Source organism: Bacteroidales bacterium (genome assembly GCA_023229505.1).
GTDB lineage: Bacteria > Bacteroidota > Bacteroidia > Bacteroidales > JAGOPY01 > JAGOPY01.
The window spans coordinates 57,672-115,342 of sequence record JALNZD010000004.1; the positions used below are offsets into that span (position 1 = coordinate 57,672).

The window sequence follows — 57,671 nt, forward strand, 5'->3', positions numbered from 1 at the left end:
ATCATAATGTAGCATTAAGCACATGGCTTTTTCTTCTTCATTGAATTTTTTAAAATCGACATCAAAACCCTGCTTAGCTAACGACAAAATAAATTGGAAGTAGGAATTTGAATTGCACGAAAGCCACTTTTTACTGATTGCTCGGTAAATTTCATTCTCATTAGTTGAAGGATAATCTTCAATTTGTTCAGCCATCACACACAATCTTTTCCAATTGCCCTTTTTATAAATCAGTTGTAAAGGAATATGGCAAAAGTTTGAAAAGTTTTTAAGCGTAAGAGGTAAAGTAGTTTGGTATTTGTAATTACGAATTTTATTTAGCAGTTGATTTCTGTTTAGCAAGGTTGCATTCCGAATGTTTTGCAAAATAAAATCTTTTGCTTTTTTCTCTAAAATAATTGCGCATCCTAAAGGTAAATGAGGAAAATCATCTTCAATTTCCTTTTGAGTTGAAGTATTTGTTTTTCCAACCAATGCCCTAAATTTACCTTCAAAATCATATTCCGGTCTTGAGTTTCCAACAAAATCTAATACAGTCAAGCATTCTTTTCCATCAGCTAGTCTTAAGCCTCTTCCAAGCTGTTGAAGAAAAATTGTTAAACTTTCTGTGGGCCGAAGGAATAAAACTGTATCCATTTCAGGTATATCAATCCCTTCATTAAAAATGTCTACGACAAAAAGATAATTAATGTCCTTATTCAATAACTTTCGTCGAAGTTCTTCTCTCAACTCATTTCTTGAACTAACCAAGTAATCTGCTTTTAATCCGGCAAACGTGAACTTTTCAGCCATATATTGAGCATGTTCCTGTGTTACACAGAAACAAAGTGCTCTTACATCATCTTTATCTTTTAGGTATTTGTTGAGATTAAATATTATTTCACCTACCCTTCTATCATTTCGAGTATAGATTCTGGTTAATTCACTTGGTAAGTATCTTCCGTTTTGCCATGAAGCATTTGACAAATCAATACTATCCGTAATTCCGAAATATTGAAAAGGACATAGCAATTTTCTGTTTAGCGCTTCTGGTAGCCTGATTTCAGCAGCAATGGTATCTGAGAAATCTTTGAGAATATCTTCACCATCCATTCTCTCAGGTGTAGCAGTTAAGCCTAAAAGAATTTTCGGCTTGAAACGATTTATTATTGGACGGTAACTTGAAGCAGCGATATGATGAACTTCATCTACAATGATGAAATCATAAAATGAATCTGAAAGAGTTAGTGAGTCAATTCTGTTATTCAGTGTTTGAACAGAAGCAAAAACGCAATCAAATTTTTCCGGTTCACTTCCATCAACCCATAACTCACCAAAATTATTATCTCTCAAAATACCTTGAAATGTTGCTAGTGCTTGTTGTAGTATCTCTTTGCGGTGAGCCACATACAGAAGTTTTGCAGATGAGTTTTGCTTTTTAAAGTTTTTGAAATCAAATGCTGAAATAACGGTTTTACCAGTTCCGGTTGCAGCAACAATTAAATTTCTGTAACGGTTGTGCACTATTCTTTCCGTCTCTAACTTTTCCAAAATTTCTTCCTGGAATGGAAAAGGTTTAATATCAAAATAGGCAGCAGGGTTATTTCTTTCATGAGATCTCTCCTTTTTGAGAGCTGTTTTTAATTTTTCAGTGTGATGTGCTTTATCAAATAATTCAAATTCTTTGTCTTGCCAATAAGTATCAAAAGTTTTCTGAAATTTATCAATGATGTGCCCAACTTCTTTTGTTGTTACTTTAAGATTCCATTCTAAACCACTTGTCAATGCAGAACGGGAAATGTTAGATGAACCAATATAGCCGGTGTGAAATCCAGTGTTTCTGAAAAACAAATACGCCTTAGCATGTAATCTCTCATTATCTGTATTGTATGAAATTTTAATTTCTGTGTTATTCAAACCCGATAAATACATTACTGCTTTCAAATCAGTAGCACCCATGTAAGAAGTCGTAATCACTTTTAATTGCCCACCTTTTTCAGTAAATTCAAATAATTCTTTCTCAAAAATTCTTATTCCTGTCCACTTGATAAATGAAACAAGGAAATTGATCTTATCCGAAGAAAGAATTTCTTTTTTGATTTCACTTTCAAGCGAAATGCCTGCATTATTGCCAGTAAATAATTCGCTTTGAGATAATCTAGTATAAGGTGTAATTTCTTTGAGATGTTTTTCAAAATCAGAAAATCCTGCATCAATCTTTGAAAAGATTGCAGAAAGAATCTTTGCCTCAGTTGCAATCAAATCTTCATCAAACACTTCATCCTTTAACTCAGTTCTTAAAAGAAAAATAATTTTGTTTGAAAGTTCAATTTGTTTTTCAATGCTATCTTCTCCAGAAATTAGATTCAAAGCAAATCGGATTACCTCAACCAAATATTGTGATAGAACTCTTGACGCTTCATTTTTATCAATTGCACTTTCCTTAATGTAAAATGTATTTCTGTCCAAATCATTCAGTTTGGAGGAAATCAATTTGTTAATGAGTTGTTCATAGAGCCCTTGCTGTGTCATAATTTAATTTTAAAAATTCTTCTAAAACAGGAATATCAGCAGAAGCCCAATCCAAAAATTTTAATTCTTCTTTTGCAAACCATTTGAAATCTTTATGTTCAGCCAAAACAATTTCACCTGCCAAGTATTTAGAAACAAAAGGAATAAGGTTGATAGAGAAAGTTTCATAATTAAAACATTTAGTTTCTAATTTCTCCAAAAGTTCTATTTCTATATTCAGTTCTTCTTTTATTTCTCTTCGTAGGCAATTTTCTGCGGTTTCATTCACTTCAATCTTTCCGCCTGGAAATTCCCACTTCAATGGCAGATCCATCGTCTCACTTCTTTGAGTTACCAAGATTTTATTATCTCTAAGAATAATTGCACAAGTAACTTCAATCATATTCAATTCAGATTAATTTCTGCAAGTTTTATAGGAACAGCATTTCCTAATAGCTACTAACATCTCGCTAACCGAGCCATTCCCTCCCCCCTCACTCTCCCCCCAACCTCGCACTACTCGCCCCTCCTGCCGAATACTCCGGTGAGCTTACGCTGATTTTCTTACCATCCAAAACAGATAGCGCCAGGTCGAGGTCGGTGATGATGTCGTCGGGATGTTCGGCGCCCACACACAGGCGGATCAGGTTGGGCGGGATGTCGGCAATCCTGCGTCCTTCTTCGCCCTGCTGTGAATGGGTGGAAATAGCCGGGATGGTGGCCACGGATTTGATCCTGCCCAGGTCGGTGGCGCGCCAGATGCGCCGGAAGCCGTCGAAAACATCGCGGGTGGCCTGCGCACCGCCTTTGATGCGGAACGACATCAGGTGGCCGTAACGGTTCACGGGCTTGCCGTAAAGCTCGTCCTTTTCGGCGTCTGCCAGCCACATATACCTGCTTGCCAACTCGTGCAACGGATGGGTTTCCAACCCCAGGTAATCAACCTGTTCAACATGCTTGTGGCCTGCAAGGTAATTTGCCACGGTCATCGTGCTGCGGCTGCACTGGTCGACACGCATCCGCAGGGTACGGATGTCGTTCAGCGCCAGGATGGCATTCATGGGAGAAATATTCGGCCCGTTGTCGCGGTTGGGTAAAACTTTGAGATACATGCAATAGTCGGCCTTCAGGGCATCGTTGTCAATGTTCGTGGTGATATGCTTTTTCGCGATGACAGCCCCTCCTATTCCAAATCCGCTCGTGGCCAATGTCTTGGAAACTGATTGAACTACAATATCCGCTCCCCACTGGATCGGGCGCATCAGGGCAGGCGTTGCCACCGTAGAGTCAATAATCAGCGGGATATTATGGGAGTGGGCGAGTTCAACCACCTTTTTAAGGTCAAAGAATGCCTGGCCCGGGTTGGAAGGCATCTCGCCGTATAGAAAACGGGTGTTCTCATCGATCAGCCCGGCCCATTCATTAATGTCGCTGGAGTTGATCACCTTGCGCCATTCGATGTTTCGCTCGCGGTGTTTTCTTATAGCAAATTGTTGGAAGGTACCCCCGTAGAGCTGGCATGTGGCCACAAAATTAATCGGCCGGCCGGGGTTCTTCGGATCTACCGCGAGCAGAGGTTCAGCCGCAGAGGCGATTGCAGCCATTCCGGAAGAAGTGGCCACGCAGGAAGTCTCCTCGCTTGCGCCATAACCATCGAGCAGGGCCAGGACACCCTCCAGGTAATATATACTGGGGTTGGCGATGCGGGAATAGCACCAGGTCGGTATCTCATAGGCAAGCGCGGCTTCCATCTCGTCGGAATCGCGGTAGGCCTGGGAGGTCGACATATACATTGGCTCAATGATGGAGCCCTGGTTGAAATCGAGCGCCTCCTGCATGGAGTAAATGCCGTGGACTGCAATGGTGTCGAAGCGGCATTTGCGCATCTGGTCGGTATTTTCCTGGTGCCAGGCCATGGCGCGGCGGGCTGCATCTATGTAGTATTGTTTACCGGTAGGCATAGTCAGTTTGGTTAGGTTTATGAAATGTTAAATTTAGGCATTAAGATGAAATAGTCGAGCTATTGTGAATTATTTATTGATAATTTTCTTTATTAAGGTTTCTCGCTGATTTGCGCAGATCAATAAAACGCAGATTTGCACAGATCAGGCACAGATTGCTTTTTTCACCGCGGAGGCGCGAAGGCGCAGAGCCACCGTTCCACCGTTTCACCGTTTCACTGTTCCACCGTTCCACTGTTTTTTCTACCTTTGCAAAATCAATCAAAATAAAATCACTCTCATGAATTACGATCTTATCGTTATAGGCAGCGGACCGGGGGGCTATGTGGCTGCGATCCGCGCTTCGCAACTGGGTATGAAAACGGCCGTCGTGGAGAAAGAATCACTGGGCGGGGTTTGCCTCAACTGGGGATGCATTCCCACTAAAGCATTGTTAAAAAGTGCGCAGGTATTCAGGTATGCAAGCCATGCCATCGATTATGGTGTTAAAATAGAAGGCGCCATTACGCCTGATTTTGAAGGGATGATCAAGCGCAGCCGCGATGTGGCCAACAGTATGAGCAACGGGGTGCAGTTCCTCTTCAAGAAAAATAAAATTGATTTCCTGAAAGGCACAGGAAAGATAAAACCCGGCAAAAAGGTTGTGGTAACCGATGAATCCGGCAAAACCACCGAATACACGGCCAATCATATCATCCTGGCCACGGGGACCCGTTCCCGTGAGCTTCCGAATCTAAAGCAGGACGGCAAAAAGATCATCGGCTACCGCCAGGCGATGAACCTGCCCAAACAGCCGAAATCCATGGTGGTGGTGGGCTCCGGTGCTATTGGCAGTGAGTTTGCATATTTTTATAATTCAATAGGAACCGAAGTCACGCTCATCGAGCTTTTACCGAATATTGTCCCTCTCGAGGATGAGGAAGTGTCAAAGCAGCTGGAGCGGAGCTTTAAAAAAGCAGGGATCAAGGTGATGACGGATGCGACGGTAGAATCGGTTGATGTGAGCGGGAAAGGGTGTAAGGTGATTGTGAAGCATGGAGGCATGGAGGCGGGGAAGCACGGAAAAGGGAATGAGGTGATTGAGTGTGAAGTGGTATTGTCGGCTGTTGGCGTAAAATCGAATATTGAAGGTTTAGGCTTGGAAGAAGTGGGCATTGTTGTAGAAAAAGACAAGATCAAGGTTGATGAATATTACCGGACGAACGTGGAAGGCTATTACGCCATCGGCGATATCGTCCCGGGCCAGGCGCTGGCTCATGTCGCTTCGCACGAAGGGATCACCTGCGTGGAGAAGATCGCAGGAATGGACGTCGAACCGGTCGATTACAATAATATCCCGGGATGCACCTACACCAGTCCTGAAATAGCATCGGTAGGATTTACGGAAAAGCAGGCCAGGGAAGCGGGATACGAGATAAAAACCGGCAAGTTCCCCTTCACGGCATCTGGCAAGGCAAGTGCTTCAGGCAATAAGGAAGGATTTATCAAGGTGATCTTTGATGCGAAATACGGAGAATGGCTTGGTGCACACTTCATTGGCGAGAATGTCACGGAATTGATAGCCGAAGTGGTTGTGGCGCGCAAACTCGAAACCACAGGCCACGAAATTATAAAGTCTATACACCCGCACCCGACGATGTCAGAAGCTGTAATGGAAGCAGTGGCGGCGGCTTATGGGGAAGTAATTCATATTTAGTTGACAGTTGACAGTTGACAGTCGGCAGTCAGTGGCAAAACAATTTAACAATTTAACAATTCAGCTTTGAATTTTGAACTTAATCAAGACTAAAATAGAAGACCTCGTACTTATCCAGCCGGATGTCTTTCCGGATGCAAGGGGTTATTTTTATGAATCCTTTCAAAAGGAAAAGTTCCGGAACCTGGGGATTAATGTTGATTTTGTACAGGACAACGAGTCGATGTCCCAGGGGAATGTTTTGCGGGGCCTGCATTTCCAGAAGCCGCCTTTCGCGCAGGGAAAGCTGGTCCGGGTGGTGCGCGGGTCGGTGCTGGATGTGGCAGTGGATCTGAGGAAGGGCTCGAAGACTTACGGAAAATGGAAATCTTCTGTCCTAAGTGCAGCCAACAAGCTGATGATGTGGATACCGGAAGGGTTCGCCCACGGCTTCCTGACACTGGAAGACGATACCATCTTCCAATATAAATGCACGAATTTCTACAATAAGGAATCGGAATCCGGCATCATCTGGAACGATCCTGATTTGCAAATAATTTGGGGAAATGATAACCCGCTTGTCTCTGAAAAGGATTTGAAGGGTATGCGGTTTAAAGATCTTAAGAGCCCATTCTAGGAGGACCACTAACCACTAACCACTAACCACTAACCACTAACCACTAACCACTAACCACTAACCATATGTCACGACGTTTATTGGCAATCCTGGTAGCTGCTGTGGCCATTTTTTTCATTGGGATATTATATCTTTTCTTAAATAAAAGGGAAAGCACAAAAGAGAAAGAACCGGTAACAGAAACAATGGTTTTCGTGGAAGGGATGAACTATACCATGCCGGTACCCATCCCCGATTCCGCGACATTTGCCGGTGAACCTGTCCCGATGGACATTTTTTACGTGCGCGAACAATTCGACCGGGAGCTGACAGTTAATACCTATTGGCATTCATCCACTATTCTTAACATAAAAAGAGCGGCCCGCTGGTTTCCGGTGATTGTACCGATCCTGGCAAAGAACGGCATACCGGAAGATTTCAAATACCTGGCCATTATCGAAAGCGGCCTGTTGAACGTGGTTTCCCCTTCGGGTGCGACCGGGTTCTGGCAATTCCTTGAAAAAACCGGGAAAGAATACGGTCTGACCATTAATAAGGAAGTCGATGAGCGTTATCATGTCGCAAAAGCCACGGAAGCGGCCTGTGCTTACCTGAACAAATCATACATCAAATTCGGCAACTGGACCCTGGTGGCGTCTTCTTACAACGCCGGGCAGGGCCGCATTGACGAAACCATCGATAAACAGCAGGTCAGGAGCTATTACCACATGTTCCTGAGTGACGAGACTTCACGCTTTGTTTTCCGTATCCTGGCCATCAAGAGCATTTATGAAAACCCCGTCAAATACGGGTTTAAAATAGCTCCGGGTGATTTATACGGCCCGCTCGATGTTAAAACCCTAAAAGTCAAAGAATCCATTGACGATCTCCCGGCTTTTGCCCGCGAACATAAAACCACTTATCGCATGCTGAAAGAGCTGAACCCCTGGCTGAGGTCGGATAAACTGACTGTGCGGGGGGAGGAGTTTGAGATTGCATTGCCGAAATGAGGAGTTCCAGGGCCCCAAATTTCAAATTTCAAATAATGAGGAGTTCCAGGGTCCCAAATTTCAAATTTCAAATTTCAAATTTCAAATTCGGAATCATTCCCGCAATTTTTTCAGCAGTTGATTGAATGTCTTCACTATCCACGTTGATCGTGTGAATTTTACCTTTATCCCGTTTAGAAAGTCCGAACAAATAAGCTTTGTCGTAATAAGTCAATACCGCGGAAACCGCTCCGATGAGGTTACCCTGTTCTAAAGCATGTATTGCAGCATTGGCCTTATCGCCTCCCATCCGGCTTCCAATCTTCCGGATAAGGGCAGAAAGCTCAATGGTTTCAAAATTGCCATATTCTACAGACAGTCGTTTAACCCTGGAGTCAAATGGGACATCGACGAAAACTATTGGAGCAACGGCCATTTTTATAAATATTAGTTCGGGAATTATAATCTTTCCTATGTTCCTGCTCTCATCCTCAATCCAAACCGGCTTATGAGGATCAAAAGTAATCCATTGCGATGCCAGGTCGTTCTCGAATTGTTCGGTTGTGGGCTGATCAGCCTGGCCAAGGGATCCAAAAGCCGACCCTTTGTGGTTAGCAAGACCTTCAAAATCTAAAACCTGCTCGCCAATCGAGGATAAATGCTTTAGTATTTCTGTTTTCCCGCTTCCGGTCATCCCCCCCAGAACAATGATTGGAGGGCCTTGCTTAAGTGATTCCCTGATGTAATGACGGTAGGCCCTGTATCCACCCACCAAAACGGAAGTTTTAATTCCGGAAAATTTAAGAAGCCATGCCACAGCTTCACTTCTCATCCCACCACGCCAGCAATGCACCAACACCTCACCTGACTTTGCATGTTCCCAGCCTTGCTTTACCAAGTCACACAGCTTGCGTCCGGCAATTTCCAGGCCTTTCAATATTGCAGCGTCACTGCCGGTTTTGGTATAGGTTATCCCCACCGAAGCCCTTTCATCATCATCAAATAAAGGCAGGTTGATTGCCCCGGGTATATGTCCCTGCCGGAACTCTTTGGGAGCACGAACATCAATGACCGGAACCGATTGCGACCGTCCCAGAAATTTATCAGGCTGGAGTTTAAGGATTGGATCTTCCATATTTGAATCATCGCAAAATTAACTTTTAATTACCTTTGCTGAAACCCTATACCTTATGAAATACATCGGCGCTCATGTCAGTGCAGCCGGAGGTGTCGAAAATGCCCCGCTGAATGCTTACAAGATTGGAGCCAAAGCTTTTGCCATCTTCACGAAAAACCAGAAACAATGGAAAGCTTCACCACTGACGGAAAAAAGCATATCCCTGTTTAAAGAAAATTGTAAAAAATACGGCTACCTGCCTGAATATATCCTTCCGCATGATGGCTACCTGATCAATCCCGGAAGCCCGGATAAAGAAATGCTGGAAAAATCGCGGGTGGCTTTGCTGGATGAGATGCAAAGATGCGAGCAGCTTGGCCTGACCATGCTCAATTTCCATCCCGGGGCACACCTGAATAAGATAACGGAAAATGACTGCCTGAAAATCATTGCTGATTCTATTAATATTTGCCTCCGGAAAACAAATGGAGTGACGGCAATTATCGAGAATACAGCCGGCCAGGGAAGCAGCGTCGGTTATAAATTCGAACACCTGCGGACAATCATAGACCTGGTTGATGATAAAAGCCGGGTCGGTGTGTGCCTTGACACTTGCCATACTTATGCATCGGGTTATGATATCAAGCAGGAAGACGGATACCAATGGACTTTCAGCGAATTCGACCGGATTATCGGGCTTTCCTATCTTAAGGGGATTCACCTTAATGATGCCCGTAAAGGGCTTGCTTCAAGGGTCGACCGCCATGAAAGTATCGGCAAAGGGGACCTGGGGAAAGAAGTTTTTATCCGGATCATGAATGATCCCAGGTTTGACAATATACCGATCATCCTCGAAACACCGGATGAGGATATCTGGGCAGAGGAGATTGCATGGCTCTATGATGCTATTGGTCATTAGTCAATGGTCATTAGGTAGTCATAAAGTTGTAGACTAATGACTAATGACTATAACTCAAACTCCAGGAAATCCTGCTGCTCCTTCAACCTCCTATTCATCCCCATTCCCTGCAGATTAACATCATCCGTTTTTCGTGTTTCATACTCCGGTGTCAGCCGCTGACCAGTTGGTTTAAGCAATTCCGGGCCTTCCGCGCGCAGGTTTTTAATAGCAGGATCTATGGGATAAGCGTTCATAAGTTCCGCAGGGTATGGCCTGAGCATTCCGGTGACATCGGAAAGGGGAATATCGCTGTTAATCCAGGCTTGCTCATGCGATCTGGGCAGGATAACCGGAGAGCGATGATGGGGGATCTTTTGAAGAAGTTCATTTGCCACTGTTGTGATAATAGCAAAAGACCGGATGATCTCACCGGTGTCCTGATTCACCCATGTATCCCAGATCCCGGCAAATGCAAAAGGCCTCTCCCCTGCCTTCAGATAAACCACAAAAGGCTTTGATAGTTTCTCCTTCGTCGTCCCTTCAATAAAACAATCAGCCAGGACAAGGCATCTCTGTGAGCGGATAGGTTTCCGGAATGAAGGTTTGGTGATAATGCCCTTTGCACCCGCATAACCAGGGTTATCTTCCACGTTATGATCACCTTCAGCCCGCGCATTGATAAGATACATGGGTTTTTTGGCCCAGAAAGGGTTCATGCCGAAGCGAAACAGGTCCAGTTGCCTGGGGTTTTCATCAGTTATGACGGCAGCCAGTCTACCCGGGGAAATATTGTAACTGGGCCTGTAATCAAATCCTTCAGGGGCTTTAACATTGAAACGCTTTTCAAGTAATTCCACTTTTTGCACCAATACATATCTACCACACATCGATACAAAATTAATTAAGATTACCGTGGATTATTCTCAATTTTTTGGGTGACTTCATCCATAAAAGGCGCCAGGGAAATGCTATTATCCAAAGCAACCAAAATAGCAATGTAATTTTCAATTTGCCGGATCAGGATAAGGTTTCCTTTATTATCCCTGCAGCTGAATCCCTGAAAAGCCATTGTCACATCCGTAAATCGCTTGTTGTTTGAAATGCTTTGCCTGGCGTCGGCAAGAATTTCAAGTGCCTTCGACTGATCAGTGAATTTTATTACAATCCTGTGGTGACTGCCTTGGGAACAGGCTAATGCTTCCTGTATTTTAAAAATATCCTTATAATCAAAATAATAGAAATTAGATAAGGCAAGATTCCCTTTGAGAAAAATCACTTTCTTCCCCGGGTCCAGAAACTGAAAAGTTTGCAAAAGATCAGGATAACTTCCGTCATCCGGTATCTTTTGTCCGATCAGGTTAGCCAGTTTGGCCAGCAAAGGTTCATCAAGATGTTGCCGCGATGACCAGGATAAATTCACATAATATTTACTTTTCCAGAAAGAAATATAATCCTCTTTGACCGCTGACAGATTCCCGTACTGCTTCGACCATTCAGCAGCCTGCTGGGTTATGCTGAAAATGCCATAAGCTGAGGGGGCATCAATCATTTCATAAATTTCAACCTGGATATTGTTTAAAGACGGGTCAGCATAATGCGCTGAAACAACTCTTTCGAAACCATATTCGAGATAAAGATCAGCGCCTCCATCGATCAGGTCATACAAATTATCTCCAATAAATATCTGCGGTTCGGAGGTCATTTTCCAACCATTCAAATCGGCAAGCGTGGGAACAAGCTTTTCAATCTCCTGGCCTGCAAGATTTAGTGCACCCAGAATCATCATCGCGAATAACCATGTTGAAAATACCACTTTCATATTGAATCAAGCTTGTATTTCAGAGACTGATAATTTCGACAGATCCATTTCACCTATACCAAGTTCATACGCCCGTTTTACTGCAATAATATCATCCGCTTCCATATCAAGGCACCTTGCACCGAACGCATCAATCGCAACCGGGTCCGTACCGGCAACCACCAGGTCCAGTCTCTTCAAAGGACCGGGGCCGGCAGGGCCGTTACCAGTGATGAATTCCGAGGCATCGGCTACAGTCAGGTCAGGTTTTCTGACCAGGTTCAGGTCGGCAATACATTGCCCCAGGTATTCCGGGTCATTTCTCACACCCGATCCCAGGTGAAACGTGACATTTGTCTTCCTGGTACAAAGCCCCATCATATTTTTCAGCGCCCCTGTTAAGATCGTAGTCGCATGGTGTTTCAGAATGGGGATATTAATGAAAACATCAACTTCGCTAATCTTACGGATAATTTCAATATTTTTCAAATGGACTGCACCATCTAAGGTCTCCATAACCCTGAAATCCTTATCGTTAAAAACTGCGGGATGCTCATTTTTTTCAATCTGTACTAGTTCATCGATAATAAAACGATGTTTATCAAACTTCCCGGATCGCCGCCAGTAGTCTTTTGAAACCATCTGTAGCATAACAATCTCCCTCGCCCCTGCTTCCCAGCAAAGGAATAACATGGCCAGGGCAATGTCAGGCCGGGGATAAGTGCCCGGTTCTTCAAAATTCGAATTGAGGAGAAAACCCACCGACGAGCCATGAGGAACATATTTATTAATCCCGCCAAGTTCGTGAATAGCCCTGAGGGTGGCTTTATAATAATCGGAAGATTTAACCATGCAAAGGTCATGACCGGCAATATTTCCAAATAGCCTGAGAGGAACCAGGTTAAGCAGCATCCCGCCTGCAATCAGGCCGGATCCGCGGTAAATAAAACGTCGCCGGTCCATAGATCGATCAATTATTTAACCGGGAAATAAACATTAGTCTGCCACTTTGCGGTATCCGGTTCTGTCATTGGATCGGTAATATATTCTTCAATCGGCCCGCCATTTTCTTCCAGTCCGAAATCCTTGATAAATTCATCCAAAGCATTATAAAGGTACATCGTCTGGTCATAAGCCCCGAAATGGGTTCCCATGACCGCACGGGTTGCGGGTAAAACTTTATATTGGACCCTTCCTTTTCCGGCAACTTTACGATCCACCGGCACACAATTTTCGAATACCGTAAACTGGTTGGCTTCATCCCATTTGTGATACAATGACATGGGAGCACCTGCAAATTCAAACTTCGCGCTTTTTTGCAAGGTCATTATTTCGCCGAACATTTGTCCCATCTTCATTTCGATATCTGACCAATTGCATGAATCGATCACGGAGACAACGGCTTTTTCGGGAAACAGGGTAAGTTGCAATGCAGGCGGATCGGGCATGGCTTCGGTAACTTCCTTCAATTTTTCAAGTCCCTTGAGGAAAATAGGATTCATCATTGCCGGCATCATAGCACCGAAATATCTGTCAACCGGGTAAGACAGCGAAGGAATGTCCAGCGTCCAGGTAACCTTGGTACCGGCAGGATCGTCAGCAAATAAGAAATCGGAGGTTGCAGTTCCCCTTTGCCCGAAATCCAGAGATGAAGTGACTTTTTGATAAGGCTGGCTTTCGACAATCGTCATGCTGCCATCCCCGTATTTTTTACTAACCCATACCGTTTTTGCATTAACTCCCATTTTCGGGCCTTCATAAGTACTTGTCATCGCAGGATCGCCGGCCTGCCACGGGGACCATGCAGACCAGTTGTGGTAATTATTAACTTGTTTGTAAACCAGGCTTGCCGGTTTGTTGATCACCAGCGATTTTTCCATATGGATTTTTGATGGAAGGAAGAGGGCTACGATTAAGAATAATGCCACCAATATGGCCAGAATAACTCCAATGATTTTAAGTGCTTTCATGATTATTACTGTTGATTAAGGATTAGTGCTGATTTGTAATTATTAAATGATTGATAGTAACAAAGATAGGGATATTCGCTAATCACGCAAATGAATTTTTTGTTAACGGCTTGTTAATTGTGATGCTGCTCATTAAAATATTAAAAATCATGCAACTAATTAGTAAAAAAAGGTTGTCTAATCTAATCCGGTGTCATCCGCTAAAATTTGTGTCATTCGCGTTCAATTTAAATAGTATGCGGATAAAAGCGCATGTCCAACTGAAAATAATACTTGCGAAGTCTTCTGTGTGCCGGTCGTTCAGCATAGGATGCGGCAGATGTTCCCGGACATAGTATAAAGACACCCTAAATTTAGACTCATTATATATTTCAATTCAGTGTAAAAAGGGCCTGATTTTATATTAACTTTAAAGGTATCAAGAATATACCCCCCGACAAGTTCATATCTATATCTTTTCAAATCAAAAATTAATTCAAATGAAAACTTTGAAATATTGGCATTTTTTATTCATTCAACTTTTAGCCAGTTTATTATTCATTTTGCCTTTTAAGTCATTTTCCCAGGAATATGCAATTCCTGATACTTATCTAATAAAGGACATATGCCATTGTGATATTGATTTAGATGGCGATTATGATCTAATATTAAGTTCAAACTCATATGCTTTACCCGATTCTTTATTTATTTTCTTGAATGATGGAATCGGATATTTAACTAAGATTTCTCTTTGCAGATCAAATGGAATATTTGTTCAGTGCGGTCTCATTAATGATGATAATTATCCTGATATTATCACTTCAGACGCCGACAACATCTTATTTATGCAAAATAATGGTGATACTACATTTGGGGAGGAAGTAATTCTAGCTCCGACTTATGGTGGCAGGGTTATTGAATACATCACGGATATGGACGGCGATAGTTTGAATGATCTGGTTTATACCTACAGCGCTTATTACTGCAAATGGGGAATTTTAAAGAATGAAGGCAATTTACAGTTTACCGATCATGTCATTTTTGATGATGGCATGGGAGGAAATTTATTCCCGAGAATCGGATCCTTGAATGATGATAGCCTGCCGGATGCATGTCTTTCCTATCTGCCAACTGGCATCCATACTTTAATGAATAATGGAAATTTAACCTTTGATACATCCCTTCTTTGCACAAATAAAGCATCTCCGCGGATATGCAAATTAAATTTAACTCCTCCTGATGATATTTTGATCTTCAGCCATAACACTGATGAACTAATATTATATGAAAATCTCGGGAATAATGTGTTTATGAATAGAAACACACTTCCCTTAATTGATGCGCTGTCGTCAACTGATATTGCTGATTTGAACAATGACGGCTACGACGACTATAGTTTTGCTCTTTGTTTGTGGAGTGGATGTACAGATTCAATCTATATTTCAATAAATGATCACAATTGGACATTTTATAAACCACAGCAGTATTATGTGGGACCCATGGAATTATTCCGGACAGGGACGGCTGATCTGAACGGAGATAACTTCAGCGATATTATTATGTATGGTTATTCACCGCGAAATGCATTTAAAATACTATGGAATGATGGATTTGGAAGTTTCAGCTATGAAAATCCAGTAGGGATCAATGAAAGACTTAATCAATCAACGAAATTAAAAATAAGCCTAAAACCAAATCCATTTTCCACTTTTAGCCTAATAACAATAAAATCAACTATCAATTCTGAATTAAAGATTGTTATAAATGATTTGTATGGTAGACCAATTAAGGAATTTAATGCCGGGAAGATTAAAATTAATGAGCCGATTGAAATTAAATGGGATGGGAGAGGCTTTTCAGATCAAGAAATTCCTAAAGGGATTTATTTATTGATTGTATCAGATAATCAGCATAATACTCACACACAAAAAATAATTAAGTATTAACCAAATTCAACAGCCATGTTACTCAAAAAACAATTTTTAGCAGGAACCAAAATTTTAAGACAGCAACTGAAGCCCTCTTTATTTAGACCCATGATATATTTTCTATCACATCGAAAATAAATGATTATATTGTAATACCTTTAGTAGTGTTAAGACATAAATATATGAAAACCAAATCACAATCATCCTGCCATCGACCAAAAATATTCACTATGAAAACTAAAATAGCATTTTCAATTTTAGCAATCTTATTTTTGTTTAGTCAATTTGGCTTATCGGATGGATATAAGGTCCCTAAGTATGCTTATTCCCTGGACGTTTGCGATATTGACAATGACGGGGATATCGACATCATTTTAGGCAGCAATAACTATGGAAGTGATACCATCAGCATTTTAATGAATGATGGGTATGGGAACTTCTCACTATCTTATTTAATTAGATCAAATTTTGTTAATATTATTTGTTCATGTATAAATGCTGACAACCTCCCTGACATTGTGTCCCATAGCAGTGTCGATTCAGCGTGGGTTTATTATCCTAATTATGGGGATGGAATTTTCGGAAATAGTATCATTATTTCTAAGATAGTAGAGCAAAAAATTAACTTATTCAATTTGGACCAGAATAATTCTCCTGATTTTATTTGTTATGATCAAAGCCCGAATGGTATTCTGGGTGCTTTGTATAATAATGGTTCCGGGTCCTTTTCGCACTGTGATATTTTCGCACCACCATACGGAGGAATTTCAGAGCCGGACGCTGGGGATTTAAATGGAGATAGCCTTAATGACATTCTAGTCTCAGACTATAATAGCGGTGTTTCTATATTTTATAACCAGGATAGCGGCGTTTTTAATCAACAAAATATAGATATAAATCCGGTAACACATACTTATATCTTTGATATTAATAACGATGGATTCAATGATCTCGGACTGTACCGACATGTATTCTTCCCCGGAGGAATATGTACATTGAAAATTTTCGTAAATCAATCTTTTAATTTTATTCTCACGGATACAATACTTTTTCCACAAGGCACATTATTCGTGAATTTCGCTGATTATAATAATGATAATTATTTTGATATAGTATATGTACGAGGTTTATGGTCAGGGTCACTAGATTCCCTGTACATAGTATTAAATAACCAGGATTTGACATTTTCTTCCCCCGATAGATATTATGTGCCCAGCCCACAACTCCTTGTTGTAAAATCAGCCGATTTTGACGGAAATGGTTATAATGACATTGCTTATACTTATTACGGATCACAAGATTATGTGACAATTTTATTTAACGATGGAAGCGGGAAATTTGTGGAAAATCCATTGACATCAATTAATGCACAAGTTGATAAAGACATACATTTTAATGTCTATCCAAATCCTTTTAATTCTGGTACAAGAATTCGAATCGCAAATGTGCAATACCGGAAAAACCTCCTTCAATTTATTTATATAAGTGATTTAAAAGGTAATACCATTAAGTATCTACCAATTGCAGATTTTAATTCATTAGATGAAAATTATGATATTTATTGGGATGGAAAAGACAATCAAGGCAAGCGATGCTCTTCAGGAATTTATTTGTTGGAATGCATAGTTGGAAATTTTAAATACTTCACGAAAATAATTTTAGTCAACAATTAAATCTTCAATGCCATGAAAACCAAAAGATTTCTGAGACTTCTTGTTCTAACTATTTGCGTTAACTTTATCAGTTATAATACCAACGCATTCATTTCTAAAACCCAAGCAATTAGCATCGTAACTACTCAAATTTATTTGAACCAGCTTGATTCAATAAATATTTACTTATACCCGGATTCCATTACTGCTATCCACTATAAAATGTGCCCTTATGATTCGCTGTTAAATCCATATTCAACATCCTGGTTGTTTTTTGTTGATATTGAGCCATGGTATAATTGGGATCATAATTGCCGATATATTTTTATTAATTACACAAATGGAAATTACCAAATTATTAATGATCATACCCCACCCTTAAATTTTAAAGATAATTTTGAATCCATCTCAGTGGGGTTTGAAAAAGAGCCAATAGTTATACCGCAGGGAGTACCATCAGTCAAAAGGACTTCAACACCCGATCCACATAAATACGCGATTATTTTTAGTGGCGATGGGGATACCATGAAGTGGAATAATATGAGTCATATATACTGCGCTTTGCAAGAAAATTATGGATTTACAAGTGAAAACATGATAGTCTTATCCTTCGATGGAGAGCAACATGAAAAAAATAACTGGAGTCTAAATTTAGATCAAGATGAAAATAACACACCAGATATAGATGATTCTTGTACAAAAAACAAGGTGTTTGAAGCATTTGATTGGATGAAAGATCATCTTGGGGACGAAGATTTACTTTTTGTATTTGCTACGTGTCATGGTTATCATGGTGATCCTAATGTATCATATTTGAGATTATATAATTTTGAGCCTTTATGGGATCACGAATTAGCTCCTTACGTCGATGCTATTAATTGTTCAGAAATGATTTTTATTCTTGACGCATGTCACTCCGGTGGATTTGTTGATAACTTGGAAGGAGATCACAGAGTGGTTTATACTCCAGTACCTTGGTGGCAGGCTACACTTCTTCACGGGAATTGGCTGTTTGATGATTTCTCGTATGCCTGGGCTACAACTCTTCGTGGATATCATGCTTTAAGTCAATTTGAGCCATGGAATACTTCTTATCCAATTGGAGAAAATCCAGATATAGATTTAATATTTCCACATGTTACTGTAGATATTAACCCTGATGTTACAAATGGAGGGAATAATGATGGTCTTTTTCAAACCAACGAAGCATTAAATTATGGTATTTATTTATCCGAAGCAATTGAAATGTACCATGAAGAGCGTGTCCATACTGGATTTAATGAAGGTTTACCTAGCCTTGAAGGATTACTTAGCCTGCATGGTATTTCTGGTACAGTTACTTATGATCAGTCAGTTTCCGGGCCATTTCTTATAGGTAATAGACTAATTTTAGATAATGGTGTTGAATTAACAATACAGGATAATTCAAAATTTTATTTAAACCCAAATGCTACGATAGAAACAGCATATTCAAGTTCAATAATATTTAATGATAACCTTGAATTTTGGGGATTTGATAACAATAATTCTATTAATATCGCAGGATCGTGTTTATTCGGAGAAAACATTTCATTTAATGCACCTCAAGATGTCTATTGGGTTGGATTAAATATAGATAACACTATTAAACAGTACGAAATCTCTTCTTGTACATTCACTAATTGTGATTTAAACGCAAGTTGCTACAATCTTGCAGTCGATGATTGTGATTTTACAAATTCCGGTATTAACTTTACTCATGGAAATTTATCAGTAAATGAATGTTCCTTTACACATGCTTGCATAATCGCTTCATACCCATACGGTGCCACAAGTTCAATAAATGTAGATCATTGCGATTTCATCAATACTGGATACTCTAGTGGCTCTTCGATAGTTGTGGATGATTACAATTCATATGTAATCAGTAATTGCACAATAGCATATGATTATCATGCACATGGAATTGGGATTTTTTATGCCGGCAATTTCCAATTTAATGACAGACTTGTGACTGATTGCGAAATATATAACCCTCCATCCAGAACAAGTTTGGTAACTGAAGGTATCTTTGTGTACAACAGTATTAGTGATATTCAAAACAATAATATTCATAACAATGGATATGGGATAGCTCTTCTTAATATTTCAAAGTCCACCATCACCGGAAAAGAGGAATCTTCTACTGAGGAGGAAACTCAGAGAATAAAGAATAATATTTACAACCAGGTTATTATTTCCGAAAATTGCTTTCCAGATAAATTTGAGTGGAATTCTATTTACAACAATGACAATTCAGGAATTTATATTCGATATCTTTCTGAATGTGAAGAAGATCCATTTGAAATAAAGAATAATTACTGGAACGAGGAAGATAATTTAGACGACCATCTATATCCCTTTGAATGTTATAATTACAAGCCCATGTGGAATTTACAGGGTCAGCTTAAAGATCTGGACATGGCAAAAGTCCTATATGATTCAACTATTGTCCTGATTAGTTTAGGTTCTTTTAATCAGGCAGAGTCTATATTTAAAGATATTATCCTTACTTATCCTTTAAGTAAATATGCAGTTGCTTCAATTAAAGATTTATTCTATTTGAAAGATATTTACGATAATGACTATCAAGGATTACAGTATTATTATGATTCAATAGCAATTAATACTGAACAACATAATCTGGCTAAACTTTCGAGATTTTTTTCGAACCAATGCGATGTTGAACTCGGAAATTATCAAGATGCTATAAATTGGAACGACAGCGTGCTACTCAATCCGGAATCATTTGAGGATTCAATCTTTGCCTTAATTGACCGGGATTATGTTTATTTAAGGATGCAACATGAAACCGGTAAATCAGATCCAGTGGGTATTCCGTCATTTGTACCAAAAACCCACAAAGATTTCATTATAAAAAGGGATGAACTGCTTGACTTATTGAAAAATAACGATTCTAATTCTGCAGAAGTTGATCCGCCTGATAATTATGAAAATCAGGATTTTGAAGAAAGTTTACATCAGAACTATCCAAATCCTTTTAAAGATCATACAACATTTTCCTTTACATTAGCAGAGAATTCTGACGTATCATTGTGTATCTACGATCAGCTTGGCAGAAAAGTCATGAGCTTTCCGATAAAATTTTATTCTAAAGGAACCCATTCCATTGATTTTATGAATGATAAACTTTCTCCGGGAGTGTACTTTTATAAGATTTTGATTAATAATAAACCTCTGGATGCCAAGAAATTAATGGTTTTGTAAAGGACTAAAGGTTATTGGCTAATAAGAGCCGGATAATATTTCCAAAACAAAAACAGGCTACCTCGATGAGATAGCCTGTTTTTCATATCGCGAAGCCGATTGATCTACTTCACTTTATCCACGATAGCCTTAAAGGCCTCTGGATTGTGCATAGCGAGATCGGCTAAAACTTTCCGGTTTATCTCGATATTGTGTTCCTTCAGTTTTCCCATGAAAACAGAATACGACATATCATATTCCCTGACGGCTGCGTTGATGCGCTGTATCCACAAAGCGCGGTAATCGCGCTTTTTGATCTTGCGGCCAATGTAAGCATAAGACAGGCTTTTTTCATAGGCGTTCTTGGCTACGGTCCACACATTCTTCCGGCGGCCCCACTGGCCTTTCACCCGGTCCAGGATTTTTTTTCTTCTTGCTTTTGATGCTACTGCATTTACTGATCTAGGCATACCTTTTTTTTTTACTTCAGCGGCCTATATTTCATGACTCTTAGTGGCTGAAAGTAAGTTAACACTAATTGAATTACTGAAGCATTTGTTTGACATTTTTCACGTCGGCTGCCGACACTTCTGTAAAATGACCAAGGTTCCGTTTCCGTTTCTTGGACTTTTTGGTCAAAATGTGGCTTTTGTAAGCATGCTTCCGCTTGATCTTACCGGTACCGGTTTCGGCGAACCTTTTCTTGGCACCGGATTTTGACTTCATTTTAGGCATTTTGTTTTATATTGAGAGTTAGAGTTTCAAATTTCAGCCCCTACCCCTGAATCCCCTCCCCCAATTGGGGGAGGGGACTATGGGGAGGGGGCTATAGTTCACTTCTTCGGTGCAATCACCATGATCATCTTTTTACCTTCCAGCCGCGGTAATTGCTCCACCTTTCCATATTCCTCCAGGTCTGCGGCGAACTTTAACAGGATGTATTCCCCTTTCTCCTTGTAAATGATGCTCCTGCCTTTAAAAAATACATCCACTTTCACTTTAGCACCCTCTTCCAGGAACTTCATGGCGTGTTTCATTTTAAAATTAAAATCGTGATCGTCGATGTTCGGACCAAGCCTGATCTCTTTCACGACAATCTTAGCTGAGTTTGCCTTGATTTCCTTCTGTTTCTTTTTCTTTTCGTAAAGAAACTTCTTATAATCAACCACTTTGCAGACTGGCGGGCTGGCGCTGGGCGAAATTTCCACAAGGTCAAGATCTTGCTCCTCAGCCAGGCGTAAAGCATCTTTGATGTTATAAATTCCGGTCTGGACATTTTCCCCAACCACCCTGACTACCGGCGCCCTGATCAGCTCATTCACTTTGTAGGGTTCTTCCTTGGGCCTGATTTCCCGGCGCGGTGGCCTGCTTTTGAATGGAAATGACGTTGCTATAAGTATTCCTCCTGTATTTTAGTTAAACATAATATTAATAAAAGACCATTAAAGGCCTTTCAATGATTCTTCTACTTCGTTTTTTACCAGGCTGATAAATTCATCAACGGTAAATGTTCCAAGATCGCCCTGGCCATGTTTTCTTACTGAAACTGAGCCGGAAGCCTCTTCCTTTTCACCTACAACCAGCATGTAGGGTATTTTCCTGACTTCCGCATCCCTGATCTTACGACCTGCTTTTTCACTGCGTTCGTCAATAAGGGCGCGAATTTCGGAATTTTTCAGCAAATGTATAACTTTTTTTGCATATTCCTGAAATTTGTCACTGATCGGAAGGATAATTGCCTGATCGGGTGTCAGCCAGAGTGGGAAATTTCCTGCGCAATGTTCCAGCAATACCGCGACAAACCGTTCCATCGATCCAAATGGAGCGCGATGGATCATGATCGGGCGGTGTTTTTCATTATCACTACCGGTATATTCCATTTCAAACCGGTCAGGAAGGTTATAATCAACCTGGATGGTTCCTAGCTGCCACTTACGGCCTAAAGCATCACGTACCATAAAGTCCATCTTGGGGCCATAAAATGCCGCTTCGCCTTCCACGATTATATATTCAAGTCCGCTTTCCTGCGCCACTTCAATGATGGCCTGCTGCGCTTTGTCCCAATTCTCATCCGAACCGATGTATTTTTCCTTGTTGTTTGTATCCCGCAAAGAAATCTGCGTGGTAAAATCTTTAAAATCCAAAGCTTTAAAGATCAACATGACAATATCGATCACCCCTTTAAATTCATCTTTTAACTGATCGGGTGTGCAAAAAATATGGGCATCATCCTGTGTAAATCCGCGTACCCGGGTCAGACCGTGTAGTTCACCGCTCTGTTCATATCGATATACTGTTCCGAATTCCGCAATGCGGAGCGGCAAATCTTTGTATGATTTGGGCTTGCTTTTGTAAATTTCGCAATGATGCGGGCAATTCATCGGCTTGAGGAAAAACTGTTCACCTTCAATAGGGGTGTTTATAGGCTGAAAGGAGTTTTTCCCATATTTGGCAAGGTGGCCTGAAGTCCGGTATAATTCGATATTTCCGATATGAGGCGTTATAACCTGCACATAACCAGCCCTGCGCTGGACCTTTTTAAGGAACTGCTCCAGCCTTTCCCTCAGGTCTGCCCCTTTTGGAAGCCACAGTGGCAGACCTGCCCCTACTTTTTGAGAAAAAGTGAACAACTCCAGGTCACGTCCTAATATTCGATGGTCACGTTTTTTAGCTTCTTCGAGAAAGACAAGATATTCTTCCAGTTCTTTCTGCTTCGGAAATGTAATGCCATAAATACGAGTGAGCATCTGGCGTTTTTCATCTCCCCGCCAGTAAGCACCGGCAATATTCAGCAGTTTGACCGCCTTGATGAACCCTGTATCAGGCATATGGGGCCCACGGCAGAGGTCCGTGAAAGTGCCGGATTCGTAAAAGGTAATCTCTCCATCATTGAGGGCTGAAATGAGTTCAATCTTATAAGGGTCTCCTTTTTTTGTAAAATAATCAAGGGCATCTTTTTTCGTTACTTCCCTGCGCTTATAAGTCTGCTTTTCACGTGCAATGGCCAGCATACGGTCCTCGATCTTCTTCAGATCTTCTTCCGTAATAGTGTAATTCACGAAATCAATATCGTAATAGAAACCATTTTCTATGTCCGGTCCAATGCCAAATTTAACACCGGGATAAAGCTGCTCAATGGCTTCAGCCATCAGATGTGCCGAAGAGTGCCATACGGTGGCTTTGCCTTCGGTGTCGTTCCAGGTAAGCAACTGGATAGTTGAATCCTGGTGAATTGGTCGTGCCGCATCCCAGACTTCACCGTTGACCTTAGCTGCCAGCACATTTCTCGCCAGCCCTTCTGAAATGCTCAGGGCTATTTCCATCCCGGTTACCCCTTCCTGGAATTGCCTGACCGAATGATCGGGAAATGTGATGTTTATCATTGTAAAGATTTCTTTTTCAAAAATTGGGTGCAAAGGTAATGAAAACAAAGATTACAGCAAAATTTTAAAAAATATTTAAAAATATTTACTACTAGGTATTGCATAGTACTAAAATATGTATTATATTTGCAGCATGGATATCGAAAGAAATACTGCCCAAATGCGGAAAGGTGTTCTCGAACTGTGCATCCTTTCCATTGTTTCCCAACAAGATGCATATGCGTCTGATATTATTGAGAAACTTAAAGAAGCCCGGATGATCGTAGTCGAAGGCACGCTTTACCCCTTGCTCACGAGGTTGAAGAATGAAGGTCTGCTCAGTTATCGCTGGGAAGAATCTACCCAGGGGCCGCCCCGAAAGTATTATCGAATAACGGATGAAGGACAAACTGTTTTTGACCGGATGGCACTTAGTTGGAAAGAGTTGGTGGAGGCTGTCGATACACTCATAGCAATTAAAAATTAAAAATGAAGGTCGAAAATTGAAATACGGCTATCCGTATTCTGACTTCTGTCTTCTGACTTCTGTCTTCTAAATAAAACCATAATGAAAAAAACACTCAGTATTAACATCAGCGGGTTTGTCTTCCATATAGACGAGGATGCGTATGAAAAGCTTCACCGTTATCTTGAGGCCATCAAGTCCCATTTCAGGGGCTTTGAAGGCAAGGATGAAGTGATTTCAGATGTCGAAGCCAGGGTTGCTGAGATCCTTCAAAAAAAGATCTCCGGCAGCAAGGAAGTGATCACACAAGAAGATGTGGATGAAGTGATCGGAATTTTAGGGCAGCCAAGCGATTTTGCAATGGATGACGAAGATACCGCCAGCCGGAAAGAGTTCTTCTATTCCAGTATTCCAAAAAGGCTTTACCGTGATCCTGAAAAGAAGGTTTTCGGAGGGGTTTGCAGCGGCCTTGGTGCTTACTTTAATTTAGATCCTGTCTGGGTACGGGTCATTTTTATATTCATGATGCTGATTTCCGGTTTCGGTTTGCTGATCTACCTGATTCTCTGGATGGTTGTGCCGGAAGCCCGCACGACTGCTGAAAGACTTGAAATGAGAGGCGAACCGGTCAATATCTCCAATATTGAGAAATCACTTGGGGAGGAAGTGAATCATCTGAAAGAAAAGTTCAACGACCTGACCTCGAAAGCCAGGTACACTTATCGGAAAAAGAAAGAGGAATTCGATAGTGGCCACAGGGATCAATTTCTGGAGAGCATAGGTGATATCGGCAGGGTATTCCTCAGAATATTCCTGATCATTGCGGGAACCATTATCCTGATCCTGGGCATTGCATTAACAATAGCATACCTGTCAATAGTTTTCCGTTTCCCAATGATTACACTGTTTGATCAAGCCGGGGTTCACACATTTCCTTTATATCCGGTGATTGACAGGATCTTTGAGAATGATGCCGACTTGCGCACTTTTGCCACCGGGCTGATGATTTTGTTCGGAATACCTTTGCTCATGATGCTCTGGGCGGGAATCAGGCTGATCTTCAACCTGGCCCGGGCAAAATTCGTCAGTGGTCTGGCCGCTGTCATATGGTTATGCGCACTGGTCATCACCCTGGTCTTTGGTTTTAAGGTTGCTGATTCATTCCGTTATCAGGGGAATTTCACCAGGGAATCAATCCTTGAAATAAATAAACAGGACACGCTGCAACTGGTCACTATCCGCAACCTGCCCCAAATATCGGGCTGGGATCAATCACCCATGATTCAGATCCCTGAATGGAGAATAGCTATTTCAGAAGATGAAAAGGTCTTCTATGGCATACCTGAGTTGAAAATCAAGCCCAGCATCGATTCTGTCACACGATTAATTGTAAACACCAGTACAAGAGGCCCTTTTTCTGGCGAAGCCGCTGAAAGAGCTGAAAATATAACCTATTCCTGGCAACTTAAAAGCGATACGCTCTTTTTATCCGATAGTTTTATTCTGTCTGATGAAGATAAATGGAGAAAACAAGAAACAAGGGTCGAACTGCGCCTGCCTGCCGGAACTGTCTTCAGCCTTGATGATCACATTTATCCAATTCTTGGCTACCATAAAAATATTTCAAGGCATGATATGATAGGGACGATGTTTATCATGACCAATGAGGGATTAGTGAAGAGTGAAGAGTGAAAAGTGAAAAGTGAAAAAGATTCATATTTTCTTTTTTGACTCAATTCCGAATGTAAATCCGGCGTTAACACGTTCAATCAATTCCGGCAAAATGTCCTGATATTCGCCTAAAATACCAAAATCGGCGTTATGGAAAATGTTAGCCTTAGGATTATGGTCTATGGCAATAATTTTTTCAGATTCTTTCATACCGGCCAGGTGTTGAATTGCACCTGAGATACCAACCGCAATATATACTTTAGGACGGATGGTTTTACCGGTTTGCCCCACCTGGCGGGCATATTCGGCTACACCCTCGTCAACTACCGGACGGCTGGATGCCCACTCAGCGTTTACACCTTGATTTTTTAAAGCGTGGGCAAGCGCTTTTATCAATCCTAAACTGTCGTTTGTGGCACCTCTGCCACCTGAAATTATAATGTCGGCCTCGAAAAGATTTTGTAATCCGCCCTCACCTCTTTCTGTTTTTACAATCTCAACAACAAAATCTTTATCATTTAAAACAGGATTGAACCTTGAAACCATGCCTTGCTGTCCTTCAATACGTTTAGGAACTTGAAAAGTACCAGCCCTTGCCGTTGAAATTTGGGGACAAACAAAACCAAGAATAGTGGCAAGTTTGCTCTCGCCATAGGTAGGCCGCCGGGATTCAAGGACAGGTTTATAAATCACTCCTTCTTTTTTATCTACATACTCTCCAATTTCAAGTCCGGTACAGTCCGCTGTCACCCCGCTATCTGTTTTCATGCCTATCCTGGGAGCTAATTCCCGTCCGGAAGTGGTTGCAGCAAACAGAGCAATTTCCGGGTTTCTTTCTTTAATAACCTGGGCAAAAACTGATGAAAACGGAAGAACAAGATATTCTTCGAGCCTGTCATTTTCAACGACAATAACTTCATCTGAACCATACTCAATCAGGGTTTGAGCCAATGGCTGAACATTTTTACCTATAATTAGTGTCAGTACTTTAGTGCCGTGTCCTAATTGCGTTGCAAGGTTTCTGGCCGGAGTCAACAGCTCGAGCGAAGGCCTGGAGACTTTACCATTTGTTACCTCAGCCCAGGTTATAATTCCTTTGGCTCCATTTCTGAAGTCTTTTTCGGGGAAATCCGGATGTTCGATTTCTTTTTTAGCTGCCTTCTCCTTCTTCTCCAAAACATTACCGCCTTTTCCAAGGTTTTCGATCAAACTATCAACCAAAGCAGTTTCATTATGACCTTCCGACATTTTTATAGGCGGGCGCTCGCTTAAAATCTCAATTACTTTTACGACAATGGTAGGGGAACCGTTGATACCGATTTTTTCGGTTCCCAGGCCAATATCATCAATTCCAAAAGTTGTAATTTCCAGGTTGCGGGCTTTAATGGCTCCGCTTAGTGAAGGCTTACGGGGAGGAATACCTGTTGGGGTTAACGATATAACACACGGCATGGGCAATTTCAATATCTGATACCCGCCTTCTATAATCCTTTTTGCAATTACATTTCCATTGCCGTCAGCTTTAACGCTCTCTACAAAAGTGGCCTGAGGAATTCCGATATTTTCTGCTACCTGGGAAGGCACGTGTGCAGTATCTCCATCACTGGTTTGCCGGCCGGCCAGAATTATAAAAGGGTCTTTAGAATCTTTGGTAAAACCCAGGTGCTTAAGCATGGTAGAAATTGCCAGGCCGGTTGCATAAGTATCGCTTCCGCCAAGTTTACGGTCGGACAAAAGGAACGCTTCGTCGTAACCCATGGAAATGGCTGTCCTGAGAGCATTTTCAAATGATTTCGGACCCATTGAGCAAACAATTAATCTTGCATCTGGATATTGTTTCCTGAGTTGCAAACCGGCTTCCAAACCAAACTGACAATCAATATTAATTATTGATTTTGCTTTTGTCCGGTCCATTAGCCCATCTTCTCCCATTCTCATTTCGCTCGGGAGCGGAACCTGTTTTATTAAGCTTATTATCGTTAAAGCCATTATTAAATTATCTCTTTGTTACATATTCTGGAATTCCGGGCCATTGCCGCCATTTGGCACTACCCAGGTAATCTCTCCTCCGGGAGATTTTATATCGCAGGTTTTACAATGCATACAATTTTCAGCATGAATTCTTAGCTCTTTCTCACCGGCTTTGTTTGTGTGCAGCTCATATACTTCAGATGAACAATAAAATTGCTCAGGTGATCCGTACAGTTCAATGTTCATAGCCTTATATTTCTCCATGTCGTCAATGTGAAGATGCACAGGCTGTTGCTCATCATGGTGCACTCCTGAATAAAATATATCAGTTGCTTTATCAAATGTTAATACCTTGTCGAACTCCAATTTACCTTTAAATCGCTCTCTGAAAGGTTTCTTTTTAAGTTCACTCAATTTAAGTGTTGTCTGATTGTCGGCATGGGATCTTAGTCTGCCAAAGAAGCCTGCTCCACCGGTGATCAGCTGGGTCCCAAAATGAAATCCTCCGGCGATTAATCCTTTTTCAAATCCCTGCCGGAAATTGCGGACAGGATACAATTCTTTGTGAATCCAACTGTTAGTTACTAATGTCTCATATTGTTGAAGGCTTTTCTCCGAAGTGTCGTTAATTAATAATGCATTGGCTGATGTTTGTGCGGCCAGCATCCCGGATTTGATGGCCAGGTGCACTCCTTTCAGCGCAGGCATAGCAACCAGACCTGCGTTATCACCTACGATTAAAGCATTATCGACATATAATCTGGGAATAGCATAATATCCTCCTTCGGGAAGGGTCTTGGCGCCATATTCCAGTAATTTACCTCCTTTTAAAATCCTGGAAACAAAAGAAGTGGTTTTCCAAACCTGCATGGCATCATGAACATCGAATGATGGATCTTTATAATCGAGCCCGACGACAAGGCCGACAGCCACTTTATTATCCTTTAATCCGTAAATGAAGCCTCCGCCAAATTCATCATTGTTGAGTGGATAGCCCATGGTGTGATAAATCTGGCCGGGCTCAATATTACCCTGTGGAACTGACCATAATTCCTTACAGCCCAAAGAGTATACCTGTTCGTTTTTACCTTTGGTTAAGCCGAACTTTTTGATAAGCATTTTGGTCAGGCTGCCTCGGGTACCTTCGGCAAAAATGGTAATTCTAGCTTCGATCCGTGTACCTGGCTGAAAATTCTCCAATTGATTACCATGGTGGTCCAAACCTGTATCTTTTGTTTTAGCGCCGATTACCTTACCGTCTTCGTACAAAATCTCGTCTACTGCAAAACCGGTATATATTTCTACGCCTTTTTCCTCGGCTTTGACTGCTAAAAACCTGCATATCTGCCCCAATGAAGCAGTGTAGCTGCCAATATTATTCATATACGGAATATGAAACGGCAATGCTATGCCTCCGTTTTCGCTCAGCAATATCGTTTTGTCCTTTATGACTTTAGCATTGAATGGAATCTCCGAGATATCCACTTCGGGCAATAATTCTTTAAAAACGGCGGGTTTAATAACTGCGCCCGACAAAATGTGGCTTCCGATCGAACTTCCTTTTTCAATCAGCAATATTCTGTGAATCTGTCCTTTTTGTTTTAAAATATCAGCTAAATGAATTGCCGTTGAGAGGCCAGATGGTCCACCTCCGATTATTAATACATCCGTTGATACTGAATCAATATTATTCATTCTATGACTTCCACTTATATTTAAGAATGTCTCCTATAATTTCCTGCTAATAGATAACGTTTATTACATTCATATGTTCAATACAATATAAATCGTAGGTAAAAGCAAACAGATTCCCGCTTTCGCGGGAATCTGTTTGCGGGTTGAGGGATTGCCGATTGTCAATTCTATTTGGTTGTTTCCCCGCCCATTTGAGTGAAAACGCTGTCTATTGGCTCCCATAATTCAATTTTGTTTCCTTCCGGATCGAGAATATGAACAAATTTACCATATTCAAATTCTTCGATTTCGTCTACTATGTTTACACCATTTGCTCTGAGCTTTTTTACCAATTCTTCAATATTTTGTACCCGATAATTAATCATAAACTCTTGTGCTGCAGGGAAATAATCTAATCCTTCCTCAAACGGGCTCCATTGGAGATAATTGATTTCATCAGGCCTGTTTGCGTTTCTGAACTCGAAAGAAGAGCCGTATTCATTTATTGCAAGACCCAAGTTTTTACCATACCATTCTCTTGTTTCTTCAGGATTTTTCGAACGGAAGAAAATTCCACCTATGCCGGTAACTTTTGGTACTGTATCGTTCATAATTGTCTCTTTTTGTTCAGATTTGTGTGTATCGTTATTCTTAGTGTCATTTTGCCTGGTAGCTGTATTGCAACTTCCAGTCAAAATTATCAGAAATAAAAATAAAGTCAGATTTTTCATTTTTCAAATTAACGCTAACGATCAAATGCAATAGCTTGTGGCTGAATCAGGGTGCAAAGTTATAAGATGTTTTTACGAATCGCAAATAGATTCCCGCTGGCGCGGGAATGACGGAGAAAACGCGGGGTACTAAAGCGGCGCGGCATGATACGGGTCTCCGCTTTCGCGGGAATGATGTTTGCCGCGCCGCTTTTCTCGCTTTGTCCCCAACCCACGTCATTCCCACGAAAGTGGGAATCTGATGGTCAAGCTGTGTTTAAATTCTGACTTCTGTCTTCAGTCTACAGATAACTGTCGACTGACGACTGCCGACTATTATTGGTTATTGGTTACTGGTGGGTATTTATACCTTTTTTCTGTATTTTTGTCCTCTGATTAAGCAATCATAAAGCAATGAGGCAGGATACGGTAAGAAAAAAGAGCTCCGGACGGGATTTTGAGAAGAAATTCACGAAGGAAGAAGTGCTGCGGGATTACCGTATCGCCAATGAAAGCAGGCAGTTGAGCCTGCTTGGACGCCGTGAAGTATTGGGGGGCAAAGCTAAGTTTGGCATTTTCGGCGACGGAAAGGAGATCCCTCAACTAGCCATGGCGAAGGTTTTCCGGGATGGAGACTGGCGCTCGGGCTACTATCGTGATCAGACCTTTATGCTGGCCGCCGGGATGATGGCTCCGGAAGAATTTTTTTCCCAGCTTTACGGTGATACGGATCTTTCCTTCAACCCGCAAACAGCCGGCAGGGCGATGAACAATCACTTTGCCACCCGTAGCCTTGACGAAAATGGCGAATGGAAAGACCTGATGAAGCAGAAGAATTCCTCGGCCGACATCTCCCCTACTGCAGGACAAATACCCAGGTTATTAGGATTGGCGCTTGCCTCAAAAATCTTCAGAAACGTTCCCGGACTTGACCCCCTGGCCCATCTTTCCCTGAAAGGCAACGAAGTAGCTTTCGGTACCATCGGAGATGCCAGCACATCAGAAGGGCATTTTTTCGAAACGATCAATGCGGCCGGGGTGTTGAAAGTCCCCCTTGCCATTTCAATCTGGGATGATGGATGGGGCATATCGGTCAGTAAAAAATTACAGACGACCAAGGAAAATATTTCCGGGATCCTGCGCGGCTTTGAGTTAGACGAAGAAGGAAACGGATATTTGATCTATAAGCTGAAAGGCTGGGATTATCCAGGTCTTTGCCGGGCTTATGAAGAAGGTATCTCACGATGCCGTGCCGAACACATCCCGGTCATGTTTCATGTGGAAGAATGTACCCAGCCACAGGGCCACAGCACTTCAGGCTCTCATGAAAGGTATAAATCACCGGAAAGGCTGGCATGGGAAGAGGAATTCGATGGCATCAGGAAAATGCGGGCGTGGATCATTTCCGAAAAAATTGCTTCCGCAAAGGAACTCGATGACATAGAATCCAAAGCTGCCGAACGGGCCCTTAAAGCACGAAATACCGCCTGGAACCATTTCCTGGAGCCTTTATGCAGGCAAAGGGATGAATTTCTCCGAATGGCTGATATCAGCACATGCAATTGCGCTAAAACGCAAAAGATCAATGCCATAAAAGATGAGTTGCGCATGGTTGGGGAACCCATTTGGAAAGATATCATGTCATCAGGCAAGAAGATCCTCCGGTTAATCTGCAATTCATGCAGTAATCCGCAGAATTCACTCAAAAAGAATGTAATGGCCTGGAGGGACATTGCCATGCAACGCAATCAGGAAAACTACAGCTCCCATCTTTATAGTGAATCGGCTTTAAATGCTTTACAGGTTAAAGAAGTCAGGGCTATCATTTCCAAGGACTCACCCCTTGTTCCCGGCCGTGAGATCCTGCGCGATAATTTCGATTACATCCTTGAACATTTTCCAGAAACGTTGATATTCGGTGAAGATGTGGGGAAGATCGGAGGGGTCAATCAAACCATGGAAGGCTTGCAAACTAAATATGGCGAATTGCGTGTTACTGACACCGGCATCCGTGAGGCGACGATCATCGGGCAGGGAATTGGACTGGCCATGCGAGGTTTAAGGCCAATTGCAGAGATCCAGTATTTCGACTACCTGCTTTATGGACTGCAGGTGATCAGCGACGATCTTGCCACGTTGCAATACCGCACCCGTGGCGGGCAGAAAGCGCCCATGATCATTTCCACCCGCGGCCACCGGCTCGAAGGGATATGGCATTCAGGTTCGGCGCTTAGCATGGTCGTCAACTCCATCCGGGGCGTTCATGTATTGGTACCCAGGAACATGACACAGGCAGCGGGATTTTATAATACCATGATACGATCGGATGAACCGACCCTGATTATTGAACCACTGAATGCATACCGGCTGAAGGAACCTATGCCTGCCAATATAGGCGAATTCACCGTCCCCGTGGGGAAACCGGAGATCATAAAACCAGGTAACGATGTCACTGTTGTTACATACGGAGCCTGCGTGAGAATTGCCCAGGAAGCCGCAGCGCAGCTTCAGGAATTCGGGATCGATGTCGAACTTATTGATGTACAATCTCTGCTACCCTTCGACCTGGATCATGTCATCACAGAATCTCTTAAAAAAACGAATAAGGTTCTTTTCTTTGATGAAGACGTACCTGGCGGGGCTACCGCTTTCATGATGCAAAAGGTTCTGGAAGAACAGGGCGGCTATTATTATCTGGATGCACAACCCTGGACGCTGACAGCCAAAGCACACCGGCCTGCGTACAGCACTGATGGGGATTACTTCAGCAACCCAAATGCAGAAGATGTCTTCGATTCCGTTTATAACCTCATGCATGAAATCAACCCTGCCAAATACCCAAAGATTTTCTGAAATACGCCTCTTCCGGCTATGAAGCAAGGAATCCTCCATATTGTCCTTTTATTTTCGCTGCTTCTCCTTGCTGGTTGTGCAAAGAATGATCCCTCCGTGCCAAATAAAACTATATCTGTGCAAAATCCAGATAATGCATTAAAGGCAAAGCAAAATGGCAAAAATAAACCCGGTCAGACTCCAATAATTGAATCCCGTTTTCAACAAAATGTAAAGGTCAATCAGAATAATACTTCAAATCAGCAACCTGATCCGGGCAATACTTACCAATATTATATACCTGCTGAGCATCTCGAAAAACGAGCATTGATTTCTTCAGGTAAGCTGGCACAATCCGGGGGATCCAGGGAAAAAAGATCTGGCTTCAGGAATTCAATTAAACCTCAGGAACCCGATTTTTTCAAAACCGGCAGGACATTGCAGGAAATTTTTATCAATGCTATTTTTGATAATGATATTTTCGATTACACAGATTATTATTATACCAGCGGAATTAGTTTTGAATTTTATCATCCCGCCATCAGTGCTTCGCCACTAACACAACTTCTGCCTGGTCTGAGAAACAGCGTGAATTATTATGGCCTGACCTTGGTCCAGAACCTTTACACACCCCGCAAACTTGATACATCAGGTGTTCAGCTCGGGGACCGTCCTTTTTCAGCTTATCTCACACTCGGGCATCAAAGGATATCCCTTTCAACCGATCACCGCCGTCGGCTTGAAACTGAATTGACTATGGGCGTCATTGGTCCCGCATCGCTCGGCGGTTTTGCCCAGGATGTTATACATACAAACGAACCGGACGGCTGGGTTAACCAGGTAAACAACGATATTATACTGAATTACAGCATTCGTTTTGACCAGGGACTATTTAGCGGAAGAAACATTGAACTAGCTGTCATTACAGGCGGACAGGCGGGTACACTTTACGATAACATTATGGCCGGTATTTACCTGCAATTGGGCAAAATGAACGACCGGTACGGATCGGTTTCTCAAGCCACTGATCACCAGAAGCCTTTCAAGAACAGGATCCGTTATTTTTTTCCCATCGATTTGAAGAATAAGCTCATAATCTACGATGCCACGCTGCAAGGCGGAATGTTTAACCGTGAAAGTGTTTACAAACTTGACCGAGACCAGATCAACCGGTATGTTTTCACCGGAACGGCAAGTATAGGGCTCGGATTAGGAAGGTACAGCCTGGAAGCCGGGCAGGTTTATCTCACCCCTGAATTTGCAGGAGGCAGGCATCACTTCTGGTTCCGCATTAAGAATATCTATTACATTAATTAATAGTATAGTCTGAATGTATGATATCGAGCCATATTACGCCTGGCGGCATCTTTATATTGCTTCGGAAGACAGATACTCACCTTTTTTCACAAGGGAATATTCCGAGTTTGTGTTTACCCACGCCGTTTATAACTATCTTATTCACCCTCAATGGGATGAGATTGGATCATCGACCTTGTATCTGAAAATCCTTTTTGTGAATTATGACGTGGGATTTGCCATTATTGAACTGATTGGTGAGTGGAACGACGCCATCCACAATGATATCATGTACCTTAAAAGAAATATAGCGGATACTATGATTGTGAAAGGGATCACTAAATTCATCCTGATTGGTGAGAATGTATTTAATTTTCACTCTTCTGATGATGATTATTACCAGGAATGGTTTGAAGATATTGAAGAAGGCTGGATTGTGGCATTAAATTTCAGGGACTACATTATCAGGGAATTCAAACAGGCTAACCTGGATTATTATATCGCATTTGGCGGCATGTTTGACCGGTTTAACTGGAGGAGTTTTGAACCCGATCAGCTTTTCCAGGTCATAGAAGCACAAATAATGAAAAGGCTCAATCCATGAAAATGAGTTACCGGATCACGGTTTATGGCAAAGTGCAGAATGTCGGGTTCCGGTTTTATACTGCCAGAACTGCCCAGGAATTTAATATCGAAGGTTTTGTAAGAAATGAACCAGATGGTGCGGTATATATTGAGGCAGAAGGAGAAGAGGATGCATTGGACACCTTTGCAGCCTGGTGCCGACGCGGTCCTCAATGGGCAAGAGTTGATCAGTTTGACATCCAGAAACAACCCCTGATGAACCATAAAGGATTTCGGGTGAGATAAAAACTCAAATCTTTACAGCCTTGAGGAATTCACGTTTTCCTGGCGGTCCCGGTAATTTTTCGAAAGAAAACCCAGCCCCTGAAAGGTTTCTTTTTACCGTGCCTTTCGTAGAATAAGTCACCAGCACGCCATGTTTTTTCAATCCAAAAGCAATCTTATTAAAAACTTCCTTAGTCCACATTTCAGGCTGAACATCCGGGCCGAAAGCATCAAAATAAACCAGGGCGAAAGTTCCCTTTGCGGGCTGGTAATCTTTCAAGGACGAATTTATTTTGAGAAGAGAAAAATGCTTTGTAAGATAAGTCCATTCATTCCAGGGCAATTGATGCAGGCGCAGAAAAATTTCCCGGGAATCCCGGTAGGTTATCAGATCAGCAAAATTCAATAATGAATAAATATCTTCCTGTAATGGATTTAGTTCGATGGTGGTGTACTTCACTTTACATCTCATAGTTTCAGTTTCAATACAGGTCAATAATGCATTTAGCCCTGTCCCGAAGCCGATTTCAAGAATTTCAACTGGTTCTATGGATTTGTTTATATTTTTAAAACCGGCATCAATGAAAATATGCCTGGATTCTGCGATCGCCCCGAAAACGGAGTGATAATGCTCTCCCAATTCCGGCACAAATAAAGTATGCGATCCGTCACCGGTAATTTTAAACTCTACTTTAGAACCAGGTAACATTTCTTCCTTTATTTGTTGTAAAGAATTTGAAAATCCAGCACTTCTTCCGGGAGAGATTTTTCTGCCATTAAATCCCCTGTAACTCTATCAAAACCATAAACCATGTTGTCCCTGATCAGGAAGATTATATCGGATTGTGGGTCATACCGGCAAAAATTATAAGGCTGATCTGTGAAATCTGTAAATCGGTTAACTGCCAGGTCATAAGAGATCACCCGATGCTCTGTCACCAAAAATAACTGGCTATCAGAAATTTTCACAACCGATTTGAGATTCTCATCCGGTAGAAAGCTAATTTCGGTAAGTATAAAATCCTCAGGATCATATTCCAAAATTCCCGTGCCTGTTGGTAATGGAATGAAAACCAGCACTTTATCTCTTGCTGGCACAAGGCTCCTGATCTCCCCTGCCAGCAGTTTCTGCTCCCTGATATTCCCGCTGACACGGTAATAAACCGTCAGTTCGTGGATATCTCCGCTAAGGGAAACATGTGCGGCATAAATATATTTATCGTCAGCTGCCAGGCATTGAATCGTTTTATTTTCAGCAGGGTCCGTCCGCAAGGTAATGATTCCATTATTTGATATAATTCCTGCATTACCGTTGGCAGTGGAAAAAACGAGTTCCTGGTCTGTGAAGATGGCGGTGATCAGAGGCCTGGGAGGTTCAGCAGCCATTTCCCATTCCGCTTCGAAGCTTTCAGGATTAAAAGCAGTAAGTTTTGAAGGTTCCCCGGAGACAAAGAAAAAAAAATTCCACAGACTTTGGACAGCAGATAACCAATAACCCTCAGGAAATACAAACTGGGTATCCGTTTCAAATGCCGGGCTTAATTTAATAATCGTAGACTTAAAATTGATTTGACCTGTTACAACAATATATGCCTGCAACTGAAGCGGTATTTCATGAATGATGATTTGCCGGTACTTGTTTTTCTGATTTACCCCGTCGGAAACGGTTACCTGCAAATTATAAGGCCCGCTTGCCAGGGCTTTGTCCACCAGAGGCAGGGAAGCTTCCAGAAAAAAATCCGGGTTATTGGGATAATACCAGGTCGCCGCAATAACTGGTATCTTGTTCTCATTGACCAGGGTCAGTAAAACTGACCGGATGATATGGACATCGCTTATCTCCACTTTAATATCAAGAGTGTCTGGCAGGTTGACAACATAACCTGCCACTGGCACAGTGAAAATTATTTCCGGATCATACATGTCCTTTTCTTGAATGCAGGATCCCATGACCAGAAAAAAAACAAAAAGGATGATAAATGTGATTACCCGGTACATAGCACAAAGTTAATCATGTAATTCTCATATTGTTAAGCTTTTTTCGCTCAGATCTCCTCTTGTTTTCTTAATTTTAGCTGAAAATTACAGAAAGATGATAAAGGATATCAACGTTGAAAACGTGCTTTTTCTGGATATCGAAACAGTACCGGCTTTCCTTTCCTACGAAGAAATGCCGGAGATTTTCAGGAAACTTTGGGACAGGAAAACCGAGTCATTAAAAAAAGAACCTGACGATACACCGGTGAGCTTATATCCCCGGGCTGGAATTTATGCAGAATTTGGCAGGATCATTTGCATTTCGGCAGGATATTTCAGGGGTAAGGAATTCAGGATAAAATCCTTCTTCGGTGATGATGAATACCAGTTACTCAGGCAATTTTGCAAGCTGTTGGAAACTCATTTCAACTATACCGGGAAGATGCTGTGTGCGCACAACGGTAAGGAATTTGATTTTCCATACCTTGCCCGGCGCATCCTGATCAACAGCCTGCAATTGCCGTCAATTCTTGATATAGCCGGAAAAAAACCCTGGGAAGTTCAGTTTCTTGATACATTGGAGTTATGGAAGTTTGGCGATTACAAGCATTATACTTCATTGGAATTGTTATCGGCGGTTTTTGACATCCCGACTCCCAAAGATGATATCAGTGGTAGTGATATCCACAAGGTCTACTGGCAGGAACATGACCTCGAAAGGATCAGGATATATTGCCAGAAAGATATGCTGGCAGTAGCCAGGCTTTTCTTAAAGTATCAGCAGCAACCGACAATTGAAGATGATCAGATTGTATTTGTAGAGTAAAATTTCATGTTTCATTTTTCATGTTTCATTTTTCATTTACAAATTCTATAATCCACCGTTTCACTGTTTCACCGTTTCACCGTTTCACTTTAAAATAACTACATTTGTTTAATCATCATTTTCAGAAAATTCAACTGATTATGCCAGACTTAACGACAACTTATCTTGGGTTAAAGCTTCCGTCGCCGATCATTGTTGGAAGCTCGGGGTTAACTGATAAACCTGAAAAAATTGCTTTGCTTGAAAAGTATGGTGCCGGTGCCGTTGTATTGAAATCAATTTTTGAAGAAGAAATTCTGATGGAATATGAACATGTATTAAGCGAGGAAGCCCCAAGCCGTTACAAGGATGATTACCTGGATTATTTCGATTACCGGATCAAGCAAACGAACATTGATAACTATCTGAACCTGATCATTCAGGCCAGGAAGACGGTAAAGATACCAGTGATAGCCAGCATTAACTGCAGTACGTCACATGAATGGACTTACTTTGCAAAGAAAATCCAGGAAGCCGGGGCCGACGCCCTCGAGCTGAATATTTTCATTCTGCCGAGTGTTCTGGCCCGGTCAGCAGAAAACATCGAGCAAACTTACCTGGAAATTATCCAGTCAGTTCGTAATGAGATCAAAATACCGCTTGCGGTAAAAATGAGTTATTATTTCTCAAACCTTGCAGGGATGATAGCCGAATTGTCGCATTGCAATATTGCCGGGCTGGTTTTGTTCAACCGCTCATATAGTCCTGATATTGATATCGATAAACTCGAGATCACATCGGCTAATGTGTTCAGTTCACCGAGAGACCTCCCGGTTTCTTTACGATGGATCGCCATCATGTCCAACAGGGTCAAGTGCGACCTTGCCGCATCGACAGGGGTACACGATGGCAAAGCCGTTGTCAAGCAAATACTTGCCGGGGCAAATGCCGTCCAGGTTGTTTCAGCCCTTTACGAAAAAGGTCCTGAATACCTGGAAACTATGGTAAAAGAATTAAGCGACTGGATGAAAAGCAAAAAATATGGGAAAATTGATGAATTCAGGGGGTTACTGAGCCAGGAAAGGCAAGTGAACCCTGCACTTTTCGAAAGGGTGCAATTCATGAAGTATTTCTCCGACCGGGATAAGATAAAAGCTTAGTACTTTGACAAACATTTTATAAACTATTTACTACAATTAATTCACCTTCATTATCTGAAACTGCATGATCAGCATAACAAAACCCACGCTCCTCCTGAATAAGGAGCAGTGCATGAATAATATCACACGGATACTTGATAAGGCTAAAAGCAGCAATACGCATTTCAGGCCTCACTTTAAAACTCATAATTCAGCATACATCGGAAACTGGTTTCGCCGCCTGGGTATTCACAGTATAACCGTTTCATCGGTCAGTATGGCTAAATATTTTGCTTCATATGGCTGGCGCGACATAACCATTGCTTTTCCGGTAAACCTGCTGGAATTAAATCTTATCAGCGAACTGGCCAATGAACTCACCCTGAACATCCAGGGTGATTCATCATCTATTCTGCAAACTATCGAAACAGCCTTACTCTACCCGGTTGGTTTCTACATAGAAATTGATACAGGGCATCATCGCTCCGGTGTTCTATGGAAAGATCTGGATGAAATTGACCGTATGCTGGAATTTCTCTCCAGGTCCAACCGGTTAAAATTTAAAGGTTTCCTTACCCACTCAGGGCATTCATATTCCGCCGACAGCAAGGAAGAGATACTCGATATTTACAAAGACACGGTCCGGAAAATGAATTATCTCAAAGACCAATACAAGGAAGCCTGGCCGGAATTAACCATTTCTGTGGGAGATACGCCAAGTTGCAGCCTGGCAGAAGACTTTTCCGGGGTCGATGAAATCCGGCCGGGTAATTTTTTGTTTTATGACCTTATGCAATATTCACTTGGCTCTTGCACCCTGGAACAGATTGCCGTGGCGCTCGCCTGCCCGGTAGTCAGCAAAAGCCTGCATCGCAACGAAATCATTATTTACGGGGGCGCTGTTCATTTTTCAAAGGATTTTCTCTATAAAAGCGGTGGAGAACGTATTTACGGGTACATCGTCAGAATTGCAGAAAAAGAATGGTCACGTCCGGTGGCGGGGGCATACCTGGCCTCTTTATCACAGGAACATGGCATCATCCATGCGACAAAAGAACTTGTCGAAGAATTAAAAATCGGAGATATACTGGGTGTGTTACCCGTTCATTCCTGCCTGACTGCAAATCTCATGAAAGGGTACCTGACTCTCGAAGGGGAAGTTATTAGTTATTAGGGCAAAGGGCAAAGTTGCCCACTGCCTTAAAAATGTCAGCACATATACCGCAGCAGGAGGTTCTTATGGCAAGTTTTGTTTGTTCCTCTTCCACTGTAGAAGATCAGTCAAGCACCTTCACAGCCAACTCCTCCATATCCAGCCCGTCAAAATTTCCAGAACTCATCAGGAGCAGGTTTTTATTATGGTAATCCATGCTAAGTAAGTCTTCCTGCATCTTACCGGAATCATTGTATATGGTGAGCCTGTCGTCAGAAAACGCTTTCTTTATTTCTTCCGCTGTCAGCTCAGGAAGGCGCTTTAAAGCAAGGGCATGGTGGCTGAAATAAACCATGGGTTTATCGGCCAGATCCATACATCCCCGGTATTGTGGAAGAAATGCCTTGTTCAGGCTGCTGAATGTGTGAAGTTCCAGGCAGGCAATCAGTTCCCGTTCAGGATACAATTCCTTGATAGCTTCAATAGTCGCTTTCAATTTTGACGGGCTGTGCGCAAAATCTTTATATACTGCTGAATCCTTGTTTTTTTTCAGCAATTGTAAGCGTTTCGATGCACCAGTGAAGGAACTGATGGCTTTAAGAAAGGTTTCATCATCAACCCCAATTTTCCGGCAAATTTTCCAGGCACCCTGGATATTCTGGACATTATGTTTTCCAAAAACCATTAACGGCGTTTCCTTTTCACCGGAAAGAATATAAACTTTCTGGTCATGGACCCTGTAAGTTAAATCCCCGTAAGGAATCAGGATAATATCTTTCCGGGCCTTCCGGGAAATGCGCTTGACCACCGGATCTGATACGCAATAGATCAGTGAACCATTTGGTTCGATCAGGTTGATAAATTGCTCAAACTGGTTAACATAATTATCGACAGTAGGGAATACGTTCATATGATCCCAGGCAATTCCACTCAAAAGCGCGATGTGGGGCCGGTATAAATGGAATTTGGGCCGCGGGTCAAGAGTGGATGATAGATATTCATCCCCTTCAAGGATAATATACTTTGAGTCGTTCGTTAATTTTACCATTACTTCAAAGCCCTCTAGCTGGGCGCCTACCATATAATCTACATGAATTCCTGCTATTTGCAGAACATGAAGAACCATTGAAGTGATGGTCGTTTTCCCGTGGCTTCCCGCAATAACTACCCTGATTTTATCTTTAGACGCTTCATAAAGGTATTCAGGATAGGAATAGATTTTAATCCCCAGTTCACGGGCTCTGGTCAATTCAGAATTATCCTGCCTGGCATGCATTCCAAGGATGACAGCATTCAGATCACTTGTTATCTTCAAAGCATCCCATCCCTCATCTATTGGCAAAATACCATATTTCTTCAGCCTGCCCTGTGCAGGCTCAAATATTTCATCGTCTGAGCCAGTAACATGATATCCTTTTAATTTCAAGGCAATAGCAAGATTATGCATCGCACTGCCACCGATTGCAATGAAGTGAACTTTCATGACTATTATTTGTTAATCAGTCAAAAATAATTTATTTATTACTTTTGCAGCCTTCACGATCAGGAATATTTCAATATGGCCCTTAATAACCCTCTTCAACTTATTCAGGAGTATAACGAAAAGCTTAAAGATCAGCCCGCTGATGAAGTTATACGTTTTTTCATTCAGAATTATAAAGGAAAGCTGGGCTTCTCTACCAGCCTTAGCGCTGAAGATCAGGCTATCACACAAATGATCGCCGGCATTGACCCCGATGTTTACATCTTCACGCTCGACACCGGCAGAATGTTCCCGGAAACCTATGATCTGCTTGATCTGACCAGGCAGCGTTACAAGGTTCAGATTAAAGTTTTTTTCCCTGAACGGAATGCAGTCGAAGAGATGGTCAACCTTAAAGGGATCAACCTTTTCTATGAAAGTATCGAAAACCGAAAATTATGTTGCCACATCCGGAAAATTGAACCTCTGAACCGTGCCCTTGAAAATGTCGATGTCTGGGTAAGTGGTTTGAGACGTGAACAGTCGGTAACGCGTGAAGATCTGGCACTAGTCGAATGGGACAATATCAACCATAAGATCAAGTTAAATCCTCTGATAGATTGGAAATCAGAAAATTTATGGGATTATATCCGGCAAAATAACATTCCATATAATCCTTTGCATGACCGGGGGTTTCCCAGTATAGGCTGCCAGCCTTGCACAAGGGCTATCGAACCCGGTGAAGATGTCCGCGCCGGCCGCTGGTGGTGGGAGAACCCGGAGCTAAAAGAGTGCGGACTGCATAAGAAGTGAAACGGTGAAACGGTGGAACAGTGAAACAGCGGAACAAATAACTGTTACCTAAATCCAATAGCTTTCACCGGAGTGATCCTGCCAATAATAAATCCCGGAATTAATACCATAAGCAGGCATACAAGGAAAGTCCCTGCATTGATGAGCAGGATATGTGAGATATTCAGCGATACCGGCACGAAAGAGATGTAATAAGATTCCTCGTCTAAAGGCAGGATTTTCGTCCAGTGTTGGATCAAAGCAATGCCAATTCCGGTAATATTGCCCCATAACAAGCCCCTGGCAATAATCCGGGCGGTAAGGTACACAAAAAGTTTTCGCAGGTCGTTGTCATTTATTCCCAAGGCTTTTAATACGCCTATCATATTGGTCCTTTCAAGGATCATGATCAACAGAGTGGATATAATGGTAATACCAGCGACCAGGATCATAAGAACAAGGATGATAATTACATTAATATCCATCAGCCGTAACCAGTCAAATATCTGTGGATAAGCCTCAGTCACTGTTTCAGCATTTAAATCATATCCTATCATCTGGTAAACCATCTCCCCCATTTTATCCAGGGATTTGAAATCATCAATAAAAACTTCGAAACCGGAAACCATGTCAGTATTCCAGTTATTCAATCTCTGGATATGACGGAGATCACCAATAACATATACGTCATCGAATTCTTCAAGTCCCGTTTCGTATATTCCTGATATGTTGAATTTTCTTCCTCGTGGCTGAGATTCGGAACCAGATAAAAAATACATCCGGACCTCATCTCCGATTTTAAGTTTTAATTTTTGTGAAATTATTCCCGAAATCAGCAATTCTCCTGAAGCCATTGTATCATTCACCTGGAAAATTGACCCGGAAGTAAGATGTTCCTTCAAAAAGCCCCAATCATAGTCAGGGCCGATCCCTTTCAGAACAATACCCTGCAGTTGGTCATCCGTTTTAATAATACCGGCCTTCAGCGTAAAAACCTGTATGTGCTTTATCCCGTCAACTTTATCTAATTCCGGATAAAATGGCTGGTCCATAGAAACAGGTGAAGCTTCATAGGAAGCATTTTCATCAAAATTATCGATCTGAATGTGTGCAGAAAAACCGATAACTTTATTTCGTATTTCTGTTTGAAAACCAACCAGGACAGCCACTGCCAGGATCATCACTGACAAGCCAAGTGCAATAGTGATAACTGCAATCCGGATTACCGGCCCGGATAAATTTTCCTTATCTTTACCGCTGATGCGGTTGGCTATGAATAACGGCAGATTCAAGTAAAATGAATTGAATTAATCGGTAAAAATAAGAACGATTGTCGATCGTTGTACAAGAGCATAGATCTTTACAAGTTTATTTTAAAAGATCATTTGATGATATCAGATTACTATAAGGCCATTGTAATTTGTGCGGTCATGATTTCAGGATCCTGCCATTCAAAGCACGGCAATACTCAGGGAACAGTCTCAGGAGAGCTTCGCCTGGCCAACATCAGCGAAATCCGCACAGGGGCAGAGAGGACAGACTTGTATTTTCCGCAATTAAAGGGTAAAACTATTGGAATTATTTGTAATCAGACCTCTCTTGTCGGAAATACCAATCTGGCAGATACTTTGATCAATGCAGGTTTTTTTGTTAAAGTAATTTTCAGCCCTGAGCACGGATTCAGGGGAGACTCCGATGCGGGAGCGGATATTTCAGATGGTTTGGATAAGAAAACTGGCATAAAAATCATCTCCATTTACGGAAATAAGAAAAAACCAGAACCGGAAGATCTGGAAGGAATCGACATTTTATTATTTGACATCCAGGATGTAGGAGTCAGATTCTATACCTATATTTCAACTTTAACCCTTGTCATGGAGGCAGCTGCAGATAAGGGAATACCGTTGATTGTCACTGACCGCCCCAATCCCAATGGTTTTTATGTCGATGGGCAGGTATTAGACACGTCTTTCCGGTCATTTGTTGGTATGCATCCCATTCCGGTGGTCTATGGCATGACCATAGGTGAATATGCATTGATGGTCAATGGTGAAGGCTGGCTGGGAGAAAGAAAATGTGACCTGAATGTTATTCCGCTGGAAGGTTATAGTCATAATATGATTGTCAAACTACCGGTCAGTCCCTCCCCTAATTTACCTACATGGGAATCAGTTTATCTCTATCCTTCGCTTTGCCTGTTTGAAGGAACAATGATCAGTGTCGGCCGCGGAACTTGGACACCTTTCCAGGTGATCGGGCATCCTCATTTTGTGATTGGCAGCTATCTCTTTAAACCAGAAAGCATACCCGGGGTCAGCGAGCATCCGCCTTATGAGGGCCAGTACTGCTTAGGCTTAGGCCTGACGGACTTTGCTGAAAATTTCCGGGAAAACGAACATCATTTCTCACTCGTTTGGTTAATCCGGATGCATGAATTTTTTAAGGATTCAGCAGATTTTTTCACGCCTTATTTCGACAAACTGGCTGGCAATGACCTGTTAAGAAAGGCTATCATAAACGATTTACCTGAGACTGAAATCAGGAAAAGCTGGGAAAATGATCTTAACGCGTTCAGACAAATCAGGAAAAAGTACCTGCTCTACCCGGATTAACTTATATTGTTCTCCCCGGATATACTTTTAATGCCTCTTCCAGGCAAACCATTGCTTTTTTTAGGTCTTCCACTTTCAGCACATAGGAAATCCTGACCTCATCCTTGCCTTTGCCTGGGTTAGAGTAAAAACCAGTTGCCGGTGCCAGCATCACAGTTTCGTTGTTAAAGTTGAAATCTTCCAGCAACCATTTACAGAACCGGTCGGAATCATCGATTGGAAGCCTGGCGACAACATAGAAAGCTCCTTTAGGTTTAGGACAAGAGGCGCCAGGAATGCGGTTTATGCATTCGACCACGACATCACGTCGTGCATGGTATTCCTTAAGAACCTTGTCAAAATATTCCTGCGGGGTATCAATAGCTGCTTCCGCTCCAATCTGGCCGAAAGTCGGCGGACTGAGGCGGGCCTGGGCAAATTTCAGTGCTGTGCGGATAACATCTTTGTTCCTGGTGATCAGGCATCCTACTCGAAAGCCACAGGCACTGTAACGTTTTGACACCGAATCGATCAGGATGACATTTTCTTCTATCCCCTCCAGATACATGGCTGAATAATGATGAAGGCCATCATAAACAAACTCCCGGTAAACCTCATCGGTGATGAGGTAGAGATCATATTTCTTAACGATATCCCGAAGGGTTTCCAGTTCTTCTTTTGAATAAAGATAGCCTGTAGGGTTATTTGGATTACAAATGAGGATCGCTTTTGTCCGCTCATTGATAGCTTTTTCAAAATCAGCCATGGGAGGAAGTGCAAAACCATTGTCGATAGTTGAAATTATCGGTCGGACTACGGCGCCGCAATTGATTGCAAAACCATTATAATTGGCATAGAATGGCTCCGGAATGATCAGTTCATCTCCCGGGTCAAGACAGGTATTTATCGCAAATAATAAAGCTTCGGAAGCGCCGGCGCCAACGACAATATCTTCAGGAGTGATGTCAATATTATATTTTTTATAATACTCGGTTAACCGTTTGCGGTAGGAATAGATACCGGCAGAATGGCTATATTCAACTACTTTCTGGCTGAAATTCCTGATTGCGTTAAGTGCTATTTCAGGTGTTTCGATGTCAGGTTGCCCGATGTTAAGATGATAAACTTTTCGGCCCGCTTTTTTTGCGATCTCCGCAAAAGGGACCAATTTACGAATCGGGGATTCAGGCATCATCATCCCCTTTTTAGAAATTTTTGGCATGGAAAATAATCTTTAAGCAAATAATAAAAGGTTGTCTAATAAGAATTTTTTATGCTTATCGGACAACCCCTTAAAAAATTTTAACCTGTTTATTTATTTACAGGTGTACCCTCTCCTGTAATCTTTTCAGGTAATTGCTGGGCCGGGTTCGGTTGAACTGTCCCGGTGATCCTCAGAACAACGGTATTATTCTTGGCATTTGATCTTACCGTAACTGTTTTGTTGATCGGCCCTGTTTTCTTTGTGTTGTAGGTCACCTTGATTTCGTCAGATGCACCCGGCAATACAGGTTCTTTTGGCCATGTAGGAACGGTACAACCGCAAGATGACTGGGGTTGCTGAAGTATCAGGGGTTCTTTACCAATATTGGTAAATTTGAAAGTGCAGACGCCATCTCCGCCAAAAGCGACAGTTCCATAATCATGAACCATTTTATCAAAGCTTATTTCTGGTGCATTAGGGTTATCTTCAATTTTAACAGGTTCTGTAGCCTGGGCAAAAACTCCAATCGCCGAAACCAATAACAAGGCAACAAATAATGTAATCTTTTTCATTTTTTTAATGTTTAATCAGGAAGACAAAGGTATTAATATTTTAAAAACGATCCGTTTTTCCTGATTTTTTATACTTTTTTAACATAATTTATTTTTTTACTATAGCTGGCATAAATTACCCAAAACCTTGCCAAAGTCTATTATTTGTAATAAAACACACTCAAATTCTCAGAAAATAATAAAATCAACCGCAATTAGAAAAATTCTATGAGAATAGTAACATTTTGGGCAATCATTTTTATATTTTAGCAGATCGGTGGTAATACAGACATTAAAAGCCCTATAAGATGATCAACAGAGAGTTAACAGATCCTGAAAGTATAGTAATAATTGGTGGATCGAATGATCTTCAAAAACCAGGCGGGAAGATCCTTAAAAATATTATTGACGGGGGTTTTCAGGGTAGTTTAATGGTCTTGAATCCCAAAGAAGATAAGGTTCAAGGGCTTACTTCCTTCCGGAAACTTCGTTTGTTACCACCTGTCGAGCTGGCTATTATTGTCATAGCAGCCAAATATGTGCCCGAAACGGTGGCTTTGCTGACAAAAGAAAAGAAGACCAGGGCATTTATTATTATTTCCGCAGGATTTAGTGAAGAAAGTAAGGAAGGCAGAGAGATCGAGAGAAAAACGGTAGAAATTATCAATGAAGTTGGTGGTGCTCTTATCGGGCCAAACTGTATCGGGGTATTGACCCCAGCCTACCATGGGGTATTCACTCTTCCGATCCCGAAGCTCACATTATCCGGTTGCGATTTCATTTCAGGTTCCGGAGCAACGGCTTGCTTTATCATGGAGAACGGCATCCCGAAGGGTTTAAGCTTTGCCCGGGTTTTTTCTGTCGGCAACAGTGCCCAGATGGGTGTTGAAGATATCCTTCAATACATGGATGAATCTTTCGATCCCATAATCAGTCCGAAAGTCAAGCTACTTTACATGGAAACCATTAACAAACCTAAACTTCTATTAAAGCATGCTTCCTCATTGATTCGGAAGGGCTGTAAGATCGCAGCAATCAAAGCGGGATCATCGGAAGCCGGCAGCAGGGCGGCCTCATCCCATACCGGCGCCCTGGCCAATTCCGATCTGGCTGTCAAATCTCTATTCCGGAAAGCCGGTATTGTCAGGTGCAGCGGGCGTTCGGAGCTGATCAATGTCGCATCGGTCTTTCTTCACAAAGAGTTGAAAGGTGTAAATATCGGTATTATCACCCATGCAGGCGGACCTGCAGTTATGCTCACCGATGCCCTTTCCAGGGAAGGGTTCCATGTTCCACATATTAAAAACCCAAAATCACAGGAACTGTTAAAGGAATTGTTTCCGGGTGCCTCTGTAAACAACCCGATTGATTTCCTTGCAACCGGAACGGCAGAGCAATTGGGAAAGATCATCGATTATACCGATCGGCATTTTGATGAAATTGACGGAATGGCGGTGATATTCGGCACACCCGGTCTCAGTCCGATTTTTGATGTTTATGAGGTCCTTGATGAAAAGATGAAAACATCGATCAAACCCATATTCCCGATACTTCCTTCAACACTGACCGCTAACGAAGAAGTAAAATCCTTTCTTCAAAAAGGCAGGATTAACTTTCCGGATGAAGTATTGTTTGCTCATGCCCTCGGTTTAGCATATTTTATAGATAAGCCTGCGGAAATGGAGCAAAAAAAGCCAACCGCTATTTCAAAAGTCATCATCAGGAAAATTAACGAACACAAACCCGGTTATTTACATCCTGAAATGGTTTCTGAAATAATGGATGCAATCCATATACCCAGGGTGCCGGAAAAGGTTGTCTGTTCAATACCCGGAATCATTGAAGCTTCTCATTCTATAGGTTTCCCGATGGTAATGAAAGTTGTCGGCCCGGTTCATAAATCAGATATGGAAGGAGTCATATTAAATGTAAAGGATTTAGAAAATGCCTTGGCAACTTATGATTCTCTTATGAAGAAACCGGGCTCTAAAGAGATTCTGATTCAACCGATGGTCTATGGTCGAGAAATATTTGCCGGGGTTAAATATGAAAAGAAATTCGGACACCTGATCCTGTGCGGAATGGGCGGAATTTTTATTGAGGTACTGAAAGATTTCAGTGCTGGCCTTGCCCCACTTTCACGGAAAGAAAGCATGGATATGATCAAACGGCTTAAAATTTATCCTTTGCTAAAAGGTATGCGCGGACAACAGGGTATTAACATAGATTTGTTTGGGGAAATACTTGTTCACATTTCGGAATTAGTGCAGTCTATCCCTCAAATCATGGAGATGGACCTGAATCCTCTCATTGCGATCAATGATAAAATTGTGGCCGTGGATGTGAGAATCCGGATCGGCCGCGAATAATTGCAAAAGATATTGTTTTTCGGATATAAATTTATATTTTTGACAGATTCTGATTTTATCAATTACTACATCCGGGAATACCTATGAAAAGCACCCCAATTGATTTTGAAATTATCGAAAAAAAAATTAATGAAACCCAGATCGGTGATTTAGGAATCGCTTCTATCCGTGAGATAAAAAGGCTGGTTGATATGATTGAAAAAGAGTCAGGTCAGCGCTTCATTCGCATGGAAATGGGCATCCCGGGTCTGGCGCCGGTCCAAATAGGCATTGAAGCCGAAAAAAAAGCGCTTGATATGGGAATTCCTGCTATTTACCCGGATATTTATGGCAGGGCTGAACTTAAAGAAGAGATTTCGAAATTTGTCAAGCTTTTCCTGAATATCGATGTCAAAACTGAAGGATGCATTCCCACGGTCGGCTCTATGCAGGGCAGTTTTGCTTCCTTTATGACCCTGAACCGGATGTACAAGGACAGGGGGCAAACCTTGCTCCTCAATCCCGGTTTCCCGGTCCACATGCAGCAACTGCTTATCCTTGGATTTGAAACAGTCGCGTTCGATGTATATGATTACAGGGGTGAAAAACTCCGGGACAAACTGGAATCATTCCTGCAATGCGGGAAAATATCTACCATCTTATATTCTAATCCAAACAACCCATCCTGGATTTGCTTTACGGAAAGAGAACTCAGGATTATCGCGGAAATGGCAGACAAATATAATGTGATCGTAATCGAAGATCTTGCTTATTTCGGCATGGATTTCCGCAAAGATTATTCCCATCCGGGTGTCCCACCCTACCAACCTTCGGTATCCCATTATACTGAAAATTATGTCCTTCTGATTTCCAGCTCCAAGGTTTTCAGTTATGCCGGACAAAGGATCGGTATGATGGTGATCTCCGATAAAATCTTTGAAACTGAAGCACCGGATCTGTTAAGGTTTTATAAGTCTTCCAGGGTCGGGCACGCCATGGTATTCGGAACCCTCTATGCCCTGAGTTCAGGCACGGCACATACCCCGCAGTTTGCCCTGACCGCCATCCTTAAAGCTGCTAATTCCGGAGAATTCAACTTCATAGAGGAGGTGAAAGAATATGGCGAAAAAGCTAAAATCATGAAAAAACTTTTCCTCGATAACGGGTTTAAGATCGTCTATGATAAAGATGAAGATAAACTTATTGCCGATGGATTTTATTTCACTTTCTCATATCCTGGCTATACCGGGGGAGAATTGCTTCGCGAATTGCTTTCCTATGGAATTAGTGCCATTTCCCTGTCAATCTGTGGAAGCGAGCGGATTGAAGGTATAAGGGCCTGTGTTTCACTGGTTAAGCGGGAGCAATTCCCCAACCTTGAATCCCGTTTGAAAAAATTCAGGGAAGATCACCGGTAAATTATTGTCCTGATCTTTCTTCCCCGCTATTTAAATCAAATATAAATTGTTAATTAAATAACAATTCAAATCCATTCTTTCAGCTTAATTCATCTTTTATTAATAATTTCGTAGCGCTTATTTTAAGTGCACAGGACATAAATTTTTTAACTTAATGGCTAAAGTCAGAGGAGTTATAATAGTCGATATTGAGCGCTGTAAAGGTTGCGAAGTATGCGTGGGGGCATGCCCGACAGAAGTTATCGCGATAGCCCGTGATGTTAACCATAAAGGTTACCGGTATGCTTTTGCAGCGAACCCGGATGAATGCACCGGTTGCACTAATTGCGCTGTAGTTTGCCCCGATGGGGTTATCACGGTTTATCGGAAAAAAGTCGAAGTCTGATCCCACAATAAAAATTTATCATCATTATGGGTGAATTAAGATTAATGAAAGGCAATGAGGCCTTTGCAGAAGCTGCAATCCGTGCTGGTGTGGATGCCTACTTCGGTTATCCCATTACGCCACAATCTGAAGTGCTCGAATACCTCATGGCTGAGAAGCCGCATGAGCGGACTGGAATGGTGGTGTTACAGGCAGAAAGCGAAGTTGCAGCAATTAACATGGTTTATGGTGCCGGCGCAACCGGTAAGAAAGCGGTGACATCATCCTCCAGTCCGGGCATCAGTTTGAAAATGGAAGGAATTTCCTATATGGCGGGGGCCGAACTGCCCGGGGTTATCCTCAACGTGGTCCGTGGCGGACCTGGGCTTGGAACGATCCAACCTTCCCAGGCCGATTATTTCCAGGCCACAAAAGGTGGTGGCCATGGGGATTACCGGCTGATTGTACTTGCCCCATCTTCTGTTCAGGAAATGTTCGATTTTGTCAGGCTGGCGTTTGATCTTACTTTCAAATATAGAAATCCTGTGATGATCCTTTCCGATGGCGTCATTGGCCAGATGATGGAGAAAGTGCAACTGGCCGATCCGATTCCCAGAAGGACCAATGAAGAGCTGATCAGGGAATGCCCCTGGGCTACAACCGGAAAACCCGCTTCAAGGGAAAGGAATATAATCACTTCGCTTTACCTTGACCCTGCTGTACAGGAAAGACATAATGTCCATTTGCAGGAAAAATACCGTAAGATAGAAGAAACAGAAGTCCGCTTCGAGAAATTCCAGTGTGATGATGCGGAATATCTTTACGTAGCTTATGGATCCAGTGCCCGTATCGCGCAAAAATCAGTGCAGCTGGCCAGGGCTAAAGGCATTAAAGCCGGGCTTCTCAGGCCTATTACACTGTTTCCTTTTCCAAAAAATGAGATTGTTTCCCTTGCTAAACAGGTAAAAGCTATGCTGGCGATTGAAATGAGTGCCGGACAACTCGTGGAAGATGTCATGCTAGCTGTGGCAGGAAAAGTGCCTGTCGGACATTTTGGCCGCATGGGAGGCATAGTCCATTCCCCAGAGGAAGTATTAACTGCACTTGAAAAAAAATTCATAGGAGGCTGAACCATGGATGAAAAATTATATAAGGAAATAGTTTCCGATGAGAATCTGGTCTATAAAAAGACCAGCCTGATGACCGAAAATGTTTTGAGTTATTGCCCCGGCTGTGGCCATGGAACGGCTCATCGCATCATCATGGAAGTAATCGATGAAATGGGCTTGCAACAGGATACAATCGGTGTGGCACCGGTGGGTTGCTCAGTCCTGGCTTATGAGTTCATGAATGTTGATATGCAGCAGGCTGCACATGGCCGGGCACCCGCGCTTGCCACAGGTATCAAACGCACCTGGCCTGAAAAGATCGTTTTTACTTATCAGGGCGACGGCGACCTGGCAGCGATCGGGACTGCTGAGACAATCCATGCTTGTAACCGAGGGGAAAATATCATCATCTTCTTTATCAATAACGGGATTTATGGAATGACCGGCGGTCAAATGGCGCCTACTACGCTTCCCGGGATGAAATCATCGACATCACCCTATGGGCGTGATGTTAAAACGATGGGATTTCCGCTGAAAATGACCGAGCTGGTTGCCCAGCTACCCGGGACCTATTTCGTGACACGCCAGGCTGTCCATACACCTGGTAATGTGCGAAAAACTAAAAAAGCCGTCAAGATGGCTTTTGAGAACCAGCTCAATAAGAAATCAGGACTTTCATTCATCGAAATCGTTTCCAATTGCAATTCAGGATGGAAAATGACACCAACCCAGTCGAACCAGTGGATGGTGGATAATATGTTCCCGTACTATCCGTTGGGAGATCTGAAGGTTGACGGCGAATTGGTAAGTCAGCAGTCGGCAGTCAGCAGTCGGCAGTCAAAAACCTGAAACAAGAAACTTGAAACTAAATGAAGTTATGACAGAAGAAATTATCATAGCCGGATTTGGAGGACAAGGCGTCCTTTCCATGGGAAAAATTCTTGCTTATTCCGGTATCATGCAGGACCAGGAAGTCAGCTGGATGCCATCTTACGGGCCGGAGATGCGCGGTGGAACGGCCAATGTTACCGTTATCCTCAGCGATGAAAGGATCAGCTCTCCCATTCTTACCCGTTTCGATACGGCCATTATCCTTAACCAGCAATCGATGGACAAATTCGAGTCCATGGTAAAACCCGGCGGAACACTTATTTATGATGGCAATGGAATCACACATCATCCTGAAAGAAAAGATATAAAAATCTTCCGTGTTGAAGCTGCTGACGAAGCTGCAAAACTGGGCCTTTCAAAAATATTCAACATGATCGTCCTGGGAGGTTATCTGAAAGTCAAACCTGTTGTGACGCTGGAAAATGTGATCCAGGGGTTAAAAAAATCCTTGCCGGAAAGGTATCATTATATGATCCCGGATAATGAAAAAGCATTGAAAAGAGGCATGGAGATTATCTCCGCAACTTCCTGAAAATTCATTTACAAATAATTATACCAACTTCCTTTCAGTCAAGAGGAAGTTTTTTTATGTAATTTAGTTCCCTTTTTTATTCAATTCATGACAACATTGAAGAACAAATACGGCAAAGTTCCCCACTACCATGGACTGAGAGTTTACCTGGTTTCCACCATCCTGTATTTTTTCCTTGTCTTTCCGGTTGCAGGTATTCTTGCGGTCAAATATGTTCCGGATTATATGAGCCGCACAAAAAATAATCAGGCGGTGTCCGCCATTTCCAAGGCTTCGGAAGGATTTAGTCAACTTAATGAGATAGACAGTGTTTCCAATCAGATACGAAATGTGCAGTCATCTACTGACAGCTCATCTTTTTCTATAAAAATTTCAACTCCGGACTCCCCGAAATTTGGAATGACCCTTGGAGATAAAACACAGGAAAACAGTCAGATTGGCGGTACAATGGCACTTCTCATCAGGCTGTTGATGGTAAGTTTCCTCATCGGGCTTGGATTTAATCTTCCATTTTTGATTTATTTCAAAAAGAAGCGGAGACGCATGCCCATAAAGGCCAGGATTCAGCAATATTGCAGGAAATTCGTGCTTAAATCCCCGTTGATTAATACAGGTATATTGACGCTGCCTTATAGCATCACCCTATTATATATGCTTTATATCATCCTTTTCAAAAAAGGTGTCGATGACCTTAACTGGCAATTTTATCTGCAATATTTCTTTATTACTTTAGTTGCCAGCATTTTGACATTAATGTTGGTTTACTTCTGGATGAAGCACCGTGTACATATTAGGTACCTGGAACATATTTATTCGGAAGAAGAATTAAAGAAAAGGATCTTTAAGGTACGGCAGGAAAAAATAAGGAACAGGTTATGGATATCCAGTGCCATGACCACCTTGTTTCCATTGATTATCGTTGTTTTCTACATCGTTCTCAGCATGTCATCAGTCAGGGAACTTGAAATAAACAAATTCACTGATGAACATCAAAAGATCCTCCTTGGGAAATACGTGGCATTAAACCTCGGATTAGACCTGCCTACGATTGATAAATTTTTCTATGTCAATGCGGTTAACAGCCTGTTAATGGTATTAGGTATCGGAACGGGCATCTTTATCGCACTAATATATATTGTGCTTTTTGTCAGGTGGACCACGGAAGATATTGTACGCCCGGTCAATGAGCTGCTTGCTAATATGCAGCGGACCGGCCGGGGCGAACTCGATAGTTTCAGCATTGTGAGGACCAATGATGAGATAGGTGCCTTGACAGAAGGGTACAATGAAATGTCGGGAAAATTGAAAAGCTATTTCCAGAGCCTGGATAATATCAACAGGGCTAACGCCCGTTTCGTTCCCCGCCAGTTCCTGGATTTTCTCGGGAAGGAAAGCATCACTGATATTCAGTTAGGTGACCAGGTCCAAAAAGAAATGACAATTTTATTTTCCGATATAAGGGATTTCACAGCTATGTCTGAGACCATGACCCCTAAGGAAAACTTTGACTTTATCAATAATTACCTGGGTTATATGGAACCTGTTATCCGGCATAACAATGGTTTTATTGACAAGTTCATGGGGGATTCTATCATGGCTTTGTTTCCGGAACGCAGCGAAGACGCCATTAATGCTTCTATAGAAATGAGGATCAAACTGATGGAATATAACGAAATCATCGGCCAGTTCGGAAAGCCGACGATTGATGCAGGCGTTGGCATTCATACCGGTTTGCTTATGTTGGGGATTATCGGCGGCGAAGGAAGAATGGATGGTACCGTGATATCGGATGCCGTTAATCTTGCTGCTCGTCTCGAAGGACTGACCAAAGTATACGGCGGATCCATTATCATCACAGAAGATACCCTCATTAAGCTGAATGATCCCAGTCAATACCAGTTCAGGTTTCTTGATGTCGTCAAGGTCAAAGGAAAAAAGGAAGCGATCTACATTTTTGAGATCATGGATGGGGAGCCGGAAAACATAAAAAATCTTAAATTAAGTACAAAAGAAGATTATAATAAAGCTCTGCAAGCTTACAAAAAGAAGGAATTTAAAAGTGCTTTGAAATTGCTGCAATCCATAGAGGCCGTCAACCCAAAGGATAAAACGATTAAAATATATCTTGAGCGCTGCAGTCATTATATAGAAAAAGGTGTGCCTGAGTTTTGGGATGGAGTGGAAAGTTTTGATCTGAAGTATTGATCGTAATATCATAGTTTTCTTACATTTAATTAAATCTTTCTAAAAAAGTTGAACTAACCTGAAATCATGAATTACGAAGCTGTCAAAAAGTTTATGCTTACTAAACTGGAAAGAGAACTGGATCCCAGACTAACGTATCATTCTATCAATCATACGCTTGATGTACTTGAGTCGGCCATCAGGCTGGCTGAGATGGAAAAGCTCTCATCAAAAGAAATCCTGCTTTTAAAAACAGCCTGTATTTTTCATGATTCGGGCATGCTGGTCACCTATCGCGGCCATGAGGAGGCAAGTATTGAAATTTGCCGTCAAACCCTGCCGGTTTACAATTATAATGAAGAGGATACCGAAATCATATGCAGGATGATCCTGACTACCAAGCTTCCGCAATGCGCAAGCCAACACCTTGATAAAATTTTATGTGATGCTGACCTCGATTATTTGGGAAGATCCGATTTTTTTATGATTGCACATCGCCTGAAATATGAATGGGACATTTTAAATATTTATCCTACTACTTTGCAGGAATGGTACCTGATTCAGAAGGATTTTTTATCATCTCACAGGTATTTCACCATTTCAGCCTTAAGTCTCCGGCAATCCATTAAAATGGAAAACCTTAAGCAGATAGAATTTATGTGCAATCATGAAAAATGAGCCATCGCTTTTGACATCAATTTTAATTTCTATATTTGTGTAAATTTAAAAATCAGATCAACTAATCCCGTTGTTCATGGAAACTGTAAAAAATCCCGTCTTTCTGGTTCCGACAGATTTTTCGGAAGTATGCACCAATGCAGCCCACAGGGCAGCTTCATTGGCTAAAGATTTTAATTATAAGATCGTGCTTTTGCATGTGATTGATAAGAATACCCTGGGTGAGTTAAAGAAGGAAGGTAAAGGGCCTGAGTGGGTTAAAGAACGACTTGGTGAGCTAGCCAAAATCCTGGTTAATGAAAATGTAATCCAGGTTGAAACGATTGCACGTAAGGGTGATATTTTTAATACTATTGCTGAAGTCGCTGAAGAATTAAAAGCGAGCCTTATATTCCTGGGAACCCATGGTAAAGTTGGCCTCCAGAAAATCACCGGTAGCTTTGCACTAAAAGTAGTTACCAGTTCTGAAATACCTACAATTGTCTTGCAGAAAAGGCCATTTGGCCACGGATTGGATAAAATTGTCATGCCAATCACCACCAATACCGGTCCATGGGCCAAAACTAAATGGGCAGCCTCGATCGCCAAAGAATTTAATTCGACAATAGAGATTATACATTTGCCAGGAGATGAAATGGATGATATCATTACCATGATTACCAATCACTTCCAGATGAATGGCGTTAACTTTAAGATTAAAGTCGCCGATAAATCAGGTAACTTTACCAAGCAGGTACTGGATTATGCCACTGCGGAAAATGCTGATATGATCCTGATCATGACAAATCCTGACAAGAGTTTAAAAACCTATTTACTGGGCAGTTATGATGAGGATATTATTTTCAATCCTTCCCAGATCCCGGTGATGTGCATCAATCCCAGAGATTTTAACTGGAAAAAGATTGTTCCGCGCTAATCAAGCATTATACTCAGCGCCACATTTGGCCTGGTTATTTTTCTTTCATTAATTCACAAAAAAATACGTTATTAATATGGCTCAGAATACTCAGGATCGGAACACTATCATTCTGGTACCCACTGATTTTACCCCGGTTGGACAAAATGCGGTTGACCATGCGGTCAGGGCAGGCGAACTGCTTAATTTTAAAGTTGTTATCCTTCATGTCATTAACAAGAAAACCAAAGTAAATTTTGGAAAAGATATCGCAGGTATTGCTGTTGAGAAAAAGCTTAAGGAAATCGTGAAATCCATAAAGTCAAAATCAAAAGTGTCTGTCGAATTCCTTTACCGCGAAGGGAGTATTTTTGACGTTATACACCAGGTTGCCGGCGAATTAAAAGCAAATATCATGATACTGGGCACCCATGGTAAGCGCGGGT

Annotated in this window: 49 protein-coding genes (2 of these 49 cut by a window edge); 28 read left to right on the forward strand and 21 right to left on the reverse strand. The window is 41.9% G+C overall.

The window, feature by feature from the left end; translation table 11 throughout:
* From M0Q51_02470 to M0Q51_02480, 3 genes are all read right to left on the reverse strand, one after another.
* Positions 1-2,511, reverse strand: partial view of a DUF3427 domain-containing protein gene (locus tag M0Q51_02470; protein ID MCK9398845.1) — the 5' portion only. It extends 630 nt beyond the left edge of the window; 2,511 of the gene's 3,141 nt are visible here — the first part of the coding sequence; its start codon is at positions 2,509-2,511; its stop codon lies off the left edge, out of view.
* Complete coding sequence (locus M0Q51_02475) at positions 2,489-2,893, reverse strand: (deoxy)nucleoside triphosphate pyrophosphohydrolase (protein MCK9398846.1); 405 nt, start codon at positions 2,891-2,893, stop codon at positions 2,489-2,491. Before M0Q51_02475 ends, M0Q51_02470 begins: the two co-directional genes overlap by 23 nt.
* Positions 2,894-2,984: 91 nt before the next feature.
* Entirely contained in the window at positions 2,985-4,451 is a 1,467-nt protein-coding gene (locus tag M0Q51_02480) for an aminotransferase class I/II-fold pyridoxal phosphate-dependent enzyme (GenBank protein MCK9398847.1), read from the reverse strand.
* Positions 4,452-4,731: 280 nt separating this feature from the next.
* Here M0Q51_02480 and lpdA point away from each other — a divergent pair, with 280 nt between their 5' ends.
* The 3 genes from lpdA to M0Q51_02495 all read left to right on the forward strand — a co-directional run bounded on the left by lpdA (position 4,732) and on the right by M0Q51_02495 (position 7,752).
* Complete coding sequence (gene lpdA / locus M0Q51_02485; GenBank protein ID MCK9398848.1) at positions 4,732-6,147, forward strand: dihydrolipoyl dehydrogenase; 1,416 nt, start codon at positions 4,732-4,734, stop codon at positions 6,145-6,147.
* Between the two features lie 73 nt (positions 6,148-6,220).
* Complete coding sequence (gene rfbC, locus M0Q51_02490) at positions 6,221-6,763, forward strand: dTDP-4-dehydrorhamnose 3,5-epimerase (GenBank protein MCK9398849.1); 543 nt, start codon at positions 6,221-6,223, stop codon at positions 6,761-6,763.
* Between the two features lie 65 nt (positions 6,764-6,828).
* Positions 6,829-7,752, forward strand: a complete 924-nt coding sequence (locus tag M0Q51_02495; protein ID MCK9398850.1) for a lytic transglycosylase domain-containing protein — start codon at positions 6,829-6,831, stop codon at positions 7,750-7,752.
* A gap of 67 nt (positions 7,753-7,819) precedes the next feature.
* Here the strand turns inward: M0Q51_02495 and mnmH are convergent, their stop codons facing one another.
* A complete protein-coding gene (gene mnmH, locus M0Q51_02500; protein MCK9398851.1) occupies positions 7,820-8,866 on the reverse strand; it encodes a tRNA 2-selenouridine(34) synthase MnmH in 1,047 nt (348 codons plus the stop codon).
* 55 nt (positions 8,867-8,921) lie between these two features.
* On the opposite strand from mnmH, the gene nfo reads away from it, so the two are divergent.
* Positions 8,922-9,767: a deoxyribonuclease IV gene (gene nfo / locus M0Q51_02505; protein MCK9398852.1), complete on the forward strand. Its 846-nt coding sequence runs from the start codon at positions 8,922-8,924 to the stop codon at positions 9,765-9,767.
* A 47-nt stretch (positions 9,768-9,814) separates the two neighbouring features.
* Here nfo and M0Q51_02510 read toward each other — a convergent pair whose 3' ends face one another.
* The 4 genes from M0Q51_02510 to M0Q51_02525 are packed head-to-tail and all read right to left on the reverse strand — an operon-like array spanning position 9,815 to position 13,517.
* A complete protein-coding gene (locus M0Q51_02510; GenBank protein ID MCK9398853.1) occupies positions 9,815-10,636 on the reverse strand; it encodes an SOS response-associated peptidase in 822 nt (273 codons plus the stop codon).
* A 20-nt stretch (positions 10,637-10,656) separates the two neighbouring features.
* Positions 10,657-11,568, reverse strand: coding sequence for a hypothetical protein (locus M0Q51_02515; protein MCK9398854.1), 912 nt, complete (start codon positions 11,566-11,568; stop codon positions 10,657-10,659).
* Between the two features lie 6 nt (positions 11,569-11,574).
* Positions 11,575-12,510, reverse strand: a complete 936-nt coding sequence (locus M0Q51_02520; protein ID MCK9398855.1) for a DUF362 domain-containing protein — start codon at positions 12,508-12,510, stop codon at positions 11,575-11,577.
* Between the two features lie 11 nt (positions 12,511-12,521).
* Positions 12,522-13,517, reverse strand: coding sequence for an SRPBCC family protein (locus tag M0Q51_02525; GenBank protein MCK9398856.1), 996 nt, complete (start codon positions 13,515-13,517; stop codon positions 12,522-12,524).
* Positions 13,518-13,996: 479 nt separating this feature from the next.
* Here M0Q51_02525 and M0Q51_02530 point away from each other — a divergent pair, with 479 nt between their 5' ends.
* From M0Q51_02530 to M0Q51_02540, 3 genes are all read left to right on the forward strand, one after another.
* Positions 13,997-15,442, forward strand: a complete 1,446-nt coding sequence (locus M0Q51_02530) for a T9SS type A sorting domain-containing protein (GenBank protein ID MCK9398857.1) — start codon at positions 13,997-13,999, stop codon at positions 15,440-15,442.
* Positions 15,443-15,654: 212 nt separating this feature from the next.
* Positions 15,655-17,097 carry an FG-GAP-like repeat-containing protein gene (locus M0Q51_02535; protein MCK9398858.1) on the forward strand — a complete coding sequence of 481 codons (1,443 nt, stop codon included), beginning with the start codon at positions 15,655-15,657 and terminating at the stop codon, positions 17,095-17,097.
* Between the two features lie 12 nt (positions 17,098-17,109).
* Positions 17,110-20,322: a T9SS type A sorting domain-containing protein gene (locus M0Q51_02540; protein MCK9398859.1), complete on the forward strand. Its 3,213-nt coding sequence runs from the start codon at positions 17,110-17,112 to the stop codon at positions 20,320-20,322.
* Positions 20,323-20,426: 104 nt separating this feature from the next.
* Here the strand turns inward: M0Q51_02540 and rplT are convergent, their stop codons facing one another.
* The 4 genes from rplT to thrS all read right to left on the reverse strand — a co-directional run bounded on the left by rplT (position 20,427) and on the right by thrS (position 23,684).
* Entirely contained in the window at positions 20,427-20,771 is a 345-nt protein-coding gene (rplT, locus tag M0Q51_02545) for a 50S ribosomal protein L20 (protein ID MCK9398860.1), read from the reverse strand.
* A 73-nt stretch (positions 20,772-20,844) separates the two neighbouring features.
* Positions 20,845-21,036: a 50S ribosomal protein L35 gene (rpmI, locus tag M0Q51_02550; GenBank protein MCK9398861.1), complete on the reverse strand. Its 192-nt coding sequence runs from the start codon at positions 21,034-21,036 to the stop codon at positions 20,845-20,847.
* Between the two features lie 98 nt (positions 21,037-21,134).
* Positions 21,135-21,650, reverse strand: a complete 516-nt coding sequence (infC, locus tag M0Q51_02555; protein ID MCK9398862.1) for a translation initiation factor IF-3 — start codon at positions 21,648-21,650, stop codon at positions 21,135-21,137.
* Positions 21,651-21,743: 93 nt separating this feature from the next.
* Complete coding sequence (gene thrS / locus M0Q51_02560) at positions 21,744-23,684, reverse strand: threonine--tRNA ligase (GenBank protein ID MCK9398863.1); 1,941 nt, start codon at positions 23,682-23,684, stop codon at positions 21,744-21,746.
* Between the two features lie 115 nt (positions 23,685-23,799).
* Here thrS and M0Q51_02565 point away from each other — a divergent pair, with 115 nt between their 5' ends.
* Both M0Q51_02565 and M0Q51_02570 read left to right on the forward strand, forming a co-directional pair.
* On the forward strand, positions 23,800-24,150 hold the full coding sequence (locus M0Q51_02565) for a PadR family transcriptional regulator (GenBank protein MCK9398864.1): 351 nt from the start codon (positions 23,800-23,802) through the stop codon (positions 24,148-24,150).
* An 81-nt stretch (positions 24,151-24,231) separates the two neighbouring features.
* Positions 24,232-25,821 carry a PspC domain-containing protein gene (locus M0Q51_02570; GenBank protein ID MCK9398865.1) on the forward strand — a complete coding sequence of 530 codons (1,590 nt, stop codon included), beginning with the start codon at positions 24,232-24,234 and terminating at the stop codon, positions 25,819-25,821.
* Between the two features lie 21 nt (positions 25,822-25,842).
* Here the strand turns inward: M0Q51_02570 and M0Q51_02575 are convergent, their stop codons facing one another.
* From M0Q51_02575 to M0Q51_02585, 3 genes are all read right to left on the reverse strand, one after another.
* Positions 25,843-27,789: an FAD-binding protein gene (locus M0Q51_02575; protein MCK9398866.1), complete on the reverse strand. Its 1,947-nt coding sequence runs from the start codon at positions 27,787-27,789 to the stop codon at positions 25,843-25,845.
* Positions 27,790-27,807: 18 nt separating this feature from the next.
* Positions 27,808-29,466: an electron transfer flavoprotein-ubiquinone oxidoreductase gene (locus M0Q51_02580; protein ID MCK9398867.1), complete on the reverse strand. Its 1,659-nt coding sequence runs from the start codon at positions 29,464-29,466 to the stop codon at positions 27,808-27,810.
* A 167-nt stretch (positions 29,467-29,633) separates the two neighbouring features.
* Positions 29,634-30,176, reverse strand: a complete 543-nt coding sequence (locus M0Q51_02585) for a VOC family protein (GenBank protein ID MCK9398868.1) — start codon at positions 30,174-30,176, stop codon at positions 29,634-29,636.
* Between the two features lie 393 nt (positions 30,177-30,569).
* On the opposite strand from M0Q51_02585, the gene M0Q51_02590 reads away from it, so the two are divergent.
* From M0Q51_02590 to M0Q51_02605, 4 genes are read left to right on the forward strand one after another with little or no spacing between them, the layout of a single operon-like run.
* A complete protein-coding gene (locus M0Q51_02590) occupies positions 30,570-33,008 on the forward strand; it encodes a thiamine pyrophosphate-dependent enzyme (GenBank protein MCK9398869.1) in 2,439 nt (812 codons plus the stop codon).
* A gap of 18 nt (positions 33,009-33,026) precedes the next feature.
* Complete coding sequence (locus M0Q51_02595) at positions 33,027-34,304, forward strand: lipid A deacylase LpxR family protein (protein ID MCK9398870.1); 1,278 nt, start codon at positions 33,027-33,029, stop codon at positions 34,302-34,304.
* 13 nt (positions 34,305-34,317) lie between these two features.
* Positions 34,318-34,887 (forward strand): hypothetical protein, encoded by a 570-nt coding sequence (locus M0Q51_02600; GenBank protein MCK9398871.1) that lies wholly within the window; start codon positions 34,318-34,320, stop codon positions 34,885-34,887.
* The gene (locus M0Q51_02605; protein MCK9398872.1) at positions 34,884-35,153 is read left to right on the forward strand and encodes an acylphosphatase; all 270 of its coding nucleotides are present in this window, start codon (positions 34,884-34,886) and stop codon (positions 35,151-35,153) included. The genes M0Q51_02600 and M0Q51_02605 overlap by 4 nt, the downstream gene beginning before the upstream one ends.
* 4 nt (positions 35,154-35,157) lie before the next feature.
* Here M0Q51_02605 and mnmD read toward each other — a convergent pair whose 3' ends face one another.
* Both mnmD and M0Q51_02615 read right to left on the reverse strand, forming a co-directional pair.
* A complete protein-coding gene (gene mnmD / locus M0Q51_02610) occupies positions 35,158-35,841 on the reverse strand; it encodes a tRNA (5-methylaminomethyl-2-thiouridine)(34)-methyltransferase MnmD (protein MCK9398873.1) in 684 nt (227 codons plus the stop codon).
* Between the two features lie 8 nt (positions 35,842-35,849).
* Positions 35,850-37,130 (reverse strand): hypothetical protein, encoded by a 1,281-nt coding sequence (locus M0Q51_02615; GenBank protein ID MCK9398874.1) that lies wholly within the window; start codon positions 37,128-37,130, stop codon positions 35,850-35,852.
* A gap of 94 nt (positions 37,131-37,224) precedes the next feature.
* Between M0Q51_02615 and M0Q51_02620 the strand changes: the two genes are divergently transcribed.
* From M0Q51_02620 to M0Q51_02630, 3 genes are all read left to right on the forward strand, one after another.
* On the forward strand, positions 37,225-37,935 hold the full coding sequence (locus tag M0Q51_02620; protein ID MCK9398875.1) for a 3'-5' exonuclease: 711 nt from the start codon (positions 37,225-37,227) through the stop codon (positions 37,933-37,935).
* 140 nt (positions 37,936-38,075) lie between these two features.
* Positions 38,076-39,074, forward strand: coding sequence for a dihydroorotate dehydrogenase-like protein (locus tag M0Q51_02625; protein ID MCK9398876.1), 999 nt, complete (start codon positions 38,076-38,078; stop codon positions 39,072-39,074).
* 64 nt (positions 39,075-39,138) lie between these two features.
* On the forward strand, positions 39,139-40,227 hold the full coding sequence (locus M0Q51_02630; protein MCK9398877.1) for an alanine racemase: 1,089 nt from the start codon (positions 39,139-39,141) through the stop codon (positions 40,225-40,227).
* Between the two features lie 103 nt (positions 40,228-40,330).
* Here M0Q51_02630 and M0Q51_02635 read toward each other — a convergent pair whose 3' ends face one another.
* Positions 40,331-41,689 carry a Mur ligase family protein gene (locus M0Q51_02635; protein MCK9398878.1) on the reverse strand — a complete coding sequence of 453 codons (1,359 nt, stop codon included), beginning with the start codon at positions 41,687-41,689 and terminating at the stop codon, positions 40,331-40,333.
* A 75-nt stretch (positions 41,690-41,764) separates the two neighbouring features.
* Between M0Q51_02635 and M0Q51_02640 the strand changes: the two genes are divergently transcribed.
* Complete coding sequence (locus tag M0Q51_02640) at positions 41,765-42,481, forward strand: phosphoadenylyl-sulfate reductase (GenBank protein ID MCK9398879.1); 717 nt, start codon at positions 41,765-41,767, stop codon at positions 42,479-42,481.
* A 44-nt stretch (positions 42,482-42,525) separates the two neighbouring features.
* On the opposite strand, the gene M0Q51_02645 is transcribed toward M0Q51_02640, so the two are convergent.
* On the reverse strand, positions 42,526-43,752 hold the full coding sequence (locus tag M0Q51_02645) for an FtsX-like permease family protein (protein MCK9398880.1): 1,227 nt from the start codon (positions 43,750-43,752) through the stop codon (positions 42,526-42,528).
* Between the two features lie 96 nt (positions 43,753-43,848).
* Here M0Q51_02645 and M0Q51_02650 point away from each other — a divergent pair, with 96 nt between their 5' ends.
* Positions 43,849-45,072: a DUF1343 domain-containing protein gene (locus M0Q51_02650; GenBank protein ID MCK9398881.1), complete on the forward strand. Its 1,224-nt coding sequence runs from the start codon at positions 43,849-43,851 to the stop codon at positions 45,070-45,072.
* Position 45,073: 1 nt separating this feature from the next.
* On the opposite strand, the gene M0Q51_02655 is transcribed toward M0Q51_02650, so the two are convergent.
* Both M0Q51_02655 and M0Q51_02660 read right to left on the reverse strand, forming a co-directional pair.
* Positions 45,074-46,273: a pyridoxal phosphate-dependent aminotransferase gene (locus M0Q51_02655; GenBank protein MCK9398882.1), complete on the reverse strand. Its 1,200-nt coding sequence runs from the start codon at positions 46,271-46,273 to the stop codon at positions 45,074-45,076.
* A gap of 89 nt (positions 46,274-46,362) precedes the next feature.
* Positions 46,363-46,827: a DUF1573 domain-containing protein gene (locus M0Q51_02660; protein MCK9398883.1), complete on the reverse strand. Its 465-nt coding sequence runs from the start codon at positions 46,825-46,827 to the stop codon at positions 46,363-46,365.
* A 287-nt stretch (positions 46,828-47,114) separates the two neighbouring features.
* On the opposite strand from M0Q51_02660, the gene M0Q51_02665 reads away from it, so the two are divergent.
* The 10 genes from M0Q51_02665 to M0Q51_02710 form a co-directional block, all read left to right on the forward strand.
* On the forward strand, positions 47,115-49,175 hold the full coding sequence (locus M0Q51_02665; GenBank protein MCK9398884.1) for an acetate--CoA ligase family protein: 2,061 nt from the start codon (positions 47,115-47,117) through the stop codon (positions 49,173-49,175).
* A gap of 83 nt (positions 49,176-49,258) precedes the next feature.
* The gene (locus M0Q51_02670) at positions 49,259-50,572 is read left to right on the forward strand and encodes a pyridoxal phosphate-dependent aminotransferase (GenBank protein MCK9398885.1); all 1,314 of its coding nucleotides are present in this window, start codon (positions 49,259-49,261) and stop codon (positions 50,570-50,572) included.
* A 154-nt stretch (positions 50,573-50,726) separates the two neighbouring features.
* Positions 50,727-50,957 carry a 4Fe-4S binding protein gene (locus tag M0Q51_02675; GenBank protein ID MCK9398886.1) on the forward strand — a complete coding sequence of 77 codons (231 nt, stop codon included), beginning with the start codon at positions 50,727-50,729 and terminating at the stop codon, positions 50,955-50,957.
* Positions 50,958-50,980: 23 nt separating this feature from the next.
* Positions 50,981-52,066 (forward strand): 3-methyl-2-oxobutanoate dehydrogenase subunit VorB, encoded by a 1,086-nt coding sequence (locus M0Q51_02680; protein MCK9398887.1) that lies wholly within the window; start codon positions 50,981-50,983, stop codon positions 52,064-52,066.
* A gap of 3 nt (positions 52,067-52,069) precedes the next feature.
* Positions 52,070-52,894 (forward strand): thiamine pyrophosphate-dependent enzyme, encoded by an 825-nt coding sequence (locus M0Q51_02685; GenBank protein ID MCK9398888.1) that lies wholly within the window; start codon positions 52,070-52,072, stop codon positions 52,892-52,894.
* 28 nt (positions 52,895-52,922) lie between these two features.
* Positions 52,923-53,468: a 2-oxoacid:acceptor oxidoreductase family protein gene (locus M0Q51_02690; GenBank protein MCK9398889.1), complete on the forward strand. Its 546-nt coding sequence runs from the start codon at positions 52,923-52,925 to the stop codon at positions 53,466-53,468.
* Positions 53,469-53,555: 87 nt separating this feature from the next.
* A complete protein-coding gene (locus tag M0Q51_02695) occupies positions 53,556-55,673 on the forward strand; it encodes a HAMP domain-containing protein (GenBank protein ID MCK9398890.1) in 2,118 nt (705 codons plus the stop codon).
* Positions 55,674-55,739: 66 nt separating this feature from the next.
* Entirely contained in the window at positions 55,740-56,330 is a 591-nt protein-coding gene (locus tag M0Q51_02700) for an HD domain-containing protein (GenBank protein MCK9398891.1), read from the forward strand.
* A 76-nt stretch (positions 56,331-56,406) separates the two neighbouring features.
* Entirely contained in the window at positions 56,407-57,246 is an 840-nt protein-coding gene (locus tag M0Q51_02705) for a universal stress protein (GenBank protein ID MCK9398892.1), read from the forward strand.
* Positions 57,247-57,322: 76 nt separating this feature from the next.
* A protein-coding gene (locus M0Q51_02710; protein ID MCK9398893.1) for a universal stress protein crosses the window boundary here: on the forward strand, positions 57,323-57,671 show its beginning. It continues 515 nt past the right edge of the window; the window shows 349 of its 864 coding nt (coding positions 1-349); it begins with the start codon at positions 57,323-57,325; the stop codon falls past the right edge of the window.

Bases quoted from the DNA above. Each gene is read 5' to 3' on its own strand.
- M0Q51_02685 (MCK9398888.1), top strand. From the start codon at position 52,070: ATGGATGAAAAATTATATAAGGAAATAGTTTCCGATGAGAATCTGGTC.
- M0Q51_02700 (MCK9398891.1), top strand. From the start codon at position 55,740: ATGAATTACGAAGCTGTCAAAAAGTTTATGCTTACTAAACTGGAAAGA.
- M0Q51_02625 (MCK9398876.1), top strand. From the start codon at position 38,076: ATGCCAGACTTAACGACAACTTATCTTGGGTTAAAGCTTCCGTCGCCG.
- M0Q51_02660 (MCK9398883.1), bottom strand. From the start codon at position 46,827: ATGAAAAAGATTACATTATTTGTTGCCTTGTTATTGGTTTCGGCGATT.
- M0Q51_02690 (MCK9398889.1), top strand. From the start codon at position 52,923: ATGACAGAAGAAATTATCATAGCCGGATTTGGAGGACAAGGCGTCCTT.
- M0Q51_02620 (MCK9398875.1), top strand. From the start codon at position 37,225: ATGATAAAGGATATCAACGTTGAAAACGTGCTTTTTCTGGATATCGAA.
- M0Q51_02630 (MCK9398877.1), top strand. From the start codon at position 39,139: ATGATCAGCATAACAAAACCCACGCTCCTCCTGAATAAGGAGCAGTGC.
- M0Q51_02520 (MCK9398855.1), bottom strand. From the start codon at position 12,510: ATGGACCGGCGACGTTTTATTTACCGCGGATCCGGCCTGATTGCAGGC.
- M0Q51_02515 (MCK9398854.1), bottom strand. From the start codon at position 11,568: ATGAAAGTGGTATTTTCAACATGGTTATTCGCGATGATGATTCTGGGT.
- M0Q51_02575 (MCK9398866.1), bottom strand. From the start codon at position 27,789: ATGGCTTTAACGATAATAAGCTTAATAAAACAGGTTCCGCTCCCGAGC.
- M0Q51_02670 (MCK9398885.1), top strand. From the start codon at position 49,259: ATGAAAAGCACCCCAATTGATTTTGAAATTATCGAAAAAAAAATTAAT.
- M0Q51_02675 (MCK9398886.1), top strand. From the start codon at position 50,727: ATGGCTAAAGTCAGAGGAGTTATAATAGTCGATATTGAGCGCTGTAAA.
- M0Q51_02480 (MCK9398847.1), bottom strand. From the start codon at position 4,451: ATGCCTACCGGTAAACAATACTACATAGATGCAGCCCGCCGCGCCATG.
- M0Q51_02535 (MCK9398858.1), top strand. From the start codon at position 15,655: ATGAAAACTAAAATAGCATTTTCAATTTTAGCAATCTTATTTTTGTTT.
- lpdA (MCK9398848.1), top strand. From the start codon at position 4,732: ATGAATTACGATCTTATCGTTATAGGCAGCGGACCGGGGGGCTATGTG.
- rplT (MCK9398860.1), bottom strand. From the start codon at position 20,771: ATGCCTAGATCAGTAAATGCAGTAGCATCAAAAGCAAGAAGAAAAAAA.
- M0Q51_02595 (MCK9398870.1), top strand. From the start codon at position 33,027: ATGAAGCAAGGAATCCTCCATATTGTCCTTTTATTTTCGCTGCTTCTC.
- M0Q51_02635 (MCK9398878.1), bottom strand. From the start codon at position 41,689: ATGAAAGTTCACTTCATTGCAATCGGTGGCAGTGCGATGCATAATCTT.
- nfo (MCK9398852.1), top strand. From the start codon at position 8,922: ATGAAATACATCGGCGCTCATGTCAGTGCAGCCGGAGGTGTCGAAAAT.
- M0Q51_02580 (MCK9398867.1), bottom strand. From the start codon at position 29,466: ATGAATAATATTGATTCAGTATCAACGGATGTATTAATAATCGGAGGT.
- mnmD (MCK9398873.1), bottom strand. From the start codon at position 35,841: ATGTTACCTGGTTCTAAAGTAGAGTTTAAAATTACCGGTGACGGATCG.
- M0Q51_02530 (MCK9398857.1), top strand. From the start codon at position 13,997: ATGAAAACTTTGAAATATTGGCATTTTTTATTCATTCAACTTTTAGCC.
- M0Q51_02705 (MCK9398892.1), top strand. From the start codon at position 56,407: ATGGAAACTGTAAAAAATCCCGTCTTTCTGGTTCCGACAGATTTTTCG.
- M0Q51_02695 (MCK9398890.1), top strand. From the start codon at position 53,556: ATGACAACATTGAAGAACAAATACGGCAAAGTTCCCCACTACCATGGA.
- M0Q51_02510 (MCK9398853.1), bottom strand. From the start codon at position 10,636: ATGTGTGGTAGATATGTATTGGTGCAAAAAGTGGAATTACTTGAAAAG.
- M0Q51_02640 (MCK9398879.1), top strand. From the start codon at position 41,765: ATGGCCCTTAATAACCCTCTTCAACTTATTCAGGAGTATAACGAAAAG.
- M0Q51_02525 (MCK9398856.1), bottom strand. From the start codon at position 13,517: ATGAAAGCACTTAAAATCATTGGAGTTATTCTGGCCATATTGGTGGCA.
- M0Q51_02615 (MCK9398874.1), bottom strand. From the start codon at position 37,130: ATGTACCGGGTAATCACATTTATCATCCTTTTTGTTTTTTTTCTGGTC.
- M0Q51_02495 (MCK9398850.1), top strand. From the start codon at position 6,829: ATGTCACGACGTTTATTGGCAATCCTGGTAGCTGCTGTGGCCATTTTT.
- rpmI (MCK9398861.1), bottom strand. From the start codon at position 21,036: ATGCCTAAAATGAAGTCAAAATCCGGTGCCAAGAAAAGGTTCGCCGAA.
- thrS (MCK9398863.1), bottom strand. From the start codon at position 23,684: ATGATAAACATCACATTTCCCGATCATTCGGTCAGGCAATTCCAGGAA.
- M0Q51_02585 (MCK9398868.1), bottom strand. From the start codon at position 30,176: ATGAAAAATCTGACTTTATTTTTATTTCTGATAATTTTGACTGGAAGT.
- M0Q51_02655 (MCK9398882.1), bottom strand. From the start codon at position 46,273: ATGCCAAAAATTTCTAAAAAGGGGATGATGATGCCTGAATCCCCGATT.
- M0Q51_02540 (MCK9398859.1), top strand. From the start codon at position 17,110: ATGAAAACCAAAAGATTTCTGAGACTTCTTGTTCTAACTATTTGCGTT.
- M0Q51_02590 (MCK9398869.1), top strand. From the start codon at position 30,570: ATGAGGCAGGATACGGTAAGAAAAAAGAGCTCCGGACGGGATTTTGAG.
- mnmH (MCK9398851.1), bottom strand. From the start codon at position 8,866: ATGGAAGATCCAATCCTTAAACTCCAGCCTGATAAATTTCTGGGACGG.
- M0Q51_02600 (MCK9398871.1), top strand. From the start codon at position 34,318: ATGTATGATATCGAGCCATATTACGCCTGGCGGCATCTTTATATTGCT.
- M0Q51_02565 (MCK9398864.1), top strand. From the start codon at position 23,800: ATGTATTATATTTGCAGCATGGATATCGAAAGAAATACTGCCCAAATG.
- M0Q51_02475 (MCK9398846.1), bottom strand. From the start codon at position 2,893: ATGATTGAAGTTACTTGTGCAATTATTCTTAGAGATAATAAAATCTTG.
- M0Q51_02665 (MCK9398884.1), top strand. From the start codon at position 47,115: ATGATCAACAGAGAGTTAACAGATCCTGAAAGTATAGTAATAATTGGT.
- M0Q51_02570 (MCK9398865.1), top strand. From the start codon at position 24,232: ATGAAAAAAACACTCAGTATTAACATCAGCGGGTTTGTCTTCCATATA.
- M0Q51_02650 (MCK9398881.1), top strand. From the start codon at position 43,849: ATGATATCAGATTACTATAAGGCCATTGTAATTTGTGCGGTCATGATT.
- M0Q51_02605 (MCK9398872.1), top strand. From the start codon at position 34,884: ATGAAAATGAGTTACCGGATCACGGTTTATGGCAAAGTGCAGAATGTC.